This is a genomic window from Microbacterium mcarthurae (genome assembly GCF_046064585.1).
GTDB classification, from domain to species: Bacteria; Actinomycetota; Actinomycetes; order Actinomycetales; family Microbacteriaceae; genus Microbacterium; species Microbacterium mcarthurae.
Genome location: NZ_JAROCE010000003.1, coordinates 451,870 through 497,830, shown reverse-complemented (window position 1 = coordinate 497,830; position 45,961 = coordinate 451,870). Strand labels below are relative to the sequence as shown.

Here is a 45,961-nt window from a genome sequence, read left to right as displayed (position 1 = left end):
GGGGGGGGGGGGGGGTACGGCGCGCCCCGCGAGCCACGACGCCCCCACGCCACTTCAGTGTCCAAGACACGCGGACGACACGCCCCCGCATCCGCGTGTTCTGGACACTCAACGGGGGGGGGGGGGGGGTACGGCGCGCCCCGCGAGCCACGACGCCCCCACGCCACTTCAGTGTCCAAGACACGCGGACGACACTCCCCCGCATCCGCGTGTTCTGGACACTCAACGGGGGGGGGGGGGGGGTACGGCGCGCCCCGCGAGCCACGACGCCCCCACGCCACTTCAGTGTCCAAGACACGCGGACGCCACGCCCCCGCATCCGCGTGTTCCGGACACTCAGCGGAAAGGGGCGACCTGCCCGGCCGCGCCCCGACGCGCTCAGCGCTGGAAGCCCTCCGCGATGATCTCGATGAGCTCCTCGCGCTCCTCGACCGGCAGGAACGCTCCGGCGGCCGCGTTGAGCTGGAAGGCCTCGAGGTCGTCGAGGTCGTAATCGAAGGCCTGCGCCAATAGCCCCAGCTCGCGCGTCAGGGTCGTCCGGCTCATCAGACGGTTGTCGACGTTCACCGTGACCGAGAAGCCGAGCTGGTACAGCAGGTCGAACGGGTGGGCGTCCATGGAGTCGCCCCAGGCCGTGACGGCGCCGCTCTGCAGGTTCGACGTCGGCGACAGCTCGAGCGTGATCTCACGGTCGCGCACCCACCGGGCCATGTCACCGAACGTGACCAGCACCTCCTCGCCTTCGCGCGAGACGACGTCGAGGTCGTTCGCGATGCGCACGCCGTGCCCGAGGCGCACGGCACGGCCGTCGATGAGAGCCGACCGGATGGATGCCAGCCCTGCTCCTTCACCGGCGTGCACCGTCGTGGGGAAGAACTGTTCGGCGAGGTAGTCGAACGCCGCGCGGTGGTTCGAGGCGGGGAACCCGTCCTCCGGTCCGGCGAGGTCGAAACCGACGACGCCGCGACCACGCCACGCCACCGCGAGTTCAGCGATCTCGCGGGAGCGGGCCGTCTGCCGCATCGCCGTGAGCAGCTGGCCGACCCGGATGTCCTTGCCGCGGGCGTCCGCGGCATCCTCACCCTCTTCGATGCCCTCCTGCACGGCATCCACCACGTCGTCGAGGCTCAAGCCCCGCGTGAGGTGCTGCTCGGGCGCCCACCGCACTTCGGCGTACACGACGCCGTCGTCGGCGAGGTCTTCGACGAACTCCTTCGCCGCCCGGACGAGACCCTCGCGGGTCTGCAGCACGCCGACGGTGAGCGAGAACTTCTCGAGGTAGTCCTCGAGCGAGCCCGACTCGACGTGGTCCGAGAACCAGTCCTCGAGACCCTCCGCGTCGTCGGCGGGAAGCTCCAGGTCGAGGTCGTCGGCCAGTTCGAGCACCGTCTGCGCGCGCATCCCCCCGTCGAGGTGGTCGTGGAGCGACACCTTCGGCAGGGTCTTCAGCTTCTTGCCCTGGATGCGGACGTCGTCGGTGGCCATGCTGCTCCTCGGGTCGGATGCCATCACGCGGTGATGCGCTCGCGGACGAGCGGGGTGCGCGCGGGAGCGGTGTCGCCGATCTCCCACGCGCCCTCGACCGCGGTGAGGGCGCGGTCGAAGCGCGTCTCATCGTCGGCCGAGAGAGTGAACAGCGGCTGACCGGCCGCGACCGTGTCTCCCACGGTGACGTGCAGGTCGATGCCTGCCGCGTGAACGACGGCGTCCTCGGCGCGCGCGCGTCCGGCGCCCAGGCGCCACGCGGCGATGCCGAAGGGCAGCGCCTCGACGCGGGTCACGACACCGGCCCGGTCGGCGACAACCGTGTGCGTCTCGCGGGGCGTGGGGAGAGCGGCATCCGGATCGCCGTCCTGCGCGCGGATCATGCGCTTCCACACGTCCATCGCGCGGCCGTCGGCGAGGGCGGCCTCGACGTCGGCGTCGGGCTGACCGGCGAGCGTCAACATCTCGCGGGCGAGAGCGACCGTGAGCTCGACGACGTCCGCAGGCCCGCCGCCGGCGAGCACCTCGACGGATTCGCGGACCTCGTTGGCGTTGCCGATGGCGCGACCGAGCGGGGTGTTCATGTCGGTGAGCAGCGCCGTGGTGTTCACGCCCGAGTCGGTGCCGAGGGCGACCATCGTCTCGGCGAGCTCGCGCGCCCGGTCGATGTCCTGCATGAACGCGCCGGAGCCGAACTTCACGTCGAGCACGAGCGAGTCGGTGCCCTCGGCGATCTTCTTCGACATGATGCTCGACGCGATGAGCGGGATCGCCTCGACCGTGCCCGTGACATCGCGCAGGGCATAGAGCTTCTTGTCGGCCGGTGCCAGCCCCGTACCGGCGGCGCAGATCACGGCGCCCACGTCGGCGAGCTGCGCGAGGATTTCGTCGTTCGACAAGGCCGCGCGCCAGCCCGGGATGGACTCGAGCTTGTCGAGGGTCCCGCCCGTGTGACCGAGGCCGCGTCCGGACAGCTGCGGAACGGCGACCCCGAACGCGGCGACGAGCGGCGCGAGCGGCAGCGTGATCTTGTCGCCGACACCGCCGGTGGAGTGCTTGTCGACGGTGGGCTTGCCCAGCGACGAGAAGTCCATGCGCTCGCCCGAGGCGATCATGGCATCCGTCAGCACTCGGATCTGGTCGCGGCCGAGGCCGTTGAGCAGCACCGCCATCGTGAACGCCGACATCTGCGCGTCCATGACGTAGCCACGCGTGTAGGCGTCGACGAGCCACCGGATTTCCGGCTCCGAGATCGCCCGCCCGTCGCGCTGCGCCCGGATAATGTCGACGGCATCGAACTGCTCGGCGCTCATCGGGCGGCCTCCTCGAGGTCGCGCGGACCGAACGCGTCGGGCAGCACCTCGTCGATGGTCCGGATGCCGCTGACCGTCTCCAGCAGCATGCCGGGAATGGCGTGCTCGAAGAGCAACTGCCGGCATCGACCGCACGGCATCAGCGTGCGCCCCTCGCCGTCGACGCACACGAACGCCACGAGCTGGCCGCCGCCGCTCATGTGCAGTTCGGAGACGAGTCCGCACTCGGCGCAGAGGGTCACCCCGTAGGACGCGTTCTCGACGTTGCACCCCGAGACGATGCGCCCGTCGGCGACGAGCGCCGCGGCGCCCACCTTGAAGCGGGAGTAGGGGGCGTAGGCGCGGTGCATGGCCTCGGTGGCGGCGGAACGGAGTTCGTCCCAGTCGATGTCGGTCATCGTGAAGCGGTGGGTCCTCTCGTGAAGGGGGAAGCGGGCCGGGTCAGCCCTTGACGTACGGTTTGCCGGCGGCCGCGGGTCCGCGGACCTTCCCGACGAGACCGGCGACCGCGAAGATCGTCACGACGTACGGCAGCATCAGCATGAACTCGCTCGGCACGGGCGAACCGATGACGCCGAGGGTGTTCTGCAGGTTCGAGGCGAAGCCGAACAGCAGCGCCGCGAGCGTCGCACGAATCGGGTCCCACTGGCCGAAGATGACCGCCGCGAGGGCGATGTAGCCGGCGCCCGCCGTCATCTCCTTGTTGAAGGCGCCGACCGATCCCAGGGTGAAGAACGCGCCGCCGAGACCGGCGATGGCCCCGCCCAACGAGACGTTCCAGAAGCGGGTGCGGGCGATGTTGATGCCCACGGTGTCCGCGGCCTGCGGGTGCTCGCCCACGGCACGCAGACGCAGGCCCCAGCGGGTGTGGAACAAGCCGATGTACACGGCGATGACCGTGACGTACATCAGGTAGACGATGACCGTCTGGTTGAACAGCATCGGCCCGATGATCGGGATGTCGGCCAGCACGGGAATGGGCAGGCGCGGGAATCGCGGCGGCGAGTTCAGGAACGCGGCGTTCGGGGCGAGCAGCTGCGAGAACAGGAAGCTCGTGAGGCCCACCACGAGCACGTTCAGCACGACGCCGACGATCACCTGGTCGACGAAGTACTTGATCGCGAAAGCGGCGAGCACGAACGACACCAGCACCCCGGCGACGGCGGCGGCGATGAGACCGATGAACGGGTTGCCCGTCATCGTCGCCACGACGGCCGACGTGAAGGCACCGGCCAGCAGCTGACCCTCGATGGCGATGTTCACCACACCGACGCGCTCGCTGAGCACACCGCACATGGCACCGAAGATGAGCGGCACCGAGAGGCTGAGACCGCCGGCCAGCAGTCCGGTGAGCGGGATGACAGCCGTCGTCGCCCCGGCAGCGGCCCAGGTGAGGAAGCCCACCATGAACACCACGGCGAAGACGACCGCGAGCCAGATCGGCGGACGGCGGCGCGCGCGCACCATCAACACGCTGACCAGGGTCACCAGCGCCAGCAGCACCGTGCAGACCGCCCCGGTGAGGACCCCGCCGAGGACGACCTCGGGAAGCTGGATGAACTCGCCCGGGCTGGAGATGCGGAAGACGGCGTCGCCGTCCTGCCGCGCGACGATGAAGAGGACCGCGGCGAGCACCGTGATGACGCCGTAGACGATCGGCGCCTTCCAGCTGACGACGACGGCGGTGTCGAGCGTGTCGGCCGCGGGCGCGGCCTCGGGGTGTGCGGCGGTGGTGCTCACCGGGCCGCCTCCTTCTTCTTGGCGGCGCGCGCCTTGGGCTGGCGCGCCCCGGGTGCCGGCAGGCGGAAGATCGCGCGCACCAGGGGCGGCGCGGCGATGAAGAGCACGATGAGCGACTGCACGACGAGGACGATGTCGATCGGCACGCCGTTGGCGGCCTGCATCGCGAACCCGCCGGCCTTGAACGCGCCGAACAGGATGCCGGCCACCAGCACGCCGACCGGGGTGGAGCGGCCGAGGAGCGCCACCGTGATCGCGTCGAACCCGATGCCTGCGTCGATACCGCTGGAGAAGCCCGTGGTGACCGTGCCCAACACCTGGTCGACGCCGGCCAGGCCGATGAGGGCACCGGAGATGAGCATCGCGTAGACGTACATCGACTTGACGTTGATGCCGGCCACGCGCGCGGCGTTGGGGTTCAGACCGACCGCGCGGAAGCGGAACCCGAGGGAGGAGCGCTCGAGGATCCACCACACGAGGATCACCGCGGCGATCGAGAGCACGAAGCCGAAGTGCAGGTTGTAAGCGGGGCCCAGCAGGTCTGGGAAGACCGCCGTCTCCTTCATGGGCGGCGTCGTGGGGTTGCTCGAGCCCGGCGCCTGCAACAGGCCCGGCGTGCGCAGCATGTAGTACACGAGATAGAACGCGACGTAGTTGAGCATGATCGTGACGATCACCTCGTGCGCGCCGGTCCGAGCCTTCAGCACGCCCGCGATGCCCGCCCAGATCGCGCCGGCCGCGACGCCCGCGACGAGGGCGACGAGGGTGTGCAGACCCCACGGGAGATCGAAGGCGAACGCGACGTAGCCGCCGGCGGCGGCGGCGACGAGCATCTGACCGCGACCACCGATGTTGAACATCCCCACCCGGAACGCCAGGGCCACACCCAGTCCGGCGGCGATCAAGGGCGTCGCGAAGGTGAGCGTCTCGGTGAGAGGACGAATGCCGGTGGCGAACTCCGGACGGCGGAAGTTATAGATCGCGCCCTGGAAGAACGACGCGTATGCCCCTGACACCGCCTGCCAGATCGCCGTCAGCGTGTCACCGGGGCGGGCGAAGAAGTACCCGGCCGCCGCCTGCACCCGCTCGTCGGTCGCGGCGATCATGATCGCCCCCACCAGGAGGGCCAGGACCACCGCGAGGACCGAGATGATGGCGTTTCCCGTCGCGATCTCGCGCAGCGCGCGGCGCCAGCGGTTCTCGTCCGAGGCGGGCGGCGGTGCCGTCACGCGTGCGCCGGCGGCCGTGTCGACGACCGCTCCGTTCTCGAGCGCGACGTCGGCGTCGGTGGCGGCGACCACCTCGGCGGCACGGTCGGACCGCGCGGCCGTGGGGTCGTGCGGGCTGTGCGGATCGCTCACGCGGCGACTCCTTCGTTCTGGGGCGCTTCGCCGGCCATCATGAGGCCGAGGACGTCGCGCGAGGTGTCACCGGGGACGATGCCCACGACGCGACCGCGGTACATGACCATGATGCGATCCGCGAGGGCGGTGACCTCGTCGAGCTCGGTGGAGACGACGATGACGGGCACGCCCGCATCGCGGGTCTCGATGACGCGCTTGTGGATGAACTCGATGGAGCCCACGTCGACGCCGCGCGTGGGCTGGGCGGCGACGAAGAGTCGCAGGTCGCGGCTCAGCTCGCGCGCGAGGACGACCTTCTGCTGGTTGCCGCCGGACAGACGACCCACCGGGGTCTCGATTGAGGGCGTGCGCACATCGAACTCGCTCACCTTTTCGCGGGCGAAGTCGGCGAGTGTGGACAACTGCAGGGTCCCGCCCTTGACGAACGGAGCGCCGTCGGCCCGGTCGAGCATGAGGTTCTCGGCGATCGAGAACTCTCCCACCAGGCCGTCTTCCTTGCGGTCCTCGGGGACGAATCCGACACCCGCATCGAGCACCGCGCGCACGCTGCGCCCGTTGAGCTCACTGCCGTCCAAGACGATCGACCCCTCGACGCGGTCCTGCAGTCCCAGGAGAGCCTCGGTGAGCTCCGTCTGGCCGTTGCCCTGCACGCCCGCGATGGCGAGGACCTCGCCCCGCCGAACCTCGAAGCTGACGTCGTTGACGACGAGCTGGCCGATGGCGTCCACGACGGACAGATGCGACACGGACAGGCCGACGTCGCCGAGGGTCGGCGCCTCTTTGTGGACCGTCAGCTCGACCGCACGACCGACCATCAGCGAGGCGAGCTCGGCGTTGGAGGCGCGCGGGTCGGCCTCGCCGACGACCTTGCCGAGGCGGATCACGGTGATACGGTCGGCCACCTCGCGGACCTCGCGCAGCTTGTGCGTGATGAACACGATCGAAGTCCCCGACGCCTTGAGCTGGCGCATGATCGCCATGAGCTCATCGGTCTCTTGCGGGGTCAGGACGGCGGTCGGCTCGTCGAACACGAGCACCTTGGCATCCCGGGACAACGCCTTGATGATCTCGACGCGCTGCTGCACGCCGACGGGCAGGTCGTCGACGAGGGCGTCGGGATCGACGTCGAACCCGAAGCGGTCGGAGATCTCTTTGACCTTCGCCCGCGCAGCGGCGAGGTCGAGCCTTCCGCCGAACTTCGTGGGCTCGTGGCCGAGCATGACGTTCTCGGCCACGGTGAAGACCGGGATGAGCATGAAGTGCTGGTGCACCATGCCGATTCCGGCGCGCATCGCGTCGCCGGGGCCGGCGAAGTGCTGGACGGCATCGTCCAGCAGGATCTCTCCCCCATCGGCCTGGTACAGGCCGTAGAGGACGTTCATCAGGGTGGACTTGCCGGCACCGTTCTCGCCGAGCAGGCAGTGGATCTCGCCGGCCTCGACGGTGAGGTCGATGTGATCGTTCGCCACCAGGGACCCGAAGGTTTTCGTGATCCCGCGGAGTTCGAGCTTCATGTTCCCGATCCTAAGTTCTGTGGCACCGCACGCGGAGGTGCAGAGGGAAGGACGCCCCTCGTGAGGACGTCCGGTCCGGTACCGCGGGCGCCGCCGCGGCCCATAAGGGAGGGGAGGCCGGCACGGAGCCGGCCTCCCCCAGGAGCGTGCAGCTATCAGCCGGCGAGGTAGGACTCGACGGTGATGGCGCCGCTGATGATGTCGGCCTTGAGGGCGTCGACCTTCTCGGTCAGTTCCGCGGGGACGCGGTCGGACCAGTCGTGGTACGGAGCCAGGCCCACACCGTCGTTCTCGAGCGTGCCCACGAACGGCGAGGCGTCGAACTCGCCGTTGCCGGCGGCAACGATGGCGTCCTTCGTGCCCACATCGATGCCCTTGAGGATCGAGGTCAGCAGCAGCTCTCCGACCGAGGGGTCGGTCTCGTACACATCGGCGTCGACGCCGACGAGGGCGATCTCGCGACCGGCGTCCTGGATGGCGACAGCGGCCGACTGGTAGATCGGGCCACCGACGGGCAGAAGCACGTCGACGTTCTGGTCGATGATCGCCTGCGCGGTCTGGCGGGCGGTGTCGTTGGCCTCGAAGCCACCGGTGAAGGAGCCGTCCTGGGCGGCGCGGTCCCAGCCGACGACGCGCACGGAGGTGCCGTTGTCGGCGTTGTACTTCTCGACGCCCTGGGCGAAGCCGTCCATGAAGATCGTGACGGTCGGGATGTTGATGCCACCGAAGGTGCCGACGACACCGGTCTTGGAGACACCCGCGGCGAGGTAGCCCGCGAGGTAGGCGGCCTGGGCGGTGTCGAAGATGATCGGCTTGATGTTCTCGGCGTCCGTCGTGCCGTCGAAGTCCTGGTCGACGGTGTCGTCGATGGAGACGTACTGCATGTCGGGGTTGGCCTTGGCCGACTCGAGCGCAGCCGGCGCCAGGAGGAAGCCGACCGTGACGATCGTGCTGCAGCCCTGGTCGACGAGGCTCTGGAGGTTGGAGGCGTAGTCGGTCTCGGACTGCGACTCGACCTCGATGGGGTCCTGCGAGCCGAGCTCGGCGGCCGCCGCGTCGACGCCCTCCTTGCCGAGCTGGTTGAACGACTTGTCGTCGAATCCACCGGCATCCGACACCATGCAGGGCAGGTAGTCGCTGGCGCCGGCACCGGCAGACGCACCGTTGCTCTCGGGCGCGGCACCGCAGCCGGCGAGAAGCACGGCCGTGCCGATCATCGCGAGGCCGCTGACGACGGCCTTCTTCGTGGTCTTCACGAATGGTCCTCCAAGAAGGGGCCCCCAACGGGTTCGGGGGACGATGGAGTCACGTTACCCACTGTGACGAATCGCTTGCGCACCGCAGACCCCGCCGCGCCGCAATGGTTACAAAGACGCAATCTCGCGTCACGCGCGCGCCACACGCCCGCCCACAGAAGAGACCGGATGCCACGATGCGCGGCATCCGGTGTCAGAGGACGTCGCCGCGCCCCGTGAGCTTCAGCGCGTCGACGACGCCCTTGACGCGCTGGGCGTTCTCACTCGTGGTGACCAGGAGAGCGTCGGGGGTGTCGACCACGACGATGTCGCGGACGCCGATGAGGCTGATGACGCGTTTGGTCTGCGTCACGACGATCCCGCTAGAGGCATCGGCGAGCACGCGCGCACCCTCGCCGAGGATGGCGAGCTCGTTCCGCCCCCCGGAGGAGTTCAGCTTGGAGAGGCTGGCGAAGTCGCCCACGTCGTCCCAGTCGAAGTGGCCGGGGATGACCGCGAGACGCCCCTTCTCGGCAGCGGGTTCCGCCACCGAGTAGTCGATGGCGATCTTCTTCAGCTCCGGCCAGATGCGGTCCACCGCGGGACCGCGGCGGTCGCGATCGTCCCACGCCTCCGCCAGTTCGACGAGGCCGGCGTGGAGCTCGGGCTCGTTCACGGCGAGCTCTGCCAGCAGCACATCGGCCCGCGTGATGAACATGCCCGCGTTCCACAGGTAGGAGCGGTCGGCGAAGTACTCCTTGGCGGTGTCGAGGTCGGGCTTCTCGACGAAGCGCTCCACCATGTACGCCTCGGGCGCGCCGTCGACGATCAGTTCGTCGGACTGCTTGATGTAGCCGAATCCGACGGAGGGCTCGCTCGGCTGGATGCCGATGGTGCAGATGTAGCCCGCTCGCGCGACCGCAACGGCCTGTCGCACGGCGAAGTCGAACTGACGGGTCTGGCGGATGACGTGATCCGCGGCGAACGAGCCGATGATGACGTCGGGCTCGCGGCGGACGAGGATCGCGGCGGCCAGACCGATCGCTGCCGACGAATCGCGCGGCTCGGACTCCAGGAAGACGTTGTGATCGGGGACGCCCGGAAGCTCGCGCTCCACGGCGGCGCGGTGCGCCCGCCCCGTGACCACGGCGATGCGGCCGGAGCCGGACAGCGGCTCGAGCCGATCCCAGGTGTCACGGAGGAGGGTCTGGCCGGATCCCGTGAGGTCGTGGAGGAACTTCGGGGCGTCCGCGCGCGAGAGAGGCCAGAGGCGGCTGCCGATCCCACCGGCGGGGATAACGGCGTAGAAGTCGTCGATAGCAGGTTCGGCCATGGGACAGACCTTATCGGCAGCGTTCGACTCGGCCGTTACGTTCAGATTGCCGGACGGAACCGCGGGCCGACCGACGAAACTATCTCGACATCGAGAGAGTGTTAGGCAACCCTCATCCCCCGGCTTCATAGCCCAGACGTAGTATTCACTAGCGCCCGTGTGACGCCTGGAGCCCTTTTCCGGCTCCCACACCGTGTTCGATCAGGGAGGACGACCGTGTCAGCACCAGCACGTGCCACGCCGTCGGTGAAAGAGACGACCTCGCGGGTGCCGCGCGGAACGCTCTACCGCGGCCGAGAGGGAATGTGGTCGTGGGTTCTGCACCGCATCACCGGTGTGGCGATCTTCTTCTTCCTGCTCGTCCACATTCTCGACACCGCGCTCATCCGCGTTTCACCCGAGGCGTACGACGCCGTCATCGGCACGTACAAGAACCCGATCATGGGTCTGGGCGAGGTCGCCCTCGTCGGAGCCATCGTCTACCACGCGTACAACGGCCTCCGCATCATCCTGGTCGACTTCTGGCCCTGGGCCACGCGTCATCAGCGCCAGCTGTGGTGGGGCGTTCTCGGTCTGTGGGTCGTCACGATGCTCGGCTTCACCCCGCGTCACCTGATCAATGTCTTCGCCGCCGTCGGAGGGGGTCACTGATGTCCGTCGCACAGGAAGCCAGCACGATTCCCGCCCCGCGCACGCCCGCCGTCCGCAAGAAGGGCGCCAACCTCGAGAAGTGGGGATGGATCTACATGCGCGCCTCCGGCGTGCTGCTGATCGTCCTCATCTTCGGCCACCTGTTCGTCAACCTCATGACGGGCGACGGCATCCACCAGATCGACTTCGCGTTCGTCGCGGGCAAGCTCGCCTCCCCGTTCTGGCAGTGGTGGGACGTGCTGATGCTGTGGCTCGCCCTCATCCACGGCGCGAACGGCATGCGCACGATCGTCAACGACTACGTCACCAACGCGCAGGTGCGGCGCATCCTGGTCGGCGCGCTCTGGCTGTCGGCCGCGTTCCTGATCCTGCTCGGCACGCTCGTGGTCTTCACCTTCGACCCCTGCCTCGGCGTGACCGAGAGCAGCTCCCTCTGGGAGATCTGCCAGGCGTAAGCCACGGCATCCTCCTTCCCGACTGAGACAGCAGAGGCATTGCACACGTGAGCACTCAGAACAGCGCGGACACGATCGTCAAGGACGGCGTGCACTACCACCAGTTCGACATCGTGATCGTCGGGGCCGGCGGCGCCGGCATGCGCGCGGCGATCGAGGCCGGCCCGGGTGCCAAGACCGCGGTCATCTCGAAGCTGTACCCCACCCGGTCCCACACCGGCGCAGCTCAGGGCGGCATGGCCGCGGCCCTGGCCAACGTCGAAGAGGACTCGTGGGAGTGGCACACCTTCGACACGATCAAGGGTGGCGACTACCTCGTCGACCAGGATGCCGCCGAGATCCTCGCGAAAGAGGCCATCGACGCCGTCATCGACCTCGAGAACATGGGCCTGCCGTTCAACCGCACGCCCGACGGGAAGATCGATCAGCGTCGGTTCGGCGGGCACACCGCGGACCACGGCAAGACCCCCGTGCGTCGCGCCTGCTACGCCGCCGACCGCACGGGTCACATGATCCTGCAGACGCTGTTCCAGAACTGCGTGAAGCTGGGCATCAACTTCTTCAACGAGTTCTACGTGCTCGACCTGATCACGGTGAAGGATGACGCCGGCAAGACCCAGGTCGCCGGTGTGGTGGCCTACGAGCTGTCCACGGGCGATCTGCACGTGTTCCAGTCGAAGGCGGTCGTATTCGCCACCGGCGGCTTCGGCAAGATCTTCAAGACGACCTCGAACGCGCACACGCTGACCGGCGACGGCGTCGGCATCGTCTGGCGCAAGGGCCTGCCGCTGGAGGACATGGAGTTCTTCCAGTTCCACCCGACCGGGCTGGCGGGTCTCGGCATCCTGCTGACGGAGGGTGCGCGCGGCGAGGGAGCGATCCTGCGCAACGCGAGCGGTGAGCGCTTCATGGAGCGCTACGCCCCGACCATCAAGGACCTCGCTCCCCGTGACATCGTCGCGCGATGCATGGTGCAGGAGGTCGCGGAGGGCCGCGGCGCCGGTCCGCACCGCGACTACGTCCTGCTGGACTGCACGCACCTGGGCGCCGAGGTCCTCGAGACCAAGCTCCCCGACATCACCGAGTTCGCCCGCACCTACCTCGGTGTCGACCCGGTGGTCGAGCCGGTGCCGGTGATGCCGACCGCGCACTACGCCATGGGCGGCATCCCGACCAACATCAAGGCCGAGGTGCTCGCCGACAACGAGACGGTCGTCCCCGGCCTCTACGCCGCGGGCGAGTGCGCCTGCGTCTCGGTGCACGGCTCGAACCGCCTCGGCACCAACTCGCTCCTGGACATCAACGTGTTCGGAAAGCGCGCGGGCCGCAACGCGGTCGAGTACGTCCAGACGGCCGACTTCGTGCCGCTGCCCGAGGACCCCGCCAAGGAGGTCCGCGAGATGATCGAGGGGCTGCGCGCCAACTCCGGCACCGAGCGCATCGCGGTGCTTCGCAAGACGCTGCAGGACGAGATGGACAAGGGTGCGCAGGTGTTCCGCACGCGCGACTCGCTCGCCGAGGTCCTCGACATCATCGCCGACCTGCGCGAGCGCTACAAGAACGTCCACGTCGACGACAAGGGCAAGCGGTACAACACCGACCTGCTCGAAGCGGTCGAGCTCGGGTTCCTCCTCGACCTCGCCGAGGTCGTCGTCTACTCCGCGCAGAACCGCGAGGAGAGCCGCGGGGGTCACATGCGCGACGACTTCCCCACGCGCGACGACGAGAAATACATGCAGCACACCATGGCGTATCTGACGGGCGATCCCCACTCGTCCCACCCCGCCGACCACATCGAGCTCGGGTGGAAGCCCGTGGTCCTCACGAAGAACGACGCCGGCGAGTTGCGCTACCCGCCCCTGGAGAGGAAGTACTGAGATGGCATCCACCGTCATCGACACCGTCGACACCTCGGACGAGATCGAGCAGTCCCCCGCGGACACCGGCATCCAGTCGTTCCTGGTGACGTTCAACATCCGTCGCTTCGACCCCGAAGTCGACGACGAGCCGCGCTGGGTCGACTACGACGTGGAGCTGTACTCCACCGACCGTGTTCTCGACGCTCTGCACAAGATCAAGTGGGAGGTCGACGGCTCGCTGGCCTTCCGCCGCTCGTGCGCGCACGGCATCTGCGGATCGGATGCCATGCGCATCAACGGCCGCAACCGACTGGCGTGCAAGACGCTGATCAAGGACCTCGACATCTCGCAGCCGATCTACGTCGAGGCCATCAAGGGTCTGCCGCTCGAGAAGGACCTCATCGTCGACATGGAGCCGTTCTTCGCCTCCTATCGCGAGGTGCAGCCGTTCCTCATCTCGAGCAGCAAGCCCGAGCCCGGCAAGGAGCGCATCCAGTCGATCGTCGACCGCGAGGTCTTCGACGACACGACCAAGTGCATCCTGTGCGCGGCGTGCACCTCGTCGTGCCCCGTGTTCTGGACGGACGGCCAGTACTTCGGCCCCGCCGCCATCGTCAACGCGCACCGCTTCATCTTCGACTCGCGTGACGACGCGGGCGATGTGCGTCTGGACATCCTCAACGACAAGGAAGGCGTGTGGCGCTGCCGCACGACCTTCAACTGCACCGAGGCGTGCCCGCGCGGCATCGAGGTCACCAAGGCCATCGCCGAGGTCAAGCAGGCGGTCCTCCGCGGCCGTTGATCTGCCCTTCGAACGGCGGGTGCGCTCCGGCGCCCCGCCGTTCGGCGTTTTCGGGGTGGATGCCGTGCGGCGGGCCCCGTCCCGGATGCGAGGCCGTGCGGGGTGAGCGGCCCCGGACCCCGGGGGCCTGGCATCCATTCATTAGGCTCGAAGGGTGACCGACAGCCGCCGCGACCCTCGACCGCTGCCCGGCGCGGAGACCGAGGAACTGTCGCTGCGCGACCGCCTCGAGGCCGCCCAGTCGGCCGTGCGCGAGCGGCTGGACCAGCCGATGGCACGCGCCGCCAAGATCGCTCAGGTTTTCCCCGTGCGGGTGTGGCGGCATTTCCTCCGACACAACGGATTCCTGCTCGCCGCGGGCATGAGCTACCAGGGCCTGTTCGCGATGTTCTCGGCGTTGTACCTCGCGTTCGCGGGGGTCGGCATCTGGTTGGGCGGCAGCAAGACCGCCATCGACGGGCTGATCCGCATCGTCAACGGGTACATCCCGGGCATCATCAGCGCGAACGGCCTGGTGAAGCCGGAGCAGGTCGAAGCGGTCGCGCAGGAGAGCGGCAAGCTGCTCGGGGTGACCGGTGGAGTCGCCGGCGTCGTCGTCATCTGGACCACGATCGGGTTCGTCACCTTCACGCGCCGCGCCGTGCGGGACACGTTCGGGCTTCCCTTCGACCTGCGCAACTACCTTCTTCTGAAGGCGCGTGACTTCGTCGCGTCACTCCTGTTCGGTGTGGCGCTGCTCGTCGGTGCACTGCTCGGGTCGATCACGACCGGCGCTGTCGACCTCGTGCTCGGGTGGATCGGCTGGACGCGCGAAACCGCGTGGTGGTCGGTGGGCGCCCGGGGCGTCTCCCTCCTGGTGGCGTTCGGCGTCAACACCCTCGCCCTGGCCTCGCTCTTCCGCTTCCTCACGGGCACGGCCCTCACATGGCGGCGCACCTGGCCGGGGGCGCTGGTGGGTTCTGCGGGTCTCGTGCTGCTCCAGGTCGCGGCGGGCTTCCTGTTCGTCTACACGCCCTCCAACCCTCTGCTGGCAACCTTCACCGTGCTGATCGGTTTCCTGCTGTGGTTCCGGCTCGTGGGCATCGTCATCCTGGTCTCGGCCGCGTGGATCGCCGTGGCCGCCGCCGATCGGGACATGCCGCTGCGTTCGCCCGAGGATCGCCGGGCAATGGAGCAGACGGCGCTCGTCATCGCCGCTCAGGTGGCGGTGCGCGAGGCCGAAGAGCGCGCGGCCCGGGCCCAGTGGCCGCGGCGGTGGGCGGCGAACCGTCGCGTGCGCGGAGCGCGGGCTCACCTCGCCCGCCTCGAGGCGGAGCTGCCGGCGCCGCGCCGGTCGACGCTCCTGTTCGACTGAGCGCCGCCCGCGGTCGGCGGCGAACCGTGGACGGGCCGGCCCCGTGTCGGAGGGCCCGGTTACGCTCGACGGGTGGCTCGTTCCGTACGCATCGTCTCCGTCAACGTCAATGGCATCCGCGCCGCCGTCCGCAAAGGAATGACCGAGTGGCTCGACGCTTCGGGCGCCGATATCCTCGCCCTGCAAGAGGTGCGGGCGACCGCCGATCAGCTGGCCGAAGCCCTCCCCGGATGGCAGATCGTCAACGACGAGGCGCTGCAGAAGGGTCGTGCGGGCGTCGCGATCGTGAGCCGCCTTCCCGGTGTCGAGACGCGCACGCACCTGGGCCCGGAGCCGCTCGACGCCTCGGGGCGCTGGATCGAGACCGACTTCGACATCGACGGCGAGACCCTGACGGTGGTGAGCGCCTACGTGCACAGCGGTGAGGTCGACACCCCCAAGCAAGACGCGAAGTGGCTCTTCCTGGATGCCATGGAGCGGCGCCTGGGCGAACTCGGTGCCGCGCAGCCGCTCGCGGTCGTCATGGGCGACCTCAACGTCGGACACCGTGAGCTGGACATCAAGAACTGGAAGGGCAATCGCAAGAACGCGGGCTTCCTCCCCCGCGAGCGCGCGTACTTCGACCGCTTCTTCGGACCCGCGGGCGAACAGGTCGAGGGAGCGGACGGCTCGACCGGACCCGGGCTGGGGTGGGTCGACGTCGGCCGGCGCCACGCGGGCGAGGTCGAGGGGCCGTACACCTGGTGGTCGATGCGCGGGAAGGCCTTCGACAACGACTCGGGCTGGCGCATCGACTATCACGTCGTGACGCCGTCTCTCGCGGAGCGCGTGACCGACTACCGCGTCGACCGGGCGCCGTCGTACGACACCCGATGGAGCGACCATGCCCCGGTGATCGCGGACTACACCCTGGGCACCTGAAGCCGGACGCGCGGTCGAGATCCTGACAGCGGCCTAGGATCGTACGGTGACCCAGCAGCGCCTCTACTCCGGAATGCAGCCCTCCGCCGACAGCCTCCAGATCGGCAACTACATCGGGGCTCTCCTCCAGTGGCGCGAGCTGCAGGACCAGTACGACGCCTACTTCTCGGTCGTCGACCTCCACGCCCTGACGCAGCCCGGCGACCCCGCGGAGCGCCGCGAGAAGACGCGCCGCACGGCGGCGCAGTACATCGCCGCGGGCATCGAGCCGTCGCGGTCGACGCTGTACGTGCAGTCCCACGTGCCCGCGCACGCCGAGCTGCAGTGGGTGCTGTCGACCCTGACGGGCTTCGGCGAGGCCGGCCGCATGACGCAGTTCAAGGACAAGTCCGCCCGATACGGGACGGATGCCACGAACGTCGGCCTCTTCACCTACCCGGTGCTGATGGCCGCCGACATTCTGCTGTACCAGACCGATGTCGTGCCCGTGGGCGACGACCAGAAGCAGCACATCGAGCTCACCCGCGACCTTGCGGAGCGGTTCAACCAGCGATTCGGCGAGACCTTCGCGGTCCCGAAGCCGATGATCCAGCGCGAGACGGCACGCATCTACGACCTCCAGAACCCCACGTCGAAGATGTCGAAGTCGGCCGAGTCCGACGCGGGCGTGCTGTGGATGCTCGACGAACCGAAGGTCAGCGCGAAGAAGATCATGCGCGCGGTCACCGACTCCGAAGGAGCCGTGCGCTTCGACCGCGATGAGAAGCCGGGCGTCTCGAACCTGCTCGTGATCTATTCGGCTCTGACGGGCCGCGAGATCACCGCGATCGAGGACGAGTACGCCGGCCGCGGATACGGCGACTTCAAGAAGGGCCTGGCCGAGGTCGTCGTGTCGGAGTTCGAGCCCGTGCGGGCGCGCGCCCTCGAGCTGCTCGACGACCCTGCCGAGCTCGACCGCGTGCTTGCATCGAACGCCGAGCGGGCGGCATGCGTCGCCGAGAAGACCCTCGCCGACGTCTACGACCGGATCGGCCTCCTGCGCCGCGGCTGAGTCGGCGCGGCCGCCACGCGCCCCGGCTGACACGCGCGGCGGGCATCACGCGCCCCGGGTGCCACGCGCCCCGCGCCACGCGCCGGGCACAACTCCTGCAGTTTCCCGCGTAGGCGCGGGCAGACCGCCCGGTGCGGCGACGATTGCCCGAGTTACGCAGGTGACGCCTGGCGCCTGCCGCCCGACAAGCCGGCATCCACCGCAGGGCTGCCCGCACAACTCCTGCCCAGACCCGCCTGCCTCGTCTCAGCGCGCGGGGCGCGCGATCGCACGGGAGTTGTGCGCGTCCACGAGCGGCAATGAACCTTGGCGGCGCCGACGCGGCCCCTTGATCACCCCGGCGAGCGCGCCACGCACCACCTCCGGGCTGTAGAGAATTTCTTCGGCGACAAGGCGCACGGTGAGGTACCCCTGAGCCGCTGCCGCTCGGTCGCGGCGTCGGTCACTCAGCTGCGCCTCCCAGGACGAGTGATGTGCGCGACTGTCACACTCGACGATGAGCCACCCGTCGACGAGGAAGTCGACCCGGCCGACCCCGCGGATACGCACCTGTGTCTCGTATCGCGCGCCGAGAGCGCGCAGCATGAGTCGGACGAACGTCTCCGGCCCGGACTCGGCCGACCCGTCCACGAGACACCGAAGGCGGCGGTAGCGGCGCGGCAGCCTGTCGAAGATGGCATCCACCTCTCCGTCGGAAATGAGCCGTAGGCACAGCGCACTGTCCACCGAAGCGATTCCCGCGCGAGGCCCCTGGCACACCACCGCTTGCGCCAGCGCTTCGATGAGATCCGCGTGGAGGTCGCCGGGGCCGGACACACTCGAACGCCAGTGAGGAACGACCGAGGGAGGCCGGCCGGGCAGTCTGCTCGCTTCGCGATCGAACTGCACGTGCAGGTGCTCGGAATGCAGAACGAAGACGCCGAGAAGGGACAGCAGGGACACACAATCCAGACGCCCGCCCAGACTGCCGGCATCCTGCACCGTGGCGTCGGTGGTGGCGTCGACGTACCTCCCGCGCCGGAGACGAACCAAGGAGCCGCTTCGCACAGCGCGGTCGATGCGGTGGCGCGTCCAGCCCTCCTCGCGGAGCTCACGGTAGGTGCGGAATGCAGGGCTCGTCATGCTCCTCACCGTGCACGCCGACGCGGGCACTCGATCAACGTCGGAGACGCTCCCGGGGAGGGATGCCGCGATCTGCCCGCTGGGGAGGAGCCTTGCGACGCGACATGACTCCGGCGGAACGTCACCGCCATGGCATCCCCCTGCCGCACACCGACGGATCGCAGGAGTTGCGCTCGGTCGGTAGCGTGGCCGGATGGAACCCGACCACCTGCAGACGGCCCGGCTGGAACTCTCGGCCCCGACGACGGCCGATGTCGCGGCGATCCACGCGGCATGTCAGGATGCCGAGATCCAGCGGTACACCACGGTGCCGTCTCCGTACCTCCGCGAGGACGCCGAGCACTTCATCGAGCTGACCGCCGCGTGGTGGGCGGACGGCACACAGCCGACCTGGGCAATCCGTTACGACGGTCGACTCGCCGGGATGATCGGGCTGGCCAAGATCGACACCGGTGCGCCCGAGGTCGGCTACTGGATCGCGCGCGACGCGCGTCGGCAGAACATCGCCGTCGAGGCGGCGACCGCCGTGATCGACTGGGCCTTCGCGGACGACCGGCCCGCCGTCGAGCGTGTCGAATGGCGCGCGGTGGTCGGCAACATCGGTTCCGCCCGGATCGCTCGGCGACTCGGGTTCCGATACGAGGGGCTGCTGCGGCAAGCCCACCTCAACAGCCTCGGCCGCGCCGACCTGTGGATCGGCGGCCTGCTCCGTCAGGACGACCGGACACCGCAGGAGTGGCCGCTCCCCCTGGGCTGACCGCCGCACTACTCCTGCAGAACCCGCCCCACCCGGCATCCGCTTCTCGTCCAACCCGCCGCCGCAGGAGTTGTGCCGGCGCCAGCCCGCGGCAGGGGTTGTGCCGGGGCCAGCCCGCGGCAGGGGTTGTGCCGTCCGCCCCACCGTCGCAGGAGTTGTGCCCGCGCCAGCCCGCGCGGAACTTGTGCCCGCGCCAGCCCGCGCGCCGCACAACTCCGGCAGAACCCGCCCCACCCGGCATCCATCTCCCGGCTAACCCACCGCCGCAGGAGTCGTGCCGGCGCAGACAGGCGCGGCACGGGCCTGTCGGATGTCGGCGGTGGATGCCACGATGGGTCCATGCCGGAGATGCCCGAGGTCGAAGGACTCGTCGAGTTCCTGCGCGGACGCGTCGTGGGGTCGACGTTCACGAAGGCCACGGTCTCGGCCATCAACGCCCTCAAGACCTACGACCCACCGATCAACGCGGTCGTGGGCACGAAGGTGACGGCGGTGGATCGTCACGGGAAGTTCGTCGATCTCGCCACCGACGCCGGCATCCACGTGGTCTTCCATCTCGCGAAGGCCGGATGGCTGCGGTGGTACGACGCGCTGCCGTCGACGCTCATCAAGCCGGGCAAGACGCCGATCGCGCTGCGCGTCGGCTTCGACGACGGGTCCGGGTTCGACCTCACCGAAGCGGGGACCAAGAAGTCGCTCGCGGTGTACGCCGTGCGGTCGCCCGCCGACGTGCCGGGGATCGCGCGGCTCGGTCCCGACCCGCTCGACGGCGCCCTCGACCGCAACGCGTTCGCCGCGCTGTTGGCCGCACGCCGCACGCAGATCAAGGGCGTGCTGCGCGACCAATCGATCATCGCCGGTGTCGGCAACGCGTACTCCGACGAGATCCTCCACGCCGCGAAGATGTCGCCGTATGCCCTCGCCGCGAACCTGTCCGATGCCGAGATCGACACGCTGTACGCGGCGATGATCTCGACGCTGACCGAGGCGATCGAGACCGCCCGGGGCAAGCCGCCGGCGGATCTGAAGGATGCCAAGCGGCGGGGCATGCGCGTGCACGGCCGACGCGGCGAGGCGTGCCCGGTATGCGGCGGCGAGGTGCGCAGCGTCTTCTTCGCCGACAACTCTCTCGAGTACTGCCCCACATGTCAGACGGGCGGCAAGGTCCTCGCCGACAGACGCCTGTCGCGCCTGCTCAAATAGCACGGTTTCGCTCCGAGTCGGCGGGAATGAATCCGTGTCGGCGGTGTTGATTAGACTTCGACCAAGCAACACGTGCTCCGGGGTCGGTGAGAATCCGAACCGGCGGTGACAGTCCGCGAACCCTTCCGCTCCGGCGGTGGGGCCGATCCGGTGGAATTCCGGAACCGACGGTGATGAGGCGAGCGATCTCCTCTAGTCCGGATAGGAGGCAGCACGGTCGGCGCGCCGCGCCGCCCTGCCCTCTTCCCCGCGCACGACGGGAAGGACAGGGAAATGGCATCCGCCGCCGAGACAGACGCGATGCGCCGTGCGCTGCGTCTTGCGCGGAACGGTCCCCGCGGGCTCAACCCGCAGGTCGGCGCCGTCATCCTCTCGCCCTCGGGCGTCGTGCTCGCGGAAGGATTCCATCGGGGCGCGGGCACGCCGCACGCCGAGGTCGACGCACTGTCACAGCTGAAACCCGGCGAGGCCCGCGGAACGACGGCCGTCGTCACGCTCGAGCCGTGCAATCACACGGGGCGCACGGGGCCCTGCGCGGTGGCGCTGCTCGAAGCAGGCGTCGCCCGGGTCGTCTACGCCCTCGATGACCCGACGGATGCCGCCGCGGGCGGTGCCGCCCGCCTGCGGGCGGGTGGTGTCGACGTGGAGGCGGGCCTCGAGCGCGAGAGCGCCGAGGAGCTCATCCGCGACTGGGTCCACCTGCAGCGCACCGGTCGCCCGCGGGTGACGGTCAAGTGGGCGCAGAGCCTCGACGGCCGCGCGGCCGCCGCCGACGGGACCAGCCAGTGGATCACCGGTTCCGCAGCGCGTCGTGACGTGCACGTCCGCCGCGCCGCGGCCGACGCGATCCTGGCGGGCACCGGCACCGTTCTCGCCGATGATCCCGCCCTCACCGCCCGCGACGCCGACGGCACCCTCCTCGAGCAGCAGCCCGTACCCGTCATCGTGGGTGAGACCAGGGTTCCCGAGGATGCCGCCGTCCACCGCCACCCGAAGACCCCGCTGTTCTTCGCCACCCACGATCTCGCGGCGGTGCTCGACGACCTCGGCACCCGCGGCATTCAGTCCGTCTTCGTCGAGGGCGGCCCCACCCTCGAGAGCGCGCTTCTGCGCGAGGGACTTGCGGACGAAGTGCTCGTGTACGTCGCCCCCGTCCTCCTCGGCGGTTCGCGTCTCGCGCTCGGCGAGCTCGGCGTGCCGAGCATCACCGCGGCACGGCGGCTCGAGGTGGCCTCCATCGACGTCCTCGGCGACGACATCCGCGTCGTCGCCCGTCCTGTCCACGACACCCAGGGAGAATCCTGATGTTCACCGGAATCGTCGAAGAGATCGGCGAGATCACCGCCGTCGAGCCGTCCGGAGACGGCGTGCGCGTGACCGTGAAGGCGCCGCTGTCGGTGTCGGATGCCGGCCACGGCGACTCGATCTCGGTCAGCGGCGTGTGCCTCACGGTCGTGGAGCAGGGCCCCGACTGGTTCACCGCCGACGTCATGAAGCAGACGCTCGACATGTCCACGCTCGCCGATGTCGCAGCCGGTCGCCCCGTCAACCTCGAGCGGGCCACCGCGGCGCACGGTCGCCTGGGCGGACACATCGTGCAGGGCCACATCGACGGCACCGGCGTCGTGCGCGAGGTGCGTCCGGGCGCGCAATGGAGCGTCGTGCGCGTCGGCATCCCCGCGGCCCTCGCCCCGCTCGTGGTCGACAAGGGATCCATCGCGATCGACGGCGTCTCGCTCACCGTGAGCGCCGTGAGCGACGCGACCGACCCCGAGCCGTGGCTCGAGGTGTCGCTCATCCCCCAGACCCTCGAGGCCACGACCCTCGGCCGCGCCGAGGCGGGCACCCCCGTGAACCTCGAAACCGACATCCTGGCCCGGCACGTGCAGCGCCTGCTGGCCTTCCGCAGCACCGAGAACCCCGCGGCGCCCGCCGCATCGACCGAGAGGGGCTCCGCATGAGCCTGTCCACCATCCCCGAGGCCCTCGAGGCCCTGCGCGCCGGCCGACCCATCCTCGTCGCCGACGATGAGAATCGCGAGAACGAAGGCGATGTCGTCATCTCCGCGCAGCTGGCCACCCCCGAGTGGCTGGCCTGGACCGTCCGGTGGTCCAGCGGCTACGTCTGCGCCCCGATGCCGGCCGACTGGGCCGACCGCCTCGATCTGCCGCCGATGGTCGAGGTCAACCAGGACGCCCGCGGCACCGCCTACACGGTCAGCGTCGACGCCGCAGAGGGCGTCGGCACAGGGATCAGCGCCGCCGACCGCGCGCGCACGCTGAACGTCCTCGCCGACCCCGATGCGGTACCCGCGAGCCTCATCCGCCCCGGGCACGTGCTGCCCTTGCGCGCGGTTGACGGCGGCGTGCGCGAGCGCGCCGGACACACCGAGGCGGCGGTCGACCTCATGCGTCTGGCCGGCCTCGAGCCGGTCGGCGCGATCGCCGAGGTGGTGGCCGAGGACGGCAGCATGATGCGCCTGCCCGGGCTGATCGAGCTCGGCGAGCGCGACGGCGTGCCGGTCATCACGATCGAGCAGCTCATCGCCCACCTCAACGAGGTCGAGCCCCTGCAGGGCGCGTCGGCGCCCCGCCGCCGCGTGAGCCTGCGTGCCGAGGCCAACGTCCCCACCTCGCACGGGACCTTCCGGTTCCTGGCGTACAAGGATCGCATCACCGGTACCGACCACGTCGCCGTGGTCTCCGGCGACCTGACCGAGAAGGCCCCGCTCGTGCGCGTGCACTCGGAGTGCCTGACGGGCGAGGCGTTCGGTTCGCTCAAGTGCGAGTGCGGTCCTCAGCTGGATGCCGCGCTCGACACGATCGATCGTGACGGGGGCATCGTGATCTACATGCGCGGCCACGAGGGTCGCGGCATCGGCCTCATCAACAAGCTCCGCGCCTACAGCCTGCAGGAGCGCGGGCTCGACACCGTCGACGCCAACCTGGCTCTCGGACTCCCCGCCGACGCCCGCGACTACGCCGCCGCCGCCGGCATCCTCGCCGACCTCGGTGTGGAGCAGGTCCGCCTGCTGACGAACAACACCGACAAGGTCGCCCAGTTGCGCGGCTTCGGCCTCGACGTCGTCGAGCAGGTTCCTCTGCTCGTGGGCGTCGGACCCAACAACCACCAGTACCTCGAGACCAAGCGCGACCGCATGGGTCACGTCATCGACGAGGACGAACTGCGCGACGCGCTCGCGCACATGAAGGAAGGACTCTCCTGATGGCGGGAAGCGGAGCACCCGAGACCGGCGGCATCGACGCGACGGGACTGAACGTCGTCGTCGTCGCGGGCACCTGGCACGAGGTCATCACCGACGGACTGATCGCCGGGGCGAAGCGCGTCCTGGATGCCACGGGCGCGACGTACCGTGTAGTGCGCGTGCCGGGCTCGTTCGAGCTGCCCGTGGCCGCTGTCGCGGCGTTCGAGGGCGGGGCCGACGCGGTCGTGGCTCTGGGCGTCATCATCCGGGGCGGTACCCCGCACTTCGAGTACGTGTCCTCGGCGGCGACGGACGGGCTCACCCGTGTCGCGATCGATGCCGGGAAGCCCGTGGGGTTCGGCGTTCTCACCCTCGACGACGAGCAACAGGGCCTGGACCGCGCAGGCCTCGAAGGATCCAAGGAAGACAAGGGGGCCGAGGCGGCCGATGCCGCCCTCCGCACCGCTCTCGTCCTGCGCGACCTGCGCGGGTGACGACGCCGGTGAGGCGCGCCCACCGCGGTGAGGCGCGCCTTGCTGGCGCCGGCGGGGCGGCATCCCTAATCTGACGGTCATGGAGATCCTGCGTCACGTCGTCGTCCTGGTCCACCTCGTCGGGTTCGCCGTCCTGTTCGGCGCGTGGGTCGTCGAGGCCGTGGCCCGCCGCGTCCAGGTGACGCGTCTGATGAGCTACGGCATGGTGATCGCCCTCCTCTCCGGGCTCGCTCTCGCGGCCCCGTGGGGGATCGATTACGACCTCAACTACGCCAAGATCGGCACCAAGCTCGTCGTTCTCATCATCATCGGCGCGCTGCTGGGCATCGGCTCGGCCCGCCAGAAGCGCACCGGGGCGGTGCCGCCCGTGCTGTTCTGGCTCGTGGGTCCGCTGACGCTCCTGAACGCCGCGCTCGCCGTCCTCTGGCGCTGATCGAGTCCGCCCCGTCCAGCGCCTAGACTGGAGGGTCTGGACCCTCACCCGGGTCCTCCCCGGTGACCCCCGCCGCGCGTCCGGACCCGCGCACCTGCCCGTCCGATCCCGCGCCACCGCTGCGCCCCCACGACGGACGCGATGAATCGATCTCTCGTCAGGCAGTCATGACTTCCCCCTCCCCCACCGTCCGCTCGTCGTCGGCCCCCGCCAATCCGCGCTCGCGCGTCATCACCGCGAGCCTCATCGGCACCACGATCGAGTTCTACGACTTCTACGCGTACGCCACCGCGGCGGTCCTCGTCTTCCCGATCCTCTTCTTCCCGACGGGCAACGAGACCACCTCGCTCCTCCTGTCGTTCAGCGTCTTCGGTGCCGCCATGGTCGCGCGCCCCCTCGGCGCCGTCGTCTTCGGCCACTTCGGCGACCGGTTCGGCCGCAAGGCCACCCTCGTGGCATCCCTCCTGACGATGGGGATCGCGACGTTCCTCATCGGATGCCTGCCCACCTACAACGACATCGGCGTGTGGGCCGCCGTCCTGCTGCTGATCATGCGCCTCGCGCAGGGCTTCGCCCTCGGCGGCGAATGGTCCGGAGCAGCGCTCGTCGCCACCGAGAACGCCCCCAAGGGAAAGCGCGCCTGGTACGGCACCTTCCCGCAGCTGGGCGCGCCGATCGGCTTCATCATCGCCAACGGCATCTTCCTCGCCATCAACTTCGCCCTCCCCCACCCCGACGGCACCGCGCAACGCTCCGCGGAGTTCCTCGAATGGGGATGGCGCATCCCGTTCCTGTTCTCCGCCGTGATGGTGATCGTCGGGCTGTGGGTGCGACTCAAGCTCGTCGAGAGCGACTCCTTCGCGAAGGCGGAGAAGAGCGGCGTGATCCGCAAGTTCCCGCTCGGCGAGGTCATCCGCCGCAACTGGGTGCAGCTGATCCTCGGCACGTTCATCATGCTCGCGACCTACGTGCTCTTCTACCTCATGACGAGCTTCACGCTGTCGTACGGCACCAAGCCGACGCTCGAGGGCGCGGCCGCCGCGGCGGAAACGGCTGGAACCGCCTTCGACGCGTCGACGTACGTTCCCGGTCTCGGATTCGGCTACACCGACTTCGTCATCATGCAGATCATCGGCGTGGTCTTCTTCGGCATCTTCACGATGCTGTCGGGCCCGATCGCCGACCGCATCGGCCGTAAGCGCCTCCTCATCGGGGTGACGATCGCGATCATCGTGTTCGGTCTGACGTTCGCCTTCTTCCTGCTGCCGCAGGCCGACCCCGCCCTCACGCGCGTGTACGTGCAGGCCTTCCTCATCCTCGGGTTCCTGCTCATGGGCTCCACGTTCGGCCCGATGGGCGCGGTGCTGCCCGAGCTGTTCCCGACGAACACCCGCTACACCGGCTCGGCGATCTCGTACAACGTCTCGTCGATCCTGGGTGCCGCGCTCGCCCCGATCGTGGCGGTGGCGCTGTGGGCCGCGGGCGACGGCAACCCGTGGCTCGTGGGCGCCTACCTGTCGGCCATGGGCGTGCTCACCCTCATCGCCCTCGTGCTCTCGCCCGAGACGAAGGACGTCGACTACGACGACAACCTCGCCGCGGGAGCGACCGCGCCGTAGCCGCAGGCGAGCGGACGATCGGATGCCACGGGGCCCGGGCCTCGTGGCATCCGTTCTCGGGGCGCCCGACGCACGCCGACCGAGGTACGGTCGAAAGACCCGTTCTACTACCGAGGTGAGCATGTCCGTTCCCGCCCGCGGCCGCCGCGGCCGTCGCGCCGCCGAGGGTCCCCGCGCGTCCGTCCGTCAGTTGCTGCCCTTCCTGCTCGAGCACACGCGCGCGCTCGTCGTCGTGGCGGTGCTCAGCATCCTCGGCGCCGGAGCGACGCTCGTGCAGCCCGTTCTCGTGGGCGAAGTGATCTCCCGCGTGCAGGAGTCCTTGCCGCTCGGCGCCCTCGTCTGGCTCCTCGTGGGCTTCGTGGTGCTGTCCTCGCTCATCTCGGGGTATCAGCACTACCTGCTGCAGCGCACGGGCACCGCCGTCGTGTACTCCAGCCGGCGGCGCCTGATCGCCCGCATCCTGCACCTGCCGATCAGCGAGTTCGACGCCCGTCGCACGGGCGACCTCGTCTCGCGCGTCGGCACCGATACGACCCTGCTCTACGCCGTCCTCACGCAGGGACTGGCGGATGCCGTCGGCAACGCGCTCATCCTCGTCGGCGCGATCATCGCGATGGCGTTCATCGACCCGCTGCTGCTCGGCCTGATCGCCCTCGTCCTCGGTGTGTCGATCGCGACCGTGGGAGTGCTGAGCACGCGCATTCGCGCCGCGTCGGCCGCCCAGCAGGCGAAGGTCGGCGAGCTGGCGTCGGGCGTCGAGCGCGCCGTCGGATCGATCCGTACGATTCGCGCCGCGGGCGCGACAGAGCGCGAGGTCGCGTCCGTCACCGACGCCGCCACCGAGGCGTATGGCGCGGGCGTACGCATCGCGAAGGTATCGGCTCTCATCGTCCCCGTGGCCGGCATCGCCCTGCAGGTGTCGCTCCTGGTGGTGCTCGGCGTGGGCGGGTTCCGCGTGGCATCCGGGGCCATCGACGTCGCGGCGCTCGTGACGTTCGTGATCTTCCTGTTCCTCCTGATCCAGCCCCTCGCGTCCGCCATCGGCGCGATCACGTCGGTGAACCAGGCGCTGGGTGCGCTCGGGCGCATCCAGGAGGTGCTCGACCTCCCGCTGGAGGAGGACGGCGACCGGCCCCGTTCCTCGGAACCCCGCCCGGATGCCGCGGCGATCGAGTTCCGCGACGTTCGCTTCCGCTACCCGGACCACGTCATCCAGGCGCGCGAGGCCGCCGCTCGCGAGGCGCGCAACGTGCTCGCGCAGGCGCACCTCGACCGGGCCGCGGACGAGACCGCCGCCGAGGCGGAGGAGAGCGAACGGGAAGTGCTGCGCGGGGTGTCGTTCACCGTTCCCCGCGGGTCTCGCGTCGCCCTCGTCGGCCCGTCGGGCGCGGGGAAGAGCACCGTGCTCTCCCTCGTCGAGCGGTTCTACGATCCCACCGGCGGCGCGATCCTCGTCGACGGCATCGATGCCCGTGAGCTCCCCCGCGACGAACTGCGCGCGCGCTTCGGCTACGTCGAGCAGGACGCCCCGACCCTGGCCGGCACGATCGCCGACAACCTCCGGCTGGCCTCGCCCGAGGCATCCGACGCCGACTGCGAGCGCGTGCTGCGTGCCGTGAACCTCGGCGATGTGCTCGAACGCAGTCCGCTCGGCGTGGACGCGCCCGTCGGCGAAGACGGCGTCATGCTCTCGGGCGGCGAACGCCAGCGGCTCGCGATCGCGCGCGCACTGCTGGCCGCTCCCCCGGTGCTGCTGCTGGACGAATCGACCTCATCCCTCGACGGCGTGAACGAACAGCGCATGCGCGACGCGATCGACGCCGTCGCCACCGGCCGCACGCTGCTGGTCATCGCCCACCGCCTGTCGACCGTGGTCGACAGCGACCTCATCGTGGTGCTCGAGAACGGCCGCGTGGTCGGGCAGGGCACGCACAGCGAGCTCGTGGCATCCGTTCCCCTCTACCGCGATCTCGCGAAGCACCAGCTTCTGGTGTGAGCCCCCGTGCGCGGCCGCGCGGCGGGATGAGCCCGGGGGACGGTGCCGCCCTCCCGCCTCCCGCATAAACGCGGTCCCCGCGCGGAAACGCGATGCGCACGCGTTTATGCGCGCGGAGAGCGTTTATGCGTGAAGGGCGCCGCTCCCGCAGGTCGCAGAGCGCGCGTCCGCGTACAGGACGACGCCCCTCCCGCGCGCCAAGAGCAGGGAGGGGCGTCGAGTCGGGGGCCCGGCCCGCGCCGCGATGCGCGGAGCGAGGCGAGCGGGTCGGAGGATCAGACCCGCTGCAGGCGGTACCGCAGCGCAGCGAGCTCGGTGCGCAACGCGGCGGGGAGGTGGCTGCCGAAGGTGTCGAAGAACTCCTCGGTGAGGTCGGCCTCGGCCAGCCACGATTCCGTATCGATCGCGAACAGCTCGGCCAGGTCGGCCTCGGGGAGGTCGAGACCGGTGAGATCGAGATCCTCGACGCGGGGCAGACGCCCGATGGGGCTGTCCACGGCTTCCACCTGGCCGTCGATGCGGCGGATGATCCAGTCGATCACGCGCGCGTTGTCGCCGAAACCGGGCCACAGGAAGCGGCCGTCGTCGCCCTTGCGGAACCAGTTGACCTGGAAGATGCGCGGGGCGCGATCGAAGCGGAGCTTCTCGCCCACCTTGAGCCAGTGACCGAAGTAGTCGCCCATGTTGTAGCCGCAGAACGGCAGCATCGCGAACGGGTCGCGGCGCAGCTCGCCGACGGTCCCCTCTTGCGCGGCGGTCTTCTCGCTCGACACCGTCGAGCCGAGGAAGACGCCGTGCGACCAGTCCGTGGCCTCCAGCACGAGCGGCACGTTCGTGGCGCGCCGGCCGCCGAACAGGATGACATCCAGCGGAACGCCCTCGGGGGTCTCCCAGTCGTCCGCGATCTGCGGGCACTGCGCGGCGGCGACCGTGAAGCGGGAGTTGGGGTGCGCGGCGGGGCGACCCGACGCGGGCGTCCAGTCGTTGCCCTCCCAGTCGGTGAGGTGCGGCGGCGCCTCGTCGGTCAGGCCCTCCCACCACACGTCGCCATCGGGACGCAGGGCGACGTTGGTGAAGATCGTGTTGCCCCACAGCGTCTCAACCGCGGTGACGTTCGTCGACTCCCCCGTGCCGGGGGCGACACCGAAGAACCCCGCCTCGGGGTTGATCGCCCACAGACGCCCGTCCTCACCGGGGCGGATCCACGTGATGTCATCGCCGAGCGTCTCGACCCGCCAGCCGGGGATCGTCGGCCGCAGCATCGCGAGGTTCGTCTTGCCGCACGCCGACGGGAACGCCGCGGCGACGTGGTACGCCTTGCCCTTCGGGTCGATGACGCGGATGAGCAGCATGTGCTCGGCGAGCCACCCCTCGTCACGGCCGATGACCGAGGCGATGCGCAGGGCGAAGCACTTCTTCGCCAGGATCGCGTTGCCGCCGTACCCCGACCCGTACGACCAGACCTCGAGGGTGTCGGGGAAGTGCACGATGTACTTCTCGTCGTTGCAGGGCCAGGCGACGTCGGCCTCGCCCGGCGCGAGCGGAGTACCGACCGAGTGGACCGTCTTGACCCACGGCGCGCCCGCGGCGATCTGCTCGAGCACCGCGGTCCCGACGCGCGTCATGATGCCGATGGATGCCACGGCGTACGCGCTGTCGGTGACCTGGACGCCGATGTGGCTGAGCGGACCACCGACGGCTCCCATCGAGAAGGGAACGACGTACATGGTGCGCCCGCGCATCGAGCCCTCGAAGACGCCGTCGAGCGTCTGGCGGATCTGGGCCGGAGCGATCCAGTTGTTGGTGGGCCCGGCATCCTCTTCGCGCTCGGAGGCGATGTAGGTGCGCGACTCGAGGCGGGCGACGTCGCTGGGGTGCGAGCGGGCGAGGTACGAGCCGGGCCGCCACTCGGGGTTCAGCTTGATGAGCTTGCCCTCGTCGACCATCTCTCGCAGCAGGGCGTCGTTCTCGGCCGCCGAACCGTCGACCCAGTGGATGCGGTCGGGCTGGGTGAGCGCGGCGACCTGATCGACCCACGCGGTCAGCGCGGCCAGGCCCGGTCCTTCGAGGGAGGGACGGATGCCGCGACCGGAGGGTCGCGTCGAGTCCGTCGCGGCGGGGCGACCGGACGGACGTCCGGCGAAGATGTCGGCGAGTGCCATGTCGATCTCCTCGATTGAGAGCGAATTCGGTGGTCTTCCTCCACTGTGCGACTTTGTGCACCGACTTTCACCGGTCTTTGCTCGCAAATTCTCCAGTTCTTTCGCTATCGTCAAGGAATGGCGTCGTCGCTCGAACTGACCACTCTCGGACACCGCATCCGGCATCACCGCCTCGCCCGCGGGTTCACCCTCGACGAGTTGGGAGCGCTCGTCGGTGTGGCCGGCAGTCAGCTCAGCCTGATCGAGAACGGCAAGCGGGAACCCAAGCTGTCACTCTTGCAGGAGATCGCCCGCGCGACCGAGACCGAGGTCACCGAGCTCCTCTCGACCGAACCACCGAACCGACGCGCCGCGCTGGAGATCGAGCTGGAACGCGCCCAGTCCAGCCCCTTCTTCCGTCAGCTCGGCATCCCCCCGATCAAGGTCAGCAAAGGCACCAGCGACGAGACGATCGAGGCGGTGCTGGGCCTGCACCGCGAACTGCAGCGGCGGGAGCGCGAGACCATCGCGAGCCCCGAAGAGGCGCGGCGCGCCAATACTGAGCTGCGGCTGCGCATGCGCGGGATCGACAATCACCTGCCCGACATCGAACGGCTCGCCGAGAAGCAGCTCAAGGCCGCCGGACACGGCACTGGCGCACTCACGCACCGCACGGTCAGCATCATGGCCGAGCAGCTCGGCTTCGAACTCATCTACGTCAACGACCTGCCGCACTCGGCCCGCTCGGTCACCGACCTCGAGAACGGGCGCATCTACCTTCCACCGGCATCCATCCCCGGCGGGCACGGCCTACGGTCGATGGCGCTGCAAGCGATGGCGCACCGGCTCCTCGGCCACCGTCCGCCCACCGACTACGCGGATTTCCTCCAGCAGCGGCTCGAGATCAACTACTACGCCGCGTGCTGCCTCATGCCCGAGACCAGCTCGGTGGCCTTCCTGACGCAGGCGAAGAAGGACCGCAACCTCGCGGTGGAGGACTTCCGCGACGCGTTCGGCGTCACGCACGAGGCCGCGGCGATGCGCATGACCAACCTCGTGACGACCCACCTCGGCATCCGATTGCACTTCCTGCGCGTCGACGGTGACGGCGCGATCGCCCGCGTGTACGAGAACGACGGGCTGCCCCTGCCGAGCGACGTCACCGGGTCGGTCGAGGGGCAGATCGTGTGCAAGAAGTTCTCGGCGAGAGCGGCGTTCGACGAGCACAACCGGACCACCGAGCATTACCAGTACACCGATACGCCTGTCGGGACGTTCTGGTGCTCCACGCAGACCGGCACGACGACCGACGGCGACTTCTCGATCACGGTGGGCGTGCCTTTCGACGATGCGCGCTGGTTCCGCGGGCGCGAGACGTCGAAACGGGGCGTGTCGCGCTGCCCCGACGAGTCCTGCTGCCGCCGGCCCGATGCCGAGGCCGCCGCGCGCTGGCAGGGCAAGGCGTGGCCGAGCGCACGCGTGCACCGTCACATGTTCTCGCCGCTGCCGCGCGGGATGTTCCCCGGCGTCGACGACGCCGAGGTCTTCGCTTTCCTCGACCGCCACGCCTCCGCCCCCGGCGCCTAGCCCCCGCGCCCCGGTCACCGGGGCGTGAGGTGCCAAGATTTGTCGCCTTCATCGCCCCCGAAGCGACAAATCCTGGCGACTCGCGCGGGGACGATGGCGGATGCCACGGCCCCGCGCCGGGTCGAGGCGGCGGGGCCGTGGCATCCAGGGGTCAGGCGAAGGGGTTCGCGGTCAGCGTGTACTTCGTCTGCAGGTACTCGTGGATGCCCTCGTCGCCGCCCTCGCGGCCGAGGCCGGACTGCTTCCAGCCGCCGAACGGGGCCGCCGCGTTGGAGACGACACCGACGTTCAGGCCCATCATCCCGGTCTCGAGACGCTCGATCATGCGCTGGCCACGCGCGAGCGACTCGGTGAAGACGTACGACACGAGGCCGTACTCCGTGTCGTTGGCGATGCGTACGGCGTCGTCCTCGGTGTCGAAGGGGACGATCGCCAGCACCGGCCCGAAGATCTCTTCGCGCAGGATGTCGCTGCCGGGCTGCACGTCCGACACGACCGTCGGCTCGAAGAAGGTGCCGGGGCCGTCGACGGGCGAGCCGCCGGTGGTCACGGTGGCGCCCCGCTCGACGGCATCCCCGACGAGCGTCTTGGCCTTGTTGACCGCGCGGTCGTCGATGAGGGGCCCGATCTGCACGCCCCCCTCGGTTCCGCGGCCGATCTTCATCGCCTGGACGCGCTCGGTCACGCGGCGCGTGAACTCCTCCACGACGGAGCGCTGCACGATGAAGCGGTTGGCGGCGGTGCACGCCTGGCCGATGTTGCGGAACTTCGCCAGCATCGCGCCCTCGACCGCCTTGTCGAGGTCGGCGTCGTCGAACACGACGAACGGAGCGTTGCCGCCGAGCTCCATCGACGTGCGCAGCACGCCCTGCGCCGCCTGCTGCAGCAGCTTCTGACCGACAGGGGTCGAGCCGGTGAACGACAGCTTCCGCAGGCGCGGGTCGGAGATGATGCGCTCGGAGACGGGGCCGGTGCTCGTGGTGGTCACCACGTTCACAACGCCCGCGGGCACTCCGGCATCCTGCAGGATCTGCGCGAAGAACAGCGTCGTGAGCGGGGTGAGGGTGGCGGGCTTGATGACGATCGTGCAACCGGCGGCGAGCGCGGGGGCGATCTTGCGGGTGGCCATCGCCAGGGGGAAGTTCCACGGGGTGATGAGGTAGCAGGGGCCCACGGGGTGCTGCGTGACGATCATGCGACCGGTGCCCTCGGGGTTGGCGCCGTAGCGACCCTGGGTGTGGGCGGTGACCTCGCTGAACCAGCGGAGGAACTCGCCGCCGTAGCCGACCTCACCGCGCGCCTCGGCGAGGGGCTTGCCCATCTCGAGCGTCATGAGCAGCGCAACGTCTTCCTTGCGCTCCTGCAGCAGGTCGAACGCACGACGGAGGATCTCGGCCCGCTCCCGCGCCGGCGTCGCCGCCCAGGACGGAAACGCGTCGGCCGCGGCATCCATTGCCGCAACGCCGTCGGCGACCGAGGCGTCGGCGATCTCACGGATCACGTCACCGGTGGCCGGGTCGCTGACCTTCACGGTCTTGCCCCCCTCGGCCGGACGCCATTCCCCGGCGATCAACAGGCCGTTGGGTACGGATGCCAGCAGCTCGATCTCACGCGAATCGGTCATGGGTCCTCCTGGGTCGGTGCGGGTCTCCCGCTCATTCTGGTCAGCCGGTGGGGCGGCGCCGATATACGTGTCGTACAAGCGCGACGTTCTGCTCGCCGCCGTGGAGCCCGGGCGCGGCCGGAGCTGCCCCGCCCGGCCCGGCGCGGCCCGGCCCGGCGCGGCCCGGTCCGGCGCGGCCACACCGAGCGCGCTGCATAAACGCGATTCCCGCGCATAAACACGCCGTCCGCGCGTTTATGCGTGCGCATCGCGTTTATGCCGGGGTGGGTGCGGCCTGCGGCGCCGCGAGCGCCGGTGCCGTCGCGCCGTCGAGGAAGCGCTCCAGCGCCTGCGGTTCCGAGAGCGGCAGGACGTGGGCGACGTACTGGTCGGGGCGCACCACCACCACGGCCCCCGTGGCGCCGATGCCGCGCTCGGCGAAGATGTCGGCGGTCGTCCAGGCCGAGGGCGTCGCGGCGAACACCTTCTCGAGATCGGTGAGCCCGAGCGGTCCCGAGCGCGGTCGGAAGAGCGCCGGCACGTCGGTGACGTCCTCCCACCGTCCGGGGTACACGGCCTTCGCGTCGAACACCGCGTCGAGATCGGCACCCGCGGGCGTGAACCGCTCGACGATCCCGCGTGCGGCCTCGGCCCACTTCCGCAGCGCCGTGCCGTCGGCATCCGCGAAGGCGTACAGCCGCCAGCGCCCGTCGGCGCGCGCGTGGTGGCCGAGGTGCACGGGGTTGCCGTCGCACACTCGAACGACCTCGACACTCTTGAAGCGCTTCCCGACCGGGAATCCGGATGCCAGCTCCTGAGCCGCGTCCGCCCCGATGATCGGCGACGGACCGTACTGCGTCATGAACCCCGACGGGAACTCGGCGGTGGCGAGGTAGTACGTCGACAGCTCGTCGGGGTCGGTGATCTCGCCGGGCTTGCGCGCCATCAGCGACGACCATTCCCGGTCGAAGTCGATGAGCTGCTGTGCGACGGGGCGGCGCTCTGCGTCGTACGTCCGCAACAGATCGGTCGGCGCGAGGCCGGTCAACACGTGACCGAGCTTCCAGCCGAGGTTGAAGCCGTCCTGCATCGACACGTTCATGCCTTGCCCGGCCTTCGCACTGTGCGTGTGGCAGGCGTCGCCGGTGAGGAACACGCGCGGGTTGTCGAGGTCGTCGACGAACTGGTCGGTGACGCGGTGCCCCACCTCGTACACGCTGTGCCAGGCGACCTGCTTCACATCGATCGAGTAGGGGTGCAGGATCTCGTTCGCGCGGCGGATGATCTCCTCGAGGGGGGTTCGCCGCACCCGGTGGTCGTCGTCGTCGGCGACCTCTCCGAGGTCGATATACATGCGGCTGAGGTACCCGCCCTCGCGCGGGATGTGGAGGATGTTGCCGGCGGCGGCGTTGATCGCGCACTTGATGCGCCAGTCCGGGAAGTCGGTCTCGACGAGGACGTCCATGACTCCCCACGCGTGCTGGGCGGCGGCGCCGGCGTGCGTCCGGCCGATCGCCTGCCGTACGCCGCTGCGCGCACCGTCGCACCCCGCGACATACTTCGCGCGGACCGTCCGCTCGCCGCTGGCATCCTTCACCCGCACCTCGACGTCGTCGGCGCGGACGGTGAGCCCCAGGAACTCCACGCCGTAATCGGGCACGATGCGCGCCGGGCCGTGGGCGGCCGCTTCGGCGAAGTAGTCCAGGACGCGCGCCTGGTTGACGATCAGGTGGGGGAACTCGCTGATCTTGAGGGCGTAGTCCTCGGTGCGGGTGGTGCGCACGATGCGCTCGGGCGCGGCCGGGTCGGGGGCCCAGAAGTTCATCCAGCCGATGTTGTAGGCCTCGGCGGTGATGCGGTCGGCGAAGCCGAACGCCTGGAACGTCTCGACGCTACGGGGCTGGATGCCATCGGCCTGACCGAGCACGAGCCGCCCGTCACGCTTCTCGATGAGGCGGGTCGTGACCTGCGGGAACTGCGACATCTGCGCGGCGAGGAGCATTCCCGCAGGCCCCGACCCGACGATCAGCACGTCGACCTCGTCGGGGAGTTCCGCCGGTCGGTCGATACCGGTGCCCGCGGCGGGCTGGATGCGCGGGTCGCCGGAGACGTAGCCGTGATGGTGGAACTGCATGGTTCTCCTGACGTCGATGTCGGGTTGCGGGGCCGTCCGTTGCTGTTCTATATTCGAACGCGACGTTCAGCTATCGAACGAGAGGCTACTCGACCGATGCCGCCACGGCAAGACGCCGCCCCTGCCTCGCAGACGCTGAGCCGTGGCATCCGGCTGCTCGAAGAGCTCTCCGCCGCCCGTACGCCGCTGTCGATCGACGACCTGGCCGCACGCGTGGGTCTGCACCGCTCCGTCGCCTACCGCCTGCTGCGCACCCTCGAAGACCACGGACTCGTCTCGCGGGATGCCACCGGCGCGGTGCGCCTCGGAACGGGCCTCGCCGCGCTGGCCGCCGGGGTCGCGGCCGACCTCCAGTCCGAGGCGCTGCCCGAGCTCACCGCCGCCGCCAACGACCTCGGCATGACGTGCTTCCTGGTGGTGCTCGACCACGACGAGTGCGTGACGCTCGCGAGCGTCGAGCCACGCCACGCCGTCACTGCCGTGGCGCAGCGCCCGGGCGCACGGCATCCGGTGACCCGCGGAGCGCCCGGCCGCGCGGTGCTCGCGCAGCTCCCGCCGCGGCTGTGGCCCGACGCCGTGGATGCACGCCTGGCCGCCGAGGTCGCCGAGACGGTGGAGCGCGGGTGGGCGACGAGTCACGACGAGGTCGTCCCTTCGCTCCGCGCGGTGGCCGTTCCGCTGGCGGTGCAGGGGCGCCCTCCCGCAGCCCTCGCCGCCGTCTACGTCGCGACGGAGGTCGACGACCCCGTGATCGCCGCGCGCCTCGCTTCGGCCGCCGAGTCCATCCGCCTCGGCCTCTGACCCACCCCCGCACGCCCCCACACCCGTGCGTGAGGTGCCAGCTATACTCGCCCCGTCAGGCGCACGAAGCAGTGCGTCGCTGCTCGAAAAAGGGGCACGTAGCGCAGAACGAGCGCGAGACACATACGGCATCCATCCCGTTCCGTCTCGAAAGGCTTCGCCATGCCCTCTATCTCCGCGCACGTCGCCCGCACCCTCGCCGCTCACGTCGACCACGTGTTCGGGGTGATGGGCAACGGCAACGCGTACTTCCTGGATGAGCTCGACCGCACCGGCGCCACCTTCACCGCCGTGCGGCACGAGGCCGGCGGCGTGGTGTCCGCCGACGCCTACCACCGCGCGAGCGGCCGGATCGCGGCCGCGACCGCCACCTACGGTGCGGGCTTCACGAACACGCTGACCGCTCTCGCGGAGGCGGCGCAGGCCCGCATCCCGCTCGTGCTCGTCGTCGGTGATGAGCCGACGTCGGGTCCACGGCCCTGGGGCGTCGACCAGATCGCGCTCGGTTCGGCGGTGGGGGTGCGCACGTACACCGTGGGAGAGCGGGATGCCGCGGCGACGACCGCCATCGCCCTCGAGCACGCCCTCACCTACCGCCGCCCGGCGATCCTCGCGATCCCGTACGACGTGGCCGCGCGCGATGCCGGAGAAGTCCCGCCTCCCGCGCCGCTCACCCTCGCGACGCAGGCCGGACCCCCCAGCCCGTTCACGGCCGCAGCGCTCCACCGGGTCGCCGACGCGCTCTCCCACGCCGAGCGCCCGTTCCTCCTCGCCGGGCGCGGCGCCTGGCTCGCCGACGCCGGGGAGGCGCTGGGCGCGCTGGCCGAGGCGACCGGAGCGGTCACCGCCTCGACAGCGCTGGGCCGGGGCATCTTCCCCGACCGGCGCTACGACCTGGGCGTCACCGGCGGCTTCGGTGCCGAGGGCGCGATGCAGCTCGTGCGCGAGGCCGATGTCGCCGTCGTCTTCGGCGCCGGCCTCAACCAGTTCACGATGCGCTTCGGCGAGCTGTTCGCGCCGGGGACGCGCGTGTTCCAGGTCGACACCGCACCCTCGGCCACCCATCCGCAGGTCGGGGGTTTCGTGCGGGCGGACGCCGCCGATGCCGCCTCGGCGATCACCGCGCGCCTGCTCGCCCGCGGCACACGACGGTCGGGATGGCGGGAGTCCCTGGACATCGCGGCGCTGTGCGCGCGCGACGCGGGCGACGGCGTCGCCCCCGACGGGCGCCTCGACCCGAGGACGGTCGCGGTCCGCATCGGCGAGCTGCTCCCCGAGGACAGGGTCGTGGTGTCGGACGGCGGGCACTTCCTCGGATGGTCGAACATGTACTGGCCGGTGGAGTCCCCCGACCGCGTGATGATGGTCGGCACCGCGTACCAGTCCATCGGGCTCGGGTTCCCCAGCGTGCCCGGAGCCGCCGCCGCCCGACCGGACTCGACGATCGTGCTCACCACCGGTGACGGCGGCGGACTCATGGCCATCGCCGACCTCGAATCGGCCGTGCGCGTCGCCGGCGGCCGCGGTCTGGCGGTGGTGTGGAACGACGCCGCCTACGGGGCCGAGGTGAACCTTTACGGCCTGAAGGGACTGGCCCGCGAGCCGATGCTGATCCCGGAGGTCGATTTCGCCGCGGTCGCGCGCGGGTTCGGTGCGGAGGGGGTGGTCGTGCGCGACCTGGCCGACCTCGACGCCCTCGCCGGGTGGACCCAGCGCGACGCGGACGAGCGGCCGTTCCTCCTCCTCGACCTGCGCATCAGCGGCGGCGTCATCGCCCCCTACCAGCAGGAGATCATCCGGGTGAACTCCTAGCCCGACGGCGGAGCGGACCGCGTCGTCAGTCCAGCGGCGGCCGGCCGTTGGCGCTCGGCACGCCGATCAGCGGCACCCCGAGCACCACCGCGCCCCCGGTCGCGTAGTTCGGCACGTCGGCTTCGACGGCGCGTCCCTCCGGCGAGGCCATCGCGGCACCGGCCGACTCCGCCGAGTCGAACGTCGCCTCGAACATCGCGTAGTACGGTCCGCCCTGCGCGTCGAGATCGAGCGCATAGCCCATCTCGACGACACCGGGCAGCCGCGCCGCCAGCCGCAGGTGCGTCTCCCGGTAGTAGCGGGCGAAGTGCTCCCGGTCGGCGGGCGGCAGGTACAGCACGACGATCTTGTGCATCACGGCATCCTCTCCATCGCGTGCTGCCGGGCCCGGGCGGGATGCCCGGACCCGACAGCACGCGGGTCACGGTCAACGGTCGGCGAACGCCGCCACGCAGTCGCTGGTCGCGTCGTCGTACTCGGCGTCGGCGTAGGTCTCCAGGCCGGCGATGTACTGCTCGAGCACCCCTTCGGCATCCTGGAGCCCCTGCCCGGTGGCGAGCTCGATCCACTTCTGCGCACCGGTGTCGCCGACGGTGTCCTCCCACGAGGCCGTCGCCGACTCGTCCCAGGCCGTGAGGTCCTGCACCGTCGGCGCATCCAGCATCTCCTGGCACTGCCCTGCGGCGGTCTCGTTGAACGCCGCGATGCCGGCGCCCCCGTTCAGCTCCTCCACGACGCTGTCGAACTGCTCGCGCAGGTCGTCGGGCAGCGCGTCGTACGCGTCCTTGGACACCCACATGCCGAACGTGGAGTACTGGCCCACGCCCGGGTCGCTCCAGTACGGCAGCAGCTCCATGATCTTGTAGTTCACGGGGAAGTCGATCGCGCCGCCGATGGAGGAGACGACCCCGCGTTCGACGGCCTCGTAGGTCTCGGGCGCGGTGATGGCGACGATGTTCGCGCCGGCGCCGCTGAGCACCTGCTGGATGATCGGGCCGGACGCGCGCATCTGCAGGCCCGCGAACTGCGACGCGTCGGTGAGCGGCTCCTTGCTCCCCAAGAGGAAACGCCCCACCGGCCACGTGGCGACGTGGTGCAGGTTGTTGCCGTCCATGACCGCCATCGCCGGTTCGTATCCGGTGTGCAGGTCGTAGATGGACTGCATGATCGCCTGCGAGTTCTGGCTGAGGAACGGGATGCTGACCATGCTGGTCGAGGGGAAGTACTGCGGGGTGTAGTCCGGCACTGTGACGCCGATCTGCGCGCGCCCATCGCGGACGCAGTCCGCGACCTCGGCGGCCTTGCACAGCGCCTCGGTCGCGGTGCGCTCGAAGCTGATGCGTCCCTCCGTGACCTCTTCCACGCGGTCCAGGAACCAGTCCTGCACCGCCGCGTTCGGCGTTCCCGCCTGCGCGCCGGTGGCGAGGGTGAACGTCACGCTCTCCCCGGCCGCATCGCCGCCGCCGGAATTCTGGATGCCGGCGCAACCGGAGATCGCGAGCGCCGCGGCGAGCCCTCCGGCGAGCGCGAGAGCCCGCCTCGAGCGGGGTCGGGAGTGCTGTGAGAACATCATCGTCCTTTCTGTCGGTCCGCTCCGCCGGGACACGGTTCGCGGGTGGGTTCAGTTTGCGCGGCCGGCCGTGGCATCCCCATGGCTGCAGCCGCAGACCGCCGGGTCATCGGCGCACGTCCGCGTCATCCGGCCGTCTGCGCGACGAGGGAGGGCAGCCAGAGCACGATCGCGGGCACGAAGAACAGCAGCGCCGAGACGAGCACGTCCATCGTCATGAGCGGGAGGACGCCGCGGAACACGGTCTCGGTCGGCACCCCCGTCGCACCGGACACGACGAAGCACGTCATGCCGACGGGCGGGGTGACCATGCCGATAGCGGTGAGCTTGACGATCATGAGGCCCAGCCAGATGCCGTTGAAGCCGAGCTCCATCGCGACCGGATAGATGATCGGGATCGTGATGATCAGCACCGAGATCTCGTCCAGAGCGGTGCCCAGCGGGAGGAGCAGCAGGAGGAGGAGGCCGATCGTCAGCAACGGCGGGATGGCGAGGCCGGCGATCCACGTCGTGATGGTGTCGGGCACGTGCGCGGCGATCAGGAACGTCGAGAAGATGCTCGAGCCGACGAGGATCATGAAGACCATCGACGTCGTCTGCGCGGTGTCCAGCAGCGCGCCCTTCACGTTGCCCCACAGCGCGGTCACGCCGGCACGGCGGAACTCCCACAGCAGGATCAGCAGGGCGACGAAGGCCGCGATGGCGGCCGACTCGGTCGAGGTGAACACGCCGGAGAACATCCCGCCGAGGATGATCAGGAAGATGAGTCCGAGGCGGACGAGCCCGCGCCACGGGAGGGTCCGGACCGTGTGCCCGTACGACTGGCGGACCGCCCCGGTGTTCGGCGTCGCGTGCAGCGCGGCATCCACGGATGCCGAGTGCACCGGTGCGGATGCCGCGGCACCGCCGCGCGCAGCGGTCGCGGCGGCCGTGCGCGCCTCGACGACAACGTCGGCCAGTTCGACGTCCTTCCGCACGATCTGGCGATGGCCGAGGATGAGGATGTAGGTGACGTACCCCGCGGCCGTCAGCAGACCCGGGATGATGCCCGCCGCGAGCATCTGGGCGACCGACTCCCCGGTCATGATCGCGTACAGCACGAGGAAGGTGCTCGGCGGGATGATGACGCCCAGGGTGCCGGCGATCGCCACGATGCCGGTGGCGAGCGCCGCCGGATAGCCGTAGGCGCGCATCTCGTTGACCGAGAGCTTTGACATCGTCGCGGCCGTTCCGATGCTGGAGCCGGACACGGCGGAGAAGCCCGCGCACGCCATGACGGTCGCAACGCCCAGGCCCCCGGGGAACCGGCTGACGAAATGGTTGGCGATCGCGAACACGTGCTCGGCGATCCGTGCGCGCATCGCCAGCATCCCCATGAGGATGAACATCGGGATGATCGTGAGCGAGAAACTCGCGGTCGCCGAGAACGGCACCGACCCGAGCACGTTCGTCGTGTAGACGGTGCCTTGCAGGATGCCGAGTCCCACGGCGCCGGACAGGCCCAGTGCCAGGGCCACCGGCATCCGCGCCATGAGCAGCAGGATCAGCAGCACCACGACCGCGAGCACGATCATCGTCACCAACATGGAGTCACTCCTTCGTCGTTCCGATCGCCGCTCACGCGTCGACCGTGGCTTCGGCGTCTTCGCCGTAGGCCGCGCGTCCTCGAATGGTTCGCACGACGTTCGCGATCGCGACGACCAGCCACAGCGCGAGTCCGATCGCGATCACCCAGCGCAGGGGCCACACCGGCCACTGCACGAGACCGAACCGCGTCTCGTTGCGCGTGGTCGCCTGAACCGCACGCGTGAGCGACGCGTATGTCATCCAGGCCAGCAGTCCGGCGTTGAGCACCCAGACCGCGACGGACACGGCCCGCGCCAGGGCGGGCCGGAGGCGGTCGGTCACGATCGACACGGCGACGTGCCCGCCCTGCATCGACGTCCACGCCAGCCCCAGGAACACCGAGGTGACGAGGGCCGACTCGGCGACCTCGAGCATCCCGGGTACGCTCGCGCGGGCGATGAAGCGCACTACGACGTCGACGACGGTGGCGAGCATGAGCACCACGAGCGCGCCCGCGGCGATCACGCCGAGGACCGCGCTCTGGCCCCGCAGGTAAGTGTCGAAGCGCGACGTCTGCACCGGCGCGGGAGCGGTGACGGTCATCTCAGCGCTCGTTCCAGAACTCGTATGCGCGGGTGTGGTCGACGTCGCCGAGCGCGTCGAGGGCGTCGCCGAGCGCACCGGCCACCGCGTCGCACACCGGTGCGTCATGCGCCATCGCCCGCTGCACCTTCTGGGCGATGCGGACGTCCTTCGTCATCAGCGGGAGCGCGAAGCCCGAGGCGAACCGGCCACCGACGATGTGGTCCGGCAGGACGTGCGTCGTCACGAAGCTCTGCCCGGTCGACGCGTTGAAGATCTCCACCATGACGGCGGGATCGAGTCCGAACCGGGCGCCCGCCGTCAACGCCTCCGTCGACGCGGTGTAGGCGGCCGCGGCGACGAAGTTGTTCAGCGCTTTCATCGCGTGCCCGGTGCCGAGACCGCCCGTGCGGAAGATGCGGGCGCTCATCGTGTCGATGACGGGTACCGCCCGCTCCGCGGCGTCCTCGTCGTCCGCGCCCATCATGATCGCGAGGGTGCCCGCGATCGCCCGTTCGCGCGCACCCGACACCGGGGCGTCGACCAGATGCACACCGGACGCGGCCAGGAGGCGACCCGTCTCGACCGTCTCGGTCGGGTCGGACGAGCTCATGTCCACGTACACCGTGCCCGGCGCCGAGGGGATGCGCGGCGCACCGTCCTCATCCACGAGCACCGACCGCACGATCGCACTGGTGGGCAGCATCAGCACGATGACCTCACAGTCGGCGAGGTCGGTGAGGTCGGCCGCGGGCTCGGCGCCGATCCGTGCGGCCAACGCCGCGGCGCGGTCGACGTCGACGTCGTGCACGAGCACGCGCGCGAAAGCTCCGGATGCCGCGATGTTGGTGACCATCGGGTCGCCCATCGTGCCCAGCCCGATGAAGCCGACGGTGCGGACGCGAGTGGTCACCGCGTCGTCGCCGAGGACGGGACCCGCTCCCCCGCTCATGCCGGCACCCCGGCTTTCTCCGCCTCATCGTCGATGCTGGAGGGCAGGCCCTTCTCGGCCAGCACCTCTTCGAGCGCACGAAGGCCCTCGACCGCGGCGGGGATGCCGCAGTACAGCATCGAGTGCACGATGACCTCGCGCAGTTCGAGCACCGACACACCGTTGGCCAGCGCACCACGGGTGTGGATGCGCAGCTCGTGGGACTTGCCCTGGGCGATGAGCATCGCCAGCGTCACCTTGCTGCGATCAGACAGCGGCAGTCCGCCGCGCTGCCAGATGTCGCCGAAGCAGTAGCGGGTGACGAAGTCCTGGATCTTGTCGTTGAGGTCGGTCGTGTGCTCGACCTGCGCCTCCGCCCCCTCGGGCCCGAACATGTCGCGCCGCTGGCGCAGACCGATGTCGTACAGATCGTCGCGGATCACCTGATGCTCCCTCGCATGGATGTCGTGCGGGACCGGCGTCCCGTCGGACCAGTGTGGCGGGTCGGATGCCACGGCCACATGGCCCACGGCGCAGGCGCCATGGTGTTCGGCGCACACCGACCGGGTCATCCGCACGCGCGTCCGCGAGCGCGCATAGTCTGGGGGGACGTTTCGACATCACTGCAAGGAGGCAGGCGATGGAACAGACCGACCCGACGACCCGCGACATGCAGAACCACCACGGCGTGAGCTTCGACGAGTGGATCCGCCTCGTGGGGAACCGTTTCGTCCCGCTCGTGCTGTCGACGATCGATCCTGACGGGTTCACCGGCAACCTGCGCACGCGGGTGGTCGACGGCACGTGCGTCACCGACATCGCGGCATCCTCGCATCGGGTGCACCGCGCGCCGTCGTCGATCCGCGACGACGACCCGCACCATCTCAAGCTCAGCATGCAGCTGACCGGCACCGGTCTCGTCATGCAGGACGGGCGCAGCGCGCACCTCTCCCCCGGCGACGTCGCCATTTACGACACGGCGCGACCGTACACACTCGAGTACGCCGGTCAGATGCGCTCGCTCGTGATGATGTTCCCGCACAGCATGCTCGGCCTGTCGGCCAACCTCGTCCCCACCGTGACCGCCGTACGTCTCCGGGGCGACACCGGGATCGGTCGTGTCATCTGCCCGTTCATGCAGCACCTCGCGGAAGACCTCGATCAGCTCGAGGGTGTCAACGGCGCCCGCATCATCCGCAGCGCCTTCGACCTCATCACGGCGTTGCTCTCGGCCGAGTTGCAGAGCTCGACGGCCCGCGAGCCCTGGCGCGTGACGCTCGACGCGGTCGCCCACTACATCGATCGGCACCTGGACGACCCCGGGCTGAACACCGACTCGATCGCCCGGGCCCACTTCATCTCCGCCCGCCAGCTGCAGTACCTCTTCCAGGAGGAGGGCGAGACCGTCTCGGGCTACATCCGTTCCCGCCGCCTCGAGCGCTGCCGGCTCGACCTGGAGGACGCCGCGCAGAGCTCGCGATCGATCGTGCAGATCGCCCAGGCCTGGGGGTTCATCGACCCCAGCCACTTCAGCAAGCTGTTCAAGTCGACCTACGGGCACGGCCCGCGCGACCACCGTCTGCAGCACGTCGACGCCGCCAGCCTCGCCGGCTGACCCTCCCTCGGGCAGACCGTTCGCTCCCGTACACGTGGCGTGCGCCGCAGCCCGAGAGCGATGCGGCCCGCGCCGGTTGACTGAGCGCACGGATCTGCTCGAGGAGGATCAGATGACACAGACGGAGACGGCGACGCTGCTCGCCGAGATCACGGTCGACCAGGCGATCGGCCGCGCGATACCCGACGCCGCCACCGGTGAGACCATCGGCTATGCCCCCGTGCACACGGCGGCCGATCTCGCACGGGCGGTGACCGCAGCGCGCGCCGCGCAACCCGCCTGGGCCGCGCTCACGCACGCCGAGAGGTCGGCGATCCTGCACCGGGCCGCCGACGAAATCGATGCCCACGCCGAGGAGCTCGCCCAGATCATCGCTCGCGAGCAGGGGAAGCCGCTGAACGGGCCGGGCGCCCGTTTCGAGGCGGCAGGGTGCGCGGTGTGGATCCGCCAGGCGGCCGACACCGTGCTCGAACCCGAGGTGCTCTTCGAGGCCGAGGGCACCCGCTCCGAACTGCATTACGCCCCGCTCGGCGTGGTCGGTGCGATCGGCCCGTGGAACTGGCCCGCACTCATCGCGATCTGGCAGATCGCGCCGTCGTTGCGCATGGGCAACACGGTCGTCGCCAAGCCCAGCGAGTACACCCCGCTCAGTGTGCTCGCCGTCGCCGCGCTGATGAACCGCCACCTGCCCGACGGCGTGCTCACCGTCGTCGCGGGCGGTCGGGACGTCGGCGAGGCGATCGCGTCGCACCCCGATCTCGACAAGATCATGTTCACCGGTTCCACCGCCACGGGTCGGCGCATCATCGAGGGGTCGGCGCACAACCTCGCGCGCCTCACTCTCGAGCTCGGCGGCAACGACGCCGGAATCGTCCTTCCGGGCACGGATGTCGACGCGATCGCCCAGAACCTGTTCTGGGGCATCTTCATCAACACCGGTCAGACGTGCGCCGCGCTCAAGCGCCTGTACGTGCACGACTCCCTCTACGAAGACGTCGTGGCAGCCCTCGCCGCGCTCGCCGAGGCCACCCCGATGGGGCCGGGCACCGATGAGGGCAGCGCCCTCGGCCCCCTGTCGACGGGGCAGCAGTTCGACATCGTCTCGCGCCTGATCGACGACGCCCGCTCGCGCGGCGCTCGTATCGTCACGGGCGGCGAGGCGGCCACCGAGCTCGGTCCGCACTTCTACCGCGCCACGGTCGTCGCGGACATCGACGACGACGCGGCACTCGTGGGCGAGGAACAGTTCGGGCCTGCCATCCCCGTCCTGCGCTACAGCGACCTCGACGACGCCATCGCCCGCGCGAACGCCGCCGACCAGGGGCTCGGGGCGTCGGTGTGGGGCTCCGACGTCGACGAGGCCATGGCCGTGGCCGAGCGTCTGCAGGCCGGCACCGTGTGGATCAACCAGCACGGAACGCTCAACCCGATGGTGCCGTTCGGGGGTGTGAAGGGATCCGGCTACGGGATGGAGTTCGGGAAGGAAGGCCTCAAGGCCGTGGCCGCCCCGAAGGTCATCACGCGGTGACGATCATCGCCGGCACGTGCATCGGCGCGCCGGGTGGGCCTGCGCCCCACCGGCGCGCCGATGACCGGATCCGGGGAGGCGGCTCAGGACCGAGACATCCCGTAGATCGGCGAGACGGCCTGCTCGGCCTCGTGGTCGGGACCGAGCGGGATGCCGCGACGATCGCGCAGCAGCAGGGTCGCGAT

39 protein-coding genes, 1 pseudogene and 1 riboswitch (1 of these 41 cut by a window edge) are annotated in these 45,961 nt (G+C 70.0%); of the genes and pseudogenes, 21 read left to right on the top strand and 19 right to left on the bottom strand.

Annotation, left to right across the window (positions count from 1 at the left end):
- Positions 1 to 378 precede the first annotated feature (378 nt).
- The 8 genes and pseudogenes from P5G46_RS12405 to P5G46_RS12370 all read right to left on the bottom strand — a co-directional run bounded on the left by P5G46_RS12405 (position 379) and on the right by P5G46_RS12370 (position 9,984).
- Positions 379 to 1,485 carry an adenosine deaminase gene (locus P5G46_RS12405; RefSeq protein ID WP_408905807.1) on the bottom strand — a complete coding sequence of 369 codons (1,107 nt, stop codon included), beginning with the start codon at positions 1,483 to 1,485 and terminating at the stop codon, positions 379 to 381.
- 23 nt (positions 1,486 to 1,508) lie between these two features.
- A complete protein-coding gene (locus tag P5G46_RS12400) occupies positions 1,509 to 2,798 on the bottom strand; it encodes a thymidine phosphorylase (protein ID WP_408905806.1) in 1,290 nt (429 codons plus the stop codon).
- A pseudogene (locus P5G46_RS12395) lies at positions 2,795 to 3,205 on the bottom strand (cytidine deaminase); the annotation flags it as partial. The gene P5G46_RS12400 and the pseudogene P5G46_RS12395, both read right to left, overlap by 4 nt.
- A gap of 34 nt (positions 3,206 to 3,239) precedes the next feature.
- Positions 3,240 to 4,538, bottom strand: coding sequence for an ABC transporter permease (locus P5G46_RS12390; RefSeq protein ID WP_239274974.1), 1,299 nt, complete (start codon positions 4,536 to 4,538; stop codon positions 3,240 to 3,242).
- Positions 4,535 to 5,899, bottom strand: coding sequence for an ABC transporter permease (locus P5G46_RS12385; protein WP_408905805.1), 1,365 nt, complete (start codon positions 5,897 to 5,899; stop codon positions 4,535 to 4,537). Before P5G46_RS12385 ends, P5G46_RS12390 begins: the two co-directional genes overlap by 4 nt.
- Positions 5,896 to 7,416, bottom strand: coding sequence for an ABC transporter ATP-binding protein (locus P5G46_RS12380; protein ID WP_239274973.1), 1,521 nt, complete (start codon positions 7,414 to 7,416; stop codon positions 5,896 to 5,898). Before P5G46_RS12380 ends, P5G46_RS12385 begins: the two co-directional genes overlap by 4 nt.
- 155 nt (positions 7,417 to 7,571) lie before the next feature.
- Positions 7,572 to 8,672, bottom strand: coding sequence for a BMP family lipoprotein (locus P5G46_RS12375; protein WP_375094607.1), 1,101 nt, complete (start codon positions 8,670 to 8,672; stop codon positions 7,572 to 7,574).
- Between the two features lie 193 nt (positions 8,673 to 8,865).
- The gene (locus tag P5G46_RS12370; protein ID WP_239274971.1) at positions 8,866 to 9,984 is read right to left on the bottom strand and encodes a mannose-1-phosphate guanylyltransferase; all 1,119 of its coding nucleotides are present in this window, start codon (positions 9,982 to 9,984) and stop codon (positions 8,866 to 8,868) included.
- A 216-nt stretch (positions 9,985 to 10,200) separates the two neighbouring features.
- On the opposite strand from P5G46_RS12370, the gene sdhC reads away from it, so the two are divergent.
- From sdhC to trpS, 7 genes are all read left to right on the top strand, one after another.
- Complete coding sequence (gene sdhC / locus P5G46_RS12365) at positions 10,201 to 10,635, top strand: succinate dehydrogenase, cytochrome b556 subunit (RefSeq protein WP_239274970.1); 435 nt, start codon at positions 10,201 to 10,203, stop codon at positions 10,633 to 10,635.
- Positions 10,635 to 11,090, top strand: coding sequence for a succinate dehydrogenase hydrophobic membrane anchor subunit (locus tag P5G46_RS12360; protein ID WP_375094608.1), 456 nt, complete (start codon positions 10,635 to 10,637; stop codon positions 11,088 to 11,090). Before sdhC ends, P5G46_RS12360 begins: the two co-directional genes overlap by 1 nt.
- 47 nt (positions 11,091 to 11,137) lie before the next feature.
- A complete protein-coding gene (gene sdhA, locus P5G46_RS12355) occupies positions 11,138 to 12,967 on the top strand; it encodes a succinate dehydrogenase flavoprotein subunit (protein ID WP_408905804.1) in 1,830 nt (609 codons plus the stop codon).
- Between the two features lies 1 nt (position 12,968).
- Complete coding sequence (locus tag P5G46_RS12350; RefSeq protein ID WP_375094609.1) at positions 12,969 to 13,751, top strand: succinate dehydrogenase iron-sulfur subunit; 783 nt, start codon at positions 12,969 to 12,971, stop codon at positions 13,749 to 13,751.
- 154 nt (positions 13,752 to 13,905) lie between these two features.
- Positions 13,906 to 15,105 carry a YihY/virulence factor BrkB family protein gene (locus tag P5G46_RS12345; RefSeq protein ID WP_375094610.1) on the top strand — a complete coding sequence of 400 codons (1,200 nt, stop codon included), beginning with the start codon at positions 13,906 to 13,908 and terminating at the stop codon, positions 15,103 to 15,105.
- Between the two features lie 72 nt (positions 15,106 to 15,177).
- Complete coding sequence (locus P5G46_RS12340; RefSeq protein WP_239274965.1) at positions 15,178 to 16,026, top strand: exodeoxyribonuclease III; 849 nt, start codon at positions 15,178 to 15,180, stop codon at positions 16,024 to 16,026.
- A gap of 46 nt (positions 16,027 to 16,072) precedes the next feature.
- Entirely contained in the window at positions 16,073 to 17,077 is a 1,005-nt protein-coding gene (gene trpS / locus P5G46_RS12335) for a tryptophan--tRNA ligase (RefSeq protein WP_408905803.1), read from the top strand.
- Between the two features lie 246 nt (positions 17,078 to 17,323).
- Here the strand turns inward: trpS and P5G46_RS12330 are convergent, their stop codons facing one another.
- Positions 17,324 to 18,199 (bottom strand): DUF559 domain-containing protein, encoded by an 876-nt coding sequence (locus P5G46_RS12330; RefSeq protein WP_408905802.1) that lies wholly within the window; start codon positions 18,197 to 18,199, stop codon positions 17,324 to 17,326.
- A gap of 193 nt (positions 18,200 to 18,392) precedes the next feature.
- Between P5G46_RS12330 and P5G46_RS12325 the strand changes: the two genes are divergently transcribed.
- The 9 genes from P5G46_RS12325 (at position 18,393) to P5G46_RS12285 (ending at position 27,906) form a co-directional block, all read left to right on the top strand.
- Positions 18,393 to 18,956 carry a GNAT family N-acetyltransferase gene (locus tag P5G46_RS12325; protein WP_239274963.1) on the top strand — a complete coding sequence of 188 codons (564 nt, stop codon included), beginning with the start codon at positions 18,393 to 18,395 and terminating at the stop codon, positions 18,954 to 18,956.
- Between the two features lie 339 nt (positions 18,957 to 19,295).
- Positions 19,296 to 20,159, top strand: coding sequence for an Fpg/Nei family DNA glycosylase (locus P5G46_RS12320; protein ID WP_408905801.1), 864 nt, complete (start codon positions 19,296 to 19,298; stop codon positions 20,157 to 20,159).
- A gap of 69 nt (positions 20,160 to 20,228) precedes the next feature.
- Positions 20,229 to 20,377: riboswitch (FMN riboswitch) on the top strand.
- A 55-nt stretch (positions 20,378 to 20,432) separates the two neighbouring features.
- Positions 20,433 to 21,464 (top strand): bifunctional diaminohydroxyphosphoribosylaminopyrimidine deaminase/5-amino-6-(5-phosphoribosylamino)uracil reductase RibD, encoded by a 1,032-nt coding sequence (gene ribD / locus P5G46_RS12315; protein WP_408905800.1) that lies wholly within the window; start codon positions 20,433 to 20,435, stop codon positions 21,462 to 21,464.
- On the top strand, positions 21,464 to 22,120 hold the full coding sequence (locus tag P5G46_RS12310) for a riboflavin synthase (protein WP_408905799.1): 657 nt from the start codon (positions 21,464 to 21,466) through the stop codon (positions 22,118 to 22,120). Before ribD ends, P5G46_RS12310 begins: the two co-directional genes overlap by 1 nt.
- Positions 22,117 to 23,385 (top strand): GTP cyclohydrolase II, encoded by a 1,269-nt coding sequence (gene ribA / locus P5G46_RS12305; RefSeq protein WP_408905798.1) that lies wholly within the window; start codon positions 22,117 to 22,119, stop codon positions 23,383 to 23,385. Before P5G46_RS12310 ends, ribA begins: the two co-directional genes overlap by 4 nt.
- Positions 23,385 to 23,858: a 6,7-dimethyl-8-ribityllumazine synthase gene (ribH, locus tag P5G46_RS12300; protein WP_022879280.1), complete on the top strand. Its 474-nt coding sequence runs from the start codon at positions 23,385 to 23,387 to the stop codon at positions 23,856 to 23,858. The genes ribA and ribH overlap by 1 nt, the downstream gene beginning before the upstream one ends.
- Positions 23,859 to 23,937: 79 nt before the next feature.
- Complete coding sequence (locus tag P5G46_RS12295; protein ID WP_375094617.1) at positions 23,938 to 24,291, top strand: Fe-S protein; 354 nt, start codon at positions 23,938 to 23,940, stop codon at positions 24,289 to 24,291.
- Between the two features lie 167 nt (positions 24,292 to 24,458).
- Entirely contained in the window at positions 24,459 to 25,910 is a 1,452-nt protein-coding gene (locus tag P5G46_RS12290) for an MFS transporter (protein ID WP_239274956.1), read from the top strand.
- 121 nt (positions 25,911 to 26,031) lie between these two features.
- The gene (locus P5G46_RS12285; protein ID WP_375094618.1) at positions 26,032 to 27,906 is read left to right on the top strand and encodes an ABC transporter ATP-binding protein; all 1,875 of its coding nucleotides are present in this window, start codon (positions 26,032 to 26,034) and stop codon (positions 27,904 to 27,906) included.
- Positions 27,907 to 28,181: 275 nt separating this feature from the next.
- Here P5G46_RS12285 and P5G46_RS12280 read toward each other — a convergent pair whose 3' ends face one another.
- Positions 28,182 to 30,068, bottom strand: coding sequence for a phosphoenolpyruvate carboxykinase (GTP) (locus tag P5G46_RS12280; protein ID WP_408905797.1), 1,887 nt, complete (start codon positions 30,066 to 30,068; stop codon positions 28,182 to 28,184).
- A gap of 117 nt (positions 30,069 to 30,185) precedes the next feature.
- On the opposite strand from P5G46_RS12280, the gene P5G46_RS12275 reads away from it, so the two are divergent.
- Entirely contained in the window at positions 30,186 to 31,634 is a 1,449-nt protein-coding gene (locus P5G46_RS12275; protein WP_408905796.1) for a helix-turn-helix domain-containing protein, read from the top strand.
- A 151-nt stretch (positions 31,635 to 31,785) separates the two neighbouring features.
- On the opposite strand, the gene P5G46_RS12270 is transcribed toward P5G46_RS12275, so the two are convergent.
- Both P5G46_RS12270 and P5G46_RS12265 read right to left on the bottom strand, forming a co-directional pair.
- Positions 31,786 to 33,258, bottom strand: a complete 1,473-nt coding sequence (locus tag P5G46_RS12270; protein ID WP_408905795.1) for an NAD-dependent succinate-semialdehyde dehydrogenase — start codon at positions 33,256 to 33,258, stop codon at positions 31,786 to 31,788.
- Between the two features lie 253 nt (positions 33,259 to 33,511).
- A complete protein-coding gene (locus P5G46_RS12265) occupies positions 33,512 to 35,371 on the bottom strand; it encodes an FAD-dependent monooxygenase (RefSeq protein WP_375094621.1) in 1,860 nt (619 codons plus the stop codon).
- A gap of 96 nt (positions 35,372 to 35,467) precedes the next feature.
- Between P5G46_RS12265 and P5G46_RS12260 the strand changes: the two genes are divergently transcribed.
- Both P5G46_RS12260 and P5G46_RS12255 read left to right on the top strand, forming a co-directional pair.
- Positions 35,468 to 36,172, top strand: a complete 705-nt coding sequence (locus P5G46_RS12260; RefSeq protein ID WP_375094622.1) for an IclR family transcriptional regulator — start codon at positions 35,468 to 35,470, stop codon at positions 36,170 to 36,172.
- A gap of 162 nt (positions 36,173 to 36,334) precedes the next feature.
- Complete coding sequence (locus P5G46_RS12255; protein WP_408905794.1) at positions 36,335 to 37,984, top strand: thiamine pyrophosphate-binding protein; 1,650 nt, start codon at positions 36,335 to 36,337, stop codon at positions 37,982 to 37,984.
- A gap of 25 nt (positions 37,985 to 38,009) precedes the next feature.
- On the opposite strand, the gene P5G46_RS12250 is transcribed toward P5G46_RS12255, so the two are convergent.
- From P5G46_RS12250 to P5G46_RS12225, 6 genes are all read right to left on the bottom strand, one after another.
- Positions 38,010 to 38,339, bottom strand: a complete 330-nt coding sequence (locus tag P5G46_RS12250; RefSeq protein WP_375094624.1) for an EthD family reductase — start codon at positions 38,337 to 38,339, stop codon at positions 38,010 to 38,012.
- A 72-nt stretch (positions 38,340 to 38,411) separates the two neighbouring features.
- Complete coding sequence (locus P5G46_RS12245; RefSeq protein ID WP_375094625.1) at positions 38,412 to 39,557, bottom strand: TRAP transporter substrate-binding protein; 1,146 nt, start codon at positions 39,555 to 39,557, stop codon at positions 38,412 to 38,414.
- Positions 39,558 to 39,679: 122 nt separating this feature from the next.
- Positions 39,680 to 41,140: a TRAP transporter large permease gene (locus P5G46_RS12240; RefSeq protein ID WP_375094626.1), complete on the bottom strand. Its 1,461-nt coding sequence runs from the start codon at positions 41,138 to 41,140 to the stop codon at positions 39,680 to 39,682.
- A gap of 31 nt (positions 41,141 to 41,171) precedes the next feature.
- Entirely contained in the window at positions 41,172 to 41,723 is a 552-nt protein-coding gene (locus P5G46_RS12235) for a TRAP transporter small permease subunit (protein WP_375094627.1), read from the bottom strand.
- Between the two features lies 1 nt (position 41,724).
- Positions 41,725 to 42,654 (bottom strand): NAD(P)-dependent oxidoreductase, encoded by a 930-nt coding sequence (locus P5G46_RS12230; RefSeq protein ID WP_375094629.1) that lies wholly within the window; start codon positions 42,652 to 42,654, stop codon positions 41,725 to 41,727.
- Positions 42,651 to 43,076: a carboxymuconolactone decarboxylase family protein gene (locus tag P5G46_RS12225; protein WP_375094630.1), complete on the bottom strand. Its 426-nt coding sequence runs from the start codon at positions 43,074 to 43,076 to the stop codon at positions 42,651 to 42,653. Before P5G46_RS12225 ends, P5G46_RS12230 begins: the two co-directional genes overlap by 4 nt.
- 197 nt (positions 43,077 to 43,273) lie before the next feature.
- Between P5G46_RS12225 and P5G46_RS12220 the strand changes: the two genes are divergently transcribed.
- Together P5G46_RS12220 and P5G46_RS12215 are read left to right on the top strand one after the other, a co-directional pair.
- Positions 43,274 to 44,248, top strand: coding sequence for an AraC-like ligand-binding domain-containing protein (locus P5G46_RS12220; RefSeq protein ID WP_375094631.1), 975 nt, complete (start codon positions 43,274 to 43,276; stop codon positions 44,246 to 44,248).
- A gap of 112 nt (positions 44,249 to 44,360) precedes the next feature.
- Complete coding sequence (locus P5G46_RS12215) at positions 44,361 to 45,776, top strand: aldehyde dehydrogenase family protein (protein ID WP_375094632.1); 1,416 nt, start codon at positions 44,361 to 44,363, stop codon at positions 45,774 to 45,776.
- An 83-nt stretch (positions 45,777 to 45,859) separates the two neighbouring features.
- On the opposite strand, the gene P5G46_RS12210 is transcribed toward P5G46_RS12215, so the two are convergent.
- On the bottom strand, positions 45,860 to 45,961 hold the end of the coding sequence (locus P5G46_RS12210; RefSeq protein WP_239274947.1) for an MFS transporter. 1,290 nt of this gene lie beyond the right edge of the window; only the last 102 of its 1,392 coding nucleotides appear in the window; its start codon lies beyond the right edge, outside the window; the stop codon is at positions 45,860 to 45,862.

Excerpts from the sequence above, each read along its gene's own strand:
- P5G46_RS12405 (WP_408905807.1), bottom strand. The coding sequence starts at position 1,485 with ATGGCCACCGACGACGTCCGCATCCAGGGCAAGAAGCTGAAGACCCTG.
- P5G46_RS12400 (WP_408905806.1), bottom strand. The coding sequence starts at position 2,798 with ATGAGCGCCGAGCAGTTCGATGCCGTCGACATTATCCGGGCGCAGCGC.
- P5G46_RS12380 (WP_239274973.1), bottom strand. The coding sequence starts at position 7,416 with ATGAAGCTCGAACTCCGCGGGATCACGAAAACCTTCGGGTCCCTGGTG.
- P5G46_RS12370 (WP_239274971.1), bottom strand. The coding sequence starts at position 9,984 with ATGGCCGAACCTGCTATCGACGACTTCTACGCCGTTATCCCCGCCGGT.
- P5G46_RS12360 (WP_375094608.1), top strand. The coding sequence starts at position 10,635 with ATGTCCGTCGCACAGGAAGCCAGCACGATTCCCGCCCCGCGCACGCCC.
- P5G46_RS12350 (WP_375094609.1), top strand. The coding sequence starts at position 12,969 with ATGGCATCCACCGTCATCGACACCGTCGACACCTCGGACGAGATCGAG.
- P5G46_RS12330 (WP_408905802.1), bottom strand. The coding sequence starts at position 18,199 with ATGACGAGCCCTGCATTCCGCACCTACCGTGAGCTCCGCGAGGAGGGC.
- P5G46_RS12325 (WP_239274963.1), top strand. The coding sequence starts at position 18,393 with ATGGAACCCGACCACCTGCAGACGGCCCGGCTGGAACTCTCGGCCCCG.
- P5G46_RS12320 (WP_408905801.1), top strand. The coding sequence starts at position 19,296 with ATGCCGGAGATGCCCGAGGTCGAAGGACTCGTCGAGTTCCTGCGCGGA.
- ribD (WP_408905800.1), top strand. The coding sequence starts at position 20,433 with ATGGCATCCGCCGCCGAGACAGACGCGATGCGCCGTGCGCTGCGTCTT.
- P5G46_RS12310 (WP_408905799.1), top strand. The coding sequence starts at position 21,464 with ATGTTCACCGGAATCGTCGAAGAGATCGGCGAGATCACCGCCGTCGAG.
- ribA (WP_408905798.1), top strand. The coding sequence starts at position 22,117 with ATGAGCCTGTCCACCATCCCCGAGGCCCTCGAGGCCCTGCGCGCCGGC.
- ribH (WP_022879280.1), top strand. The coding sequence starts at position 23,385 with ATGGCGGGAAGCGGAGCACCCGAGACCGGCGGCATCGACGCGACGGGA.
- P5G46_RS12295 (WP_375094617.1), top strand. The coding sequence starts at position 23,938 with ATGGAGATCCTGCGTCACGTCGTCGTCCTGGTCCACCTCGTCGGGTTC.
- P5G46_RS12290 (WP_239274956.1), top strand. The coding sequence starts at position 24,459 with ATGACTTCCCCCTCCCCCACCGTCCGCTCGTCGTCGGCCCCCGCCAAT.
- P5G46_RS12285 (WP_375094618.1), top strand. The coding sequence starts at position 26,032 with ATGTCCGTTCCCGCCCGCGGCCGCCGCGGCCGTCGCGCCGCCGAGGGT.
- P5G46_RS12280 (WP_408905797.1), bottom strand. The coding sequence starts at position 30,068 with ATGGCACTCGCCGACATCTTCGCCGGACGTCCGTCCGGTCGCCCCGCC.
- P5G46_RS12275 (WP_408905796.1), top strand. The coding sequence starts at position 30,186 with ATGGCGTCGTCGCTCGAACTGACCACTCTCGGACACCGCATCCGGCAT.
- P5G46_RS12270 (WP_408905795.1), bottom strand. The coding sequence starts at position 33,258 with ATGACCGATTCGCGTGAGATCGAGCTGCTGGCATCCGTACCCAACGGC.
- P5G46_RS12265 (WP_375094621.1), bottom strand. The coding sequence starts at position 35,371 with ATGCAGTTCCACCATCACGGCTACGTCTCCGGCGACCCGCGCATCCAG.
- P5G46_RS12260 (WP_375094622.1), top strand. The coding sequence starts at position 35,468 with ATGCCGCCACGGCAAGACGCCGCCCCTGCCTCGCAGACGCTGAGCCGT.
- P5G46_RS12255 (WP_408905794.1), top strand. The coding sequence starts at position 36,335 with ATGCCCTCTATCTCCGCGCACGTCGCCCGCACCCTCGCCGCTCACGTC.
- P5G46_RS12250 (WP_375094624.1), bottom strand. The coding sequence starts at position 38,339 with ATGCACAAGATCGTCGTGCTGTACCTGCCGCCCGCCGACCGGGAGCAC.
- P5G46_RS12245 (WP_375094625.1), bottom strand. The coding sequence starts at position 39,557 with ATGATGTTCTCACAGCACTCCCGACCCCGCTCGAGGCGGGCTCTCGCG.
- P5G46_RS12240 (WP_375094626.1), bottom strand. The coding sequence starts at position 41,140 with ATGTTGGTGACGATGATCGTGCTCGCGGTCGTGGTGCTGCTGATCCTG.
- P5G46_RS12235 (WP_375094627.1), bottom strand. The coding sequence starts at position 41,723 with ATGACCGTCACCGCTCCCGCGCCGGTGCAGACGTCGCGCTTCGACACT.
- P5G46_RS12230 (WP_375094629.1), bottom strand. The coding sequence starts at position 42,654 with ATGAGCGGGGGAGCGGGTCCCGTCCTCGGCGACGACGCGGTGACCACT.
- P5G46_RS12220 (WP_375094631.1), top strand. The coding sequence starts at position 43,274 with ATGGAACAGACCGACCCGACGACCCGCGACATGCAGAACCACCACGGC.
- P5G46_RS12215 (WP_375094632.1), top strand. The coding sequence starts at position 44,361 with ATGACACAGACGGAGACGGCGACGCTGCTCGCCGAGATCACGGTCGAC.